Raw genomic sequence first — 57,671 nt, 5'->3', positions numbered from 1 at the left:
GACGGTCGGCGAGCTTGATGACCAGGACACGGGGGTCCTTGGCCATGGCGACGACCATCTTGCGCACGGTCTCGGCCTGCGCGGCCTCGCCGAACTTGACCTTGTCGAGCTTGGTGACGCCGTCGACGAGGAGGGCGACCTGATCGCCGAAGTCGCGCTTGAGCGTGTCCAGGCCGTACTCGGTGTCCTCGACGGTGTCGTGCAGCAGGCCCGCCATCAGCGTGGCCGGGTCCATGCCGAGCTCGGCGAGGATCGTGGTGACGGCGAGCGGGTGCGTGATGTACGGGTCGCCGCTCTTGCGCTTCTGGCCGCGGTGCCAGCGCTCGGCGACCTGGTACGCCTTCTCGACCTGGCGGAGCGTCGCCGTCTCGATCTTCGGGTCGTTGCTGCGCACTATCCGCAGCAAGGGCTCAAGGACCGGGTTGTACGGGTTGGAGCGCTGCACGCCGAGCCGCGCGAGGCGGGCGCGCACCCGGTTGGAGGAGCCGCCGCCGGTGCGGGCGGGCTGGCCCGCGACCGCCGGACGGACCGCCGGGGCCGGGGTGCTCGCGGGGCGGTCGGACTCGGGCTCGGGAGGGGCCGGCTTGGGCCGTGACTGCTCTGCCGCCTTGTCGTCCGGTGCGGACTGGGCATGCTCGACCGGCCCACGGACGGTGTCCTTCGCGGGCGTGGCCACGGGGCCCGAGGTCGGTTCGGGCTTGGCGGCGGTGAGTGGCTGGGCCTCGTCTGGCAAGAGGGCTCCTCGTGCGCGTTCCGGGTCCCCCGGTCAGGCTCCGGACCCCCATGGTAGCGATCCTGGGCTTCGGGCTCTCTTTCGGCCGGTGAGACTCTTCGTACAGGAGAAACACCAGAGGCGGGCGCCGGATTCCTCCGGTGCCCGCCTCCGCGATGTCCTACGGGTGTCCCAGGCCTTCCTGGGGCCTTTCTCGCGGTGACTCAGAGCTGGAGCAGCGCCTCCAGCGGAGCGCCCGCAAGGGCAGGCTCCAGGCGGGCGCGGCCGCCCAGGAAGCCGAGCTCCATCAGCACGGCGACGCCCGCGACCTCGGCGCCCGCCCGGCGGACGAGCTGGAGCGAGGCCTCGGCGGTGCCGCCGGTGGCGAGGACGTCGTCGACGACCATGACGCGGTCGCCCGCGGCCAGGTCCTCGGCGTGCACCTCGATCTCGGCGGAGCCGTACTCCAGCTCGTACGCCTGGCTCAGGGTCGCTCCGGGGAGCTTGCCCGCCTTGCGCACGGGGATGAAGCCGAGGCCGGCGCGGACGGCGACGGGGGCGCCGAGGATGAAGCCGCGGGCCTCCAGGCCGACGATCTTCGTGGCGCCGTGCCGAAGGCTGAGCTCCGCCAGGGCGTCGGTGAGCGCCGTGAACGCGGCCGGGTCCGCCAGGAGCGGAGTGATGTCCTTGAACACCACGCCCGGCTGCGGATAGTCGGGCACGTCCCGGATGCGGCTGAGCAGCAGCTCTTCGATACCCGTCATCGGCGCTTCCCCGAAGGCCGGCCACGGCCCCGGTTGCGGGACGCGGGCTGGTTGCGCGGACCGACGACCGCCGGGGTGGCGTCCTCATCGTCGTCGTCGAACTGCTCCTCGACGACCGGCTCCTCCACGGACTCGCCCTTCGCGGCGGCCTGGGCCCGCTTGGCGAGTACGCGCTTCCTGAGGGCCTTCATCTGCGGCTCGCGCTCCTTGAGGTCGGCGACGAGCGGCGTGGCGATGAAGATCGAGGAGTACGCACCGGCCGCGAGGCCGACGAACAGCGACAGCGAGATGTCGTTGAGCATGCCCGCGCCGAGGACACCGCCACCGATGAACAGCAGGGCCCCGACGGGCAGGAGCGCCACCACCGTGGTGTTGATGGAGCGGACCAGCGTGCCGTTGATCGATCGGTCGGCGACATCGCTGTAGGTCCAGCGGGTCTGCTTGGTGATGTCCTTCGTCTGTTCCTTGAGGCTGTCGAAGACGACGACCGTGTCGTACAGCGAGTAACCGAGGATCGTGAGCAGACCGATCACGGTGCCCGAGGTGACCTCGAAGCCGACCAGGGCGTAGATGCCGACCGTGATGGTGATGTCGTGGATCAGGGCGACGAGCGCGGCCACGGCCATGCGCCACTCGAAGGCGATCGCCAGGTAGATCACGACGAGGACCATGAAGATCACCAGGCCCTGCCAGGCCTTGTTGGCGATGTCCTCACCCCAGCTGGGGCCGACCAGGTCGGCGGCGATCTTCTCCGGGTCGACGTTCAGGTCCTTGGCGAGAACGGTCTTGATCTCGTCGGACTTGCCGGTGTCGATGCCGGCGATCTGGATGCGCAGACCGCCGTTGCCGAGCTTCTGGACGACCGCGTCGTGACCGGAGGCCTCTTCCGCGTACGTCTCGGCCTGGCTGACCGAGACGCTGCTCTTCTCGGTGGTGAAGACGGCTCCGCCCCGGAACTCGATGCCCATGTTCAGGCCGCCGACCGTCAGACCGAGGATGGCCGTGATGGTGATCAGGATCGAGAGGCCGTACCAGATCTTGCGCTTGCCGACGAAGTCGTAGCCGATCTCACCGCGGTGGAGCCGGGCGCCGAGGGTGCCGAGCTTCGACATCTCACGCCTCCTTCGTGTCGACGGGGGCGGAGGGACGACGGGTGCGGCGCAGTGGCGGCTTGGCGCCCAGTCGCTTCGGGTCGAGACCGGACCAGTTGTGGCCGCTCGCGAAGAAGTGCTTGCGGGCGAGGATCGTCATCAGCGGCTTGGTGAAGAAGAAGACCACGACCACGTCGAGCAGTGTCGTCAGACCGAGCGTGAACGCGAAGCCCTGGACCTTGCCGACGGTGACGATGAAGAGCACCGCGGCGGCGAGGAACGACACGAAGTCGGAGACCAGGATGGTGCGCCGGGCGCGTGGCCAGGCACGCTCGACGGCCGGGCGCAGCGAGCGCCCTTCGCGGATCTCGTCCCGGATGCGTTCGAAGAACACGATGAACGAGTCCGCCGTGATTCCGATCGCGACGATCGCACCACAGACCGCCGGGAGGTTCAGGGCGAATCCGATGGCCGGACCGAGCAGCGACATGATCACGTACGTGAGGACGGCGGAGACCATCAGCGAGGCGATGGCGACGAGCGACAGGCCTCGGTAGTAGACCACCAGGTAGAGGATGACCAGGGCCAGGCCGATCCCGCCCGCGATCAGACCGGCGTGCAGCTGCTCGCCACCGAGTGCCGCGGTCACCGTGGTGACGCTGGACTCCGTGAAGGTGAGCGGCAGGGCGCCGTACTTCAGCATGTTCGCCAGGTCCTGCGCCTCGGTCTGGTCGAAGGTGCCGGAGATCTCCGCGCTGCCGCCGGTCAGTGCCTGGCTGACTGACGGGTCGGAGACGACCTCACCGTCCAGGACGATGGCGAACTGGTTCTGCGGGGTGGTGTTCTGCGCGAGCTGGCCTGTGATGTCGCCGAACTTCTTGGAGCCACCGGACGTGAAGTCCATCGTGACCTTCCAGCCCGCGGCACCCTGGGTGTCGAAGACCGCGTCGGCCGACTTGATGTCCGTGCCCGACACCGCGGCCGGGCCGAGGACGTACTTCTGCCACTGGCCCCCGGAGTTCTGACCGCAGGCCACGGTGGAGTCCGTGGGCTTGGCGGCGTCGCCTGCCGTGGCGCGGACCGCCTTGTCGGTGCAGTCGAGCGCGGTGTACTCGGCCTGGAGCTTGGCGGTCGCCGCGTCCACGCTTTCGCTCGGGGCAGGCGTAGCGCTGTCGGAGGGCGAGGCAGTGTCCGAAGGGCTGGCCGAGGTCGTCGCGGAAGGCGTGGTGTCGGCCTTCAGGGCGTCCGTGACGGCGCGGCCCTGGGAGCTGGCGGTGGCCGACGGGGTGGCGGAGGTCGCCGTGTCGCCGGCTTCCTCGGAAGCGCTGCTGGACGGGCTGCTCGAAGCGCTGCTGGACGCGCTCGGGGACGGGCTGGCCGACGCGTCGACCCCGGAGACCTCAGTGGCCAGAACCGGACGGAAGTAAAGCTTGGCGGTGGTGCCGACCTGCTCCCGGGCCTGCTCGGAGTTCGTGCCCTTGGGGATGTTGACGATGATGTTCTTGGAGCCCTGGGTCTGAACCTCTGCCTCGGAGACGCCAAGACCGTTGACACGGCGGTTCATGATGTCGACCGCGGTGTCCATGTTGGTCTTGTTGATCGCGTTCGGCTGACCCGGTTCGTTCTTCGCCGTGAGCGTGATGCTCGTGCCGCCGGCAAGGTCGATGCCGAGACGCGGAGTGGTATGCCCGGAGAGGAACATCCCCCCGGTGAGCGCCACGATGGCGATCAGGATGAGGGCCAGCGAGCGCCCCGGCCTGCTCTGGGCGCTCGCGCTCCGGCCCTTCTTCGGTGCTGCCACCTTCTCGTACTCCCTCTCGGGCCGCCTCACGCCGGGTGAGCGCGCGGGCGGCCATGACATGGTGTCGCGATTCCGTGCGAGGACCGCACATCCCCTCGGCGGCGGGGCGCGAGCGGATCGCGCCGCGGCCTTGGGGTGTGCCTACTTCGCGCCGGACTCGCCGTCGGTCTTCTTCGGCTCTGCTTCGTCGGCCTTGGCCTCGGCGGGCTCGTCGACCTTCGCGTCGGCGGGCTCGGCGGCCGGCTCGTCCGCGGCGTCCTTCTTGCCGAGGTCGATGGGCTTGTCGTCGGAAGCGTCGGAAGAGGCGTCGGCGGCGGGCTCGTCGGTCTCGGTGAGGGAGGACGCATCGTCCGGGACGACGGTGCCATCGGACTTCAGGTCGTGCTCGACGCCGTGGACGATGCGGTTGTACTCGTCGTCGGTCAGGACGGCGCCGATCGAGTTCTTGGCGAAGACGAGGTCGACGCCCGGGGCCGCGTCAAGAAGGACCGTCTCCTCGTTGACCTCCTTCACCGTCGCGTACAAGCCGCCGATCGTGCGGACGCCGGTGCCGGGCTGCATGTCATTGCGCATCTGCGAGGCCGCCGACTGCTTGCGCTTGGCCGAACGCGTCATCAGGAACATCGCCCCGATGAGCACGATGAACGGGAGGAGGGTCACGAGACTCACGGGTCGGAACTTCCTTCAGTCGACCGCGATGGTGAGCGGCCTATTGGATGGGGGTGTGTGCACCGCCGACAAGGGCGGCATCGGCGGAGTCTAAGCGAGTCCGCACTCATGGAACAACGCTCAGCATCGCACCGGGGTTCCTTCCCCACGCGGGACCAGCGCTGTCACGCCCCGAACAGGTCCTGTTGTCCGTTTCCGCCGGTTGACTGGCGGGGCGGGGTGAGTCCGAGATGTGCCCATGCCGCCGGTGTCGCCACCCGGCCACGGGGAGTACGGGCGAGCAGTCCCTGCCGTACGAGGAAGGGCTCGGCGACCTCCTCCACGGTCTCACGCTCCTCACCCACCGCGACCGCCAGCGTGGACAGGCCGACCGGACCGCCGCCGAAGAGCTTGAGCAGGGCTTCGAGCACTCCGCGGTCCAGTCGGTCGAGGCCGCGCGCGTCCACCTCGTACACGGCGAGAGCCGCCGAGGCGATGTCTTTCGTGATGATGCCGTCGGCCTTGACCTGCGCGTAGTCACGTACGCGACGCAGCAGGCGGTTGGCGATACGGGGCGTGCCCCTGGAGCGGCCCGCGATCTCGGCGGCCCCCACGGTGTCGATCTCGACGTCGAGCAGGTTCGCCGAGCGGTGGATGACCCGCTCCAGCTCGGCGGGCTCGTAGAACTCCATGTGCGCGGTGAAGCCGAAGCGGTCCCGCAGCGGCGGTGGCAGCAGTCCCGCGCGCGTGGTGGCGCCGACCAGGGTGAAGGGCGGCAGTTCGAGCGGGATGGCGGTGGCGCCGGGGCCCTTGCCGACGATGACGTCGACGCGGAAGTCCTCCATCGCCATGTAGAGCATCTCTTCGGCGGGCCGGGACATGCGGTGGATCTCGTCGAGGAACAGCACCTCGCCCTCCTGGAGCGAGGAGAGGATCGCGGCGAGATCTCCGGCGTGCTGGATGGCGGGGCCGCTGGTGATGCGGATGGGGGCTTCCATCTCGGCCGCGATGATCATCGAGAGGGTGGTCTTGCCGAGTCCGGGGGCGCCCGAAAGGAGCACGTGGTCGGCGGTGGCGCCCCGCGCGCGTGCGGCACGCAGGACGAGGTCGAGCTGCTCGCGGACCTTCTCCTGGCCGATGAACTCGCCCAGGTCCTTGGGGCGCAGCGCGGCCTCGACAGCCTGGTCCTCGCGGTCGGCGGACGCTCCGACGAGCCGCTCTTCGGCGGCTTCGTCGGTCGGGTCGTCCCAGTTCATTGCGTGTGCCTCGCGGGTGATCGTGGATGGGCCGGGGGCCGCCGGTTCAGCGGGCGCGGTTCAGGCTCTGCAGGGCGGCCTTCAGCAGCCGGCCGACCTCGGGTGTGCCCTCGGCGGCCTCGGCCTGCGGAGCGACCGCGGAGACCGCCTCGTCGGCCTCGCGCGTCGCATACCCGAGGCCGATCAGCGCGGCGTGCAGCTGGTCGCGCCAGCCGGTGCTGACCGGGGCACCGATTCCGGTGCTGGTGCCGATGGGGGCGCCGAGCCGGTCCTTGAACTCCAGCAGGAGCTTCTGCGCGCCCTTCTTGCCGATGCCGGGAACGGCCATGAGCGCCTTCTCGTCACCGGAGGCCACCGCGCGGCGCAGGGCGTCCGGCGTGTGCACGGCGAGCATCGCCTGAGCGAGCCGGGGCCCGACGCCGCTCGCGGTCTGGAGCAGCTCGAAGGTCCCCCGCTCGTCGTCGTCCACGAAGCCGTACAGGGTCAGTGAGTCCTCGCGTACGACGAGGGAGGTGGCGAGCTTCGCCGGGTGTCCCATACGGAGTCCGGAGAGCGTGTTGGGCGTGCACTGGACGGCGATGCCGATGCCGGCGACCTCGACGACCGCCGAGTCGGGGGCGAGGGCGGCGACCGGGCCGCTGACGAAGGCGATCATGCGGTACGGCCTTTCGATGCGGATGGCGACGCGGGTGGCGCTGCCTGTTTCGATGCTTGTTCCGATGCGTGCAGAGCGTGGGCCTGCTGGAGGCGGTTCTGCGCGACGGCCTGCTGGAGCCGGTTCTGGGCGGGCCCGCGCCAGATGTGGCAGATGGCGAGGGCCAGGGCGTCCGCGGCGTCGGCGGGCTTGGGGGGCGCGTCCAGGCGGAGCAGGCGCGTGACCATGGCTCCGACCTGGGCTTTGTCCGCACGGCCGTGGCCGGTGACGGCCGCCTTGACCTCGCTCGGGGTGTGCAGGGCGACCGGGATGCCACGCCGGGCGGCGCAGAGCATGGCGACCGCGCTGGCCTGGGCGGTGCCCATCACCGTACGGACGTTGTGCTGGCTGAACACCCGCTCCACGGCGACGAATTCGGGCTTGTACTCGTCGAGCCACTGCTCGATGCCCTGTTCGATGGCGACGAGGCGCAGTCCCAACTCGGCGTCCGCCGGGGTGCGTACGACGCCGACGCCGCGCATGGTGAGGGGCCGGCCCGCGACACCTTCGACCACGCCGACACCGCATCGGGTCAACCCGGGGTCAACGCCCAGTACTCGCACCCAGACCCCCTTTGCGGCTGAACCGCCGCCGCTCTCGCGGAGGTGGCTGATCGCCGTCGTGGTTGCTCAATTGATGGCTGCGGTCCGTGGACGGCGATCATCGTCTGTCGTCGCCAGGCTATCCGCTGCCACCGACAACGACTGCGGGCCGGTAGGACGTGTCCCACCAGCCCGCCAAAAGGAACCCTCGCGGCTCAGGCGTCGACCTTCGCCATGACGTCGTCGCTCACGTCGAAGTTGGCGAAGACGTTCTGCACGTCGTCGCTGTCCTCGAGGGCGTCGATCAGCTTGAAGATCTTCCGGGCGCCCTCTTCGTCGAGCTCGACCTGCATGGTCGGGACGAAGTTCGCCTCGGCGGAGTCGTAGTCGATGCCCGCCTCCTGGAGCGCGGTGCGCACCGCGACCAGGTCGGTGGCCTCGGAGATGACCTCGTAGGAGTCACCGAGGTCGTTGACCTCCTCGGCTCCCGCGTCGAGCACGGCATCCAGGACGTCGTCCTCGCTCAGCTCACCCTTGGGGACGATCACGACGCCCTTGCGGTGGAAGAGGTAGGAGACCGAACCCGGGTCGGCCATGTTGCCGCCGTTGCGCGTCATGGCGACGCGGACGTCCGAGGCGGCACGGTTGCGGTTGTCGGTGAGGCACTCGATGAGCACCGCGACACCGTTCGGGCCGTAACCCTCGTACATGATCGTCTCGTAGTCGGCGCCACCGGCTTCGAGACCGGCGCCGCGCTTGACCGCGGAGTCGATGTTCTTGTTCGGAACCGAGCTCTTCTTCGCCTTCTGGATGGCGTCGAAAAGCGTCGGGTTGCCGGACACGTCGGCGCCGCCCGTGCGGGCCGCGACCTCGATGTTCTTGATCATCTTCGCGAAGAGCTTGCCGCGTTTGGCGTCGACCACGGCCTTCTTGTGCTTCGTCGTAGCCCATTTAGAGTGGCCGGACATCTGCCTGTCTCCTTCGCGTAACCCATCCCGTACGAACTCCCCGGGCTTCGCGAGCCTGGGGGATCCCCAGATCCTACAAGGACTACGGTGTCCGGTTCGCGCGCACCATGTCGACGAACAGGGCGTGCACGCGGTGGTCGCCGGTCAGTTCCGGGTGGAACGACGTGGCGAGCGCGTTGCCCTGCCGCACGGCGACGATGTGGCCCTCGTGCTCCGCGAGCACCTCGGTCTCGGCGCCCACGGATTCGACCCAGGGGGCACGGATGAAGACGCCCTCCACAGGATCGCCCTCGACGCCCGTGACGTCGACCGCCGCTTCGAAGGACTCGTTCTGACGTCCGAAGGCGTTGCGGCGCACGATCATGTCGATGCCGCCGATCGTCTCCTGGCCCGAACGCGGGTCGAGGATCTTGTCGGCGAGCATGATCATGCCGGCGCAGGTGCCGTAGACCGGCATACCGTTCCGCACGCGCGCGCGGAGGGGTTCCATCAGGCCGAACAGGACGGCCAGTTTGGAGATGGTGGTGGACTCGCCGCCGGGGATGACAAGACCCTCGACCTCGGCGAGTTCCTCGGGGCGCCGCACCGGCCTGGCCACGGCGTCAGCCGCGGCCAGGGCGATCAGGTGCTCCCGTACGTCACCCTGGAGTGCCAGGACGCCTATGACAGGAGTGCTCATGGGTGACTACCAGCCACGGTTCGCGTAGCGCTCGGCCTCGGGGAGGGTGTCGCAGTTGATGCCGACCATGGCCTCGCCCAGGTTGCGGGACGCGTCCGCGATGATCTTCGGGTCGTCGTAGAAGGTGGTGGCCTTCACGATGGCGGCGGCGCGCTTGGCCGGGTCGCCGGACTTGAAGATGCCGGAGCCGACGAAGACGCCCTCGGCGCCGAGCTGGCGCATCAGCGCGGCGTCGGCCGGGGTCGCGACACCACCTGCGGAGAACAGCACGACCGGCAGCTTGCCGAGCTCGGCGACCTCGCGCACGATCTCGTACGGGGCGCGCAGCTCCTTGGCGGCGGCGTACAGCTCGTTGTTGTCGAAGCCGCGCAGCCTGGCGATCTCGTTCTTGATCTGGCGCAGGTGGCGGACGGCCTCGACGACGTTGCCGGTGCCGGCCTCGCCCTTGGAGCGGATCATGGCGGCGCCCTCGGCTATCCGGCGCAGGGCCTCCCCCAGGTTGGTGGCGCCACACACGAAGGGAGTGGTGAACGCCCACTTGTCGGAGTGGTTGACCTCGTCGGCCGGGGTGAGGACCTCGGACTCGTCGATGTAGTCGACGCCGAGGGACTGGAGCACCTGGGCCTCGACGAAGTGGCCGATACGGGACTTGGCCATGACCGGGATCGAGACCGCGTCGATGATCTCCTCGATCATGGTCGGGTCCGACATGCGGGCCACGCCGCCGTCCTTGCGGATGTCGGCCGGGACGCGCTCCAGGGCCATGACGGCGACGGCGCCCGCGTCCTCGGCGATCTTCGCCTGCTCGGCGTTGACCACATCCATGATCACGCCCCCCTTGAGCTGCTCGGCCATGCCGCGCTTCACGCGCGCGGTGCCGGTCTCGGGGTTCTGTGCGGAGTTGGAGAGCGTGCTGGACACGGGTGACCTCACTCGGTGAAAGAGGGTTTCTGCACTACCGAGGAAACGCCAGTGAACCAGGCCACAGCAAGGGCCAATGGGGAGGCGGTGGCTCATTTTTCTTCGCCCATGGAGGCGAAGAATCCCTACGCTCCGCTCGTCGGACGGTCCGCCAGGGCCACCGGGGGCTCGTCGTCCATCTCGAAGGCCAGCGGAAACGGCGCATGCCCGGCCAGATGGAACCAGCGGACCGCACGGTGCTCGCGGAGCGCCCGGGCGGCCCGTACGGCGTCGTTGTGGAAGCGCCGGGCCATCGGCACCCGCCGGACCGCCTGGGCCAGCTCCCCGGCGGCCTCCTCGCCCCCGGGAGCGGCCCGCACGGCCTCGACCTGCTGCACTTCCCCGAACACGGCCCGCAGCGCCTGGCTCAGGTCGCTCTCGGCCACCTCACGCTGCTCCTCCTCGGCCTGCCGGGCCGCGTGTGCCGCCTCGTACAGCACGATCGACGCGGCCGGGTCGAGCACTCCGGACGTGGCCAGTTCCTGGGCGACCGAGGCCCGGCGCAACAGTTGCGCGTCGAGGGCGGCGCGGGCCGCGTCGATCCGGGCGTGCAGCCGGTCGAGCCGCCCCGCGGTCCAGCTCAGGTAGAGGCCGATCGCGACAAGGCCGACAAGGATCCAGATCAGGGTTGGGGTCACGGGCGGAAGGCTACCTGTGCACGGGCCCAGCCCTACGAGGCCCCGGACACGGGCAGTTGGAAATGTGAACGGTCCACCCGCGCGCGTGCGCACGGTCCGTCCGCTCCCTGAAAGGGCCGGACCCCCTCAGCCCGTCCCCCTCAGTCCCTGGCCAGCCCGAACCGCGCGCGCAGCCCCGTCCGTTCATCGGTGGCCACCGCGGCCGCCCCGTCCGTCACCGTCTCGTACACGGACAGAATGTCCGCCCCGACGGTCGACCAGTCGAACCGCCGCACATGCGCGCTCCCCCGCTCGCGCAACTCCGCGCGACGCGCGGGATCACCGAGGAGCCGTACGGCGGAGGCGGCCAACGCGTCCGCGTCCTCGTTGGCGAACAGTTCGCCGGCCGCACCCTGGTCCAGCACCTGCGTGAACGCGTCGAGGTCGGAGGCCAGCACCGGCGCCCCCGCCGAAAGGGCCTCCACCAAGATGATCCCGAAGCTCTCGCCGCCGGTGTTGGGCGCCACGTACACGTCGACGCTGCGCAGGAAGCGTGCCTTGTCCTCGTCGCTGACCATGCCGAGGAACTCGACGCGTGAACGCATCTCGTCCGGCAGGTCCTCGACGGCCTCTTTCTCGTCGCCGCGCCCCGCGACCAGGAGCCGGGTCTTAGGGCGCTCCGCCAGGATCTTCGGCAGGGCCTTCATGAGGACGGGCAGGCCCTTGCGGGGCTCGTCGATCCGGCCGATGAAGCCGAGGGTTTCGCCCTGCCACTCGGCCTTGGGCTTGGCGCGGGCGAAGAAGTCGACGTCGACACCGTTCGGGATGACGACGGCGTCGCCGCCAAGGTGCTCGACCAGGGTGCGGCGCGCGTACTCGCTCACCGCGATCCGCGCGCGGATCTTCTCCAGGGCGGGCTGGAGGATCGGGTACGCGGCGATCATCGCCCGGGAGCGCGGGTTGGAGGTGTGGAAGGTGGCCACGATCGGGCCCTGCGCGGCCCAGCAGGCCAGCAGACCCAGCGACGGCGATGCCGGTTCGTGGATGTGGATCACGTCGAAGGTGCCGTCGTGCAGCCAGCGCCGGACCCGGGCCGCCGACAGGAAGCCGAAGTTCAGGCGCGCCACCGAGCCGTTGTACGGCACGGGAACCGCTCGGCCCGCCGAGACGACGTACGGCGGCAGGGGGGTCTCGTCGTCCGCGGGAGCGAGGACGGACACCTCGTGCCCGAGGCGGATGAGGTGTTCGGCCAGATCACGGATGTGGAACTGGACGCCGCCCGGTACATCCCAGGAGTACGGGCAGACGATGCCGATCCTCACGGGGTCCCCTTCTCTGGATACTGCTCGGGACCCTGGTCAGGGCCCTTCTGGGGATCCCTCTCAGGATCGAGGTCCTTGAGCCACAAGCGCTGGAGCATGTGCCAGTCCTCCGGATGGTCGGCGATCCCCGTGGCGAAGGCGTCGGCCAGCGCCTGTGTCATGGCAGACGTCTTTTCGGCCCGGGTGCCTGTCTCGGGTACCTCGACGGGGGGATGGATTCGGCCCTGCATCACGGGTGAGTCGTCGTACCAGAGCGTCACGGGAAGGAGCAGGGCGCCGGTCTGCTGGGCCAGCAGAGCCGGTCCGGCCGGCATCCGGGTCGCCTCGCCGAAGAACTCGACCTCGACGCCGGACGCGGACAGGTCGCGCTCGGCGACCAGACAGACCAGGCCGCCGTCGCGCAGCCGCCGGGCCAGTGTGCCGAACGCGGTGCCGCCGCTGTGCGGCAGAACCTCCATGCCGAGGCCCTCGCGATAGGCGACGAAACGGTCGTACAGCGACTCGGGCTTGAGCCGCTCGGCGACCGTCGTGAAGGGGGTGTCGAGCGCGGTGGTGACCCAGGCTCCCGCAAGATCCCAGTTGCCCATGTGGGGCAGCGCGAGGATCACGCCCCTGTCGGAGGCGATCCCGTCGGTGAGGTAGTGCTCGTCCTTCACCTCGAAGCCCGTCTTCACGCGCTCCTCGCTCCAGGCCGGAAGCCGGAAAGACTCCATCCAGTAGCGCAGATAGGAGCGCATGCCCGCCCTGGAGAGCTCGGCGAGCCGCTCCGGTGTCGCGTCGGGCAGCACGCGCGCGTAGTTGCTCTCCAGGCGCCGTACGCCCTTGCCGCGCTTCTTCCAGGCGATGTCCGCGATGGTCCGGCCCAGCCGCACGGCGACCGGCTCGGGGAGCTTCTTGACGGTGCCCCAGCCGAGCGCGTACGCCCCGTCCGTCAGGCGGTCCTGAAGACTGCTCACGACGCGGTCCCGCTGCTCTGGGCCGCGGACGCGGCGTCCGCCTCCGCGGACTCCCTGCGCACTGTCACGACGCGCTGGATCAGCGTGACGAGGCTGCCGACTGCGACGATCCACAGGGCGATGGGCAGCAGCACGTCGATGCCGGGAATCCCGAACTTGTGCATGCCCGCGAGGCCCGCCGCGACCAGTGAGATCACCAGACGCTCGGAACGCTCGATCAGTCCGTTGACCGCGACCGGCAGACCGATCGACTCACCGCGGGCCTTGGTGTACGAGACCACCTGGCCGCTGGCCAGGCAGAAGATCGACACGGCGCACAGGACGTTGTTGTCTCCGCCGGCCGCGTACCAGAGCGCGAAGCCACCGAAGACCGCGCTGTCGGCGACCCGGTCGAGCGTCGAATCCAGGAAGGCACCCCAGCGACTGGTGCGGCCGAGCTGGCGCGCCATGTTCCCGTCGACGAGGTCCGAGAACACGAAGAGCGTGATGACGATCGTGCCCCAGAAGAACTCTCCCCGGGGATAGAAGACCAGCGCGCCCGTCACCACTCCGGCCGTACCCAGGACGGTGACCGTGTCGGGGCTTACCCCCCGGCGGATGAGAAACGCGGCGAACGGTGTGAGGACACGCGTAAAGAATGCACGCGCGTACTTGTTCAGCATGGCCTTCCCGACGGTCGGTGGCGCCGCGCGGCCCCTGCTGGCCACCGGCTGGCCCATCGTAGCCACGCGCGCGCTTGTGCGACGGTCGGGCACCCGCGCCACCGTGTCCCGACGCGATCAGGCCGGTCTACTGGCGCGATCACGTCCGCTGTATGGACGCACCGTGACGCGAGTGGAAAGCTCGAAGGCACCGCGGGCGTCATCGGAGCCGCCACCGCACGCGGGTTCCGCATGTCCGCGCCCACAGTGACCTCACCGTGTACGGGAGGCAAGGCCATGGGCGACAAGGCGAATGCATACCCCGGAGCCGCCGGCAGGGCTACGGCGGCCGACCACCCCGCGTCCGTACGGAATGTGGTGCTGGTCGGCCACAGCGGATCGGGCAAGACGACGTTGGTGGAGGCTCTCGCGCTGACGGCGGGAGCGGTGAACCGGGCGGGCCGCGTGGAGGACGGCGGCACCGTCTCCGACTACGACGAGATCGAGCACCGGCAGCAGCGCTCGGTGCAGCTCTCCCTGGTACCCGTCGACTGGGACGGATACAAGATCAACATTCTGGACACCCCCGGATACGCCGATTTCGTCGGGGAACTGAGGGCCGGTCTGCGAGCGGCGGACGCGGCCCTTTTCGTCGTCTCGGCCTCGGACGGGGTGGACGGCTCGACCCGGATGGTGTGGGAGGAGTGCGCGGCCGTCGGTATGCCGAGGGCCATCGTGATCACGCATCTCGAATCCGCCCGGGCCGACTTCGACGCGATGACGCGGATCTGCGCGGAGGCCTTCGGCGCGGACGACCCCGACGCCGTACTGCCCCTGTACCTGCCCCTGCACGGCGCACCGGGACCGGACGGGCACGCACCCGTGACCGGGCTGATCGGGCTGCTGTCGCAGCGCCTGTTCGACTACTCATCCGGAGAGCGCAAGGAGGCCGAGCCCGGCCCCGACCAGCTGCCGCTCATCGAGGAGGCGCGCAATCGGCTGATCGAGGGAATCATCGCCGAGAGCGAGGACGAGACCCTCATGGACCGCTATCTCGGCGGCGCGGAGATCGACCTCAAGACGCTGGTGCAGGACCTGGAGCGGGCCGTGGCGCGCGGGGTCTTCTTCCCGGTGCTGGCCGCCGCGCCCGCCGCCGAGGGCGCCCGCCAGGGCCTCGGCACGGTCGAACTCCTCGAACTCGTCACGGGCGGTTTCCCGACCCCGCTGGAGCGCGAGGCACCCACGGTCACCACCCCGGACGGCAAGGCGCGCGAGGTCAAGGTCTGCGACCCGAACGGGCCGCTGGTCGCGGAGGTCGTGAAGACCGCGTCCGACCCCTACGTGGGCCGTGTCTCGCTCGTACGGGTCTTCTCCGGCACCCTGCGCCCCGATGTGACGGTGCACGTCTCCGGGCACGGGCTGACCGACCGGGGCCACGAGGATCACGACGTCGACGAACGTGTCGGCGCCCTGTCCGCGCCGTTCGGCAAGCAGCAGCGCGCCCTCACGCACTGCATCGCGGGCGACCTGGCCTGCGTGGCGAAACTGCACCGGGCCGAGACCGGCGACACCCTCTCGGCCAAGGACGACCCACTGCTGATGGAGCCCTGGCAGATGCCCGACCCGCTGCTGCCGCTCGCCATCCAGGCACACAGCAAGGCCGACGAGGACAAGCTCTCGCAGGGCCTGGGCCGGCTGGTCGCCGAGGACCCCACGATGCGCCTGGAGCAGAACCAGAACACCCACCAGGTCGTCCTGTGGTGCCTGGGCGAGGCCCACGCGGACGTCGCTCTGGAGCGGCTGCGCAACCGCTACGGCGTGCAGGTCGACGTGATCCCGTACAAGGTCTCCCTGCGGGAGACGTTCGCGGACCGGGCCGCCGGGCGCGGGCGCCATGTGAAGCAGTCCGGCGGGCACGGCCAGTACGCGATCTGCGAGATCGAGGTCGAACCGCTGCCGAACGGCTCCGGCATCGAGTTCGTGGACAAGGTCGTCGGCGGCGCGGTGCCACGGCAGTTCATCCCGTCCGTCGAGAAGGGCGTACGCGCTCAGGCAGCCAAGGGAGTGGCCGCCGGCCATCCCCTCAACGACATCCGGATCACCCTGCTCGACGGCAAGGCGCACTCCGTGGACTCCTCCGACGCCGCGTTCCAGACCGCGGGCGCGCTCGCCCTGCGTGAGGCCGCGGCCGACGCCAGGATCCATCTCCTGGAGCCGGTGGCGGAGGTGACCGTCATGGTCGGCGACGACTATGTGGGCGCCGTGATGAGCGACCTGTCGGGGCGGCGCGGCCGGGTCGTCGGCACCGAGCAGGCGGGCGGCGGGCGCACGCTCGTGCGGGCCGAGGTACCGGAGATCGAGATCGGGCGGTACGCCGTCGATCTGCGCTCCCTCTCGCACGGCACCGCGCGCTTCAGCCGCAGTTACGCGCGGCACGAGCCGATGCCGTCTCAGATCGCCGAGAGGATTCGCGAACAGGCGCGGGACGCCTCGTAGTTCGGGCTGAGTTCAGGCTGAGTTCGGGCTGACCTGAAAGTGGTCGGATTCTCCTTCGTGTCGGCGGACGGCTTCGGTCGTCCGCCGACGAATGTCGGTCCCGGCGGATACTCTGAGAACCTGATCAAGACGATGACCTGATCAACAGGTGTGCGAGGCACGGAAGTCGGGAAAGGCCGCAGCAGCGGAACAGCGGCGATGGGGGGCGGCAGTGGCGTTCGACGGATTCGATTTCACTCCTGGGGCGCAGGTGCCGCTCTCGGGCTCCGAGGGACAGACGGCCGCGACCTATGCCCTCGCCTCGGCGTCGTACCGGGACAGCGGCGTCGAGGAGATCCTCAAGGCCGACAACGAATGGCACAAGTCCACCGTCAATCCCCCAAGGATCAAGCTCTTTTCGCCGAACCTGGGTGAGGCCTTCGCGCGGGCGGTACAGGACCGCATGCTGGGCGCCGGCCGCAAGCCGCTCATCCAGTCCTTCGGCACCGAGCCGCAGGTCGTGGTGGAGCACTGCCTCGCGGCGAACCGCATCCGCAGGGAGCGCGACAACTGGCTGTCGGCCGTGATGGTGCTGTGCGGCGTGCTCTTCCTGCCCGGGCTGCTGATATGGCTGTTGGTCTTCCAGATCCGGTCCACCATCGCCAGGCGTGAGGACAAGCGCGCCGGCGCGCTCGCCACCACGCTCCTGGTCGCCGTCGGAGCCCTCGCCGTGCTCTTCCTGCTCAAGATGCCGTTCACGGGCTTCTGGGGCTGGTACGCGCGTGCGTCGGTCGTCCTCCCGGTCGTCGGCTGGCTCTGGGCCAAGCAGATCTGCGAGCGCACCGCCAAGGACCTGCGCGGGCGCTGGGGCAGCCTCCTGTCCGGCGGCGCCATCGGCGCCAAGATCCCCGAGGCGGTGCCCGGCAGCCCCGGCGAGTCCGCGGCCGAGCGGCTGCGCCAGGAGCTGGCCCGGCTCAGCGCCGAGCAGCAGTCCAACTCCGTGTTCTACGCCGGGCCCAAGGGCATACTCGGCATGGGCACCCGGTGGGGCAGCTGGCAGCTGGCCGAGGAGCTGGTGGCGCGTGACGCGACCAAGGAGATCCACCCGTTCCGCAGCTGGGACGTCATCCGGTCCATCCACGACCAACTCCGCATGCTGGAGCGCGGTCCGCTCAACACCGGTGGCTTTCCCAAGCCGACGATCAAGCACTGGATCGTGACGCCGATCGGCGAGAACGCCAAGGCGGTGTCGCGGCCGGGCGGTACGGACGTGGACGCGTACACGATCAAGACCCACGCCATACAGGACATCTGCAACAAGCAGCAGTTCGGCAGTGGCGACCGGCACTACCTCGGGGTCCAGTGGACGCTCTGGGACGGCCAGTTGGTCATCACCATGCTGATCACCGTGACCGTGCTGCACCAGACGCTGCGCATCGAGGTCACCGGGCACGCCCTGGGACCGGTGAACCCGCTCTTCACCAGCAAGCCCGAGGCTCCCACGAAAGAGGTCGCGAAGGCCGTCAAGTTCTGGGAGACCCGCAAGGTGAATCTGCCGCTGGTCACCACCGACGAGGTCGTACGGCTCGCGGCCCGCGCCCCCCTGACCTGGTATCCGCCGCTCCTCAACTGGCTCGGCGGCACCCTGGTGCTTCCCGAGCCGTTCGGGCTGCGGCACTCCTGGGCCGACCAGCCTTGGCGGCACCGGTTCATGGCCGACGACGCCCTGCGGGCCGCGGCGCCGGTGCTGCGCGTAGTGCACTCCGCTTCGATCAAGGTGCTTGAGGAGAACGGCGTCGACACGGAGCAGTTCGGGAACCGGTCGTCGTTCCTGAGCACCATGGTGCAGGACCCGATGCCTCGGAAGGCTGACGTGTACGACGCGTAGCGGCTGGCGGCTGGCGGCTGGCGGCTGGCGGCTGGCGGCGAGTGTGCGGGGCGCCAGCGGTTCGTCGGGGGTCGGTCGGGGCCGTACCGGACATCCGTCCTCGGTCTGGCGCGGAATCGGTCACTTTTCGAGAGAACGGCGTTGACGCGCCAGCCGCTGCGGGCGGACGTTCCGGCATGTCCCCTCCCGCCGTCTCGCGGCTCTCCCGACACACGGCTCCCGGCTCGCGGTTCCGGGGCTCCATCGCCGTCGCGGGCTGCGGGTTCCGCCGTGGTGTCAGGCTGCCGTCGGCCAGGCGTCCGCCAGCATCTTGCGGGTGTCCGCCAGGAGTTGGGGCAGGACCTTGGTGTGACCGACCACCGGCATGAAGTTCGTGTCGCCGCCCCAGCGGGGGACGATGTGCTGGTGGAGGTGGGCGGCGATGCCTGCGCCTGCGACGGTGCCCTGGTTCATGCCGATGTTGAAGCCGTGTGCGCCTGAGGCCGTACGGAGGGCGGTCATCGCCTGCTTGGTCAGCTTGCCGAGTTCGGCGGTCTCCGGGTCGGTCAGGTCGGTGTAGTCCGCTACATGGCGGTAGGGCACGACCATGAGGTGGCCGCCGTTGTACGGGTAGAGGTTGAGCACCGCGTACACCTGCTCGCCGCGCCTGACGATGAGCCCGTCCTCGTCGGACTTGGCGGGGATCGAGCAGAACGGGCAGCCGTCGTCGGCCCCGGGGCCGGTGGGCTTGTTCTCGCCCTGGATGTAAGCCATCCGATGGGGCGTCCACAGGCGCTGGAACGCGTCCTGGGTACCCACTCCGATCTGCTGCTCCGGCTCACTCGTCATGAGATGCAGCATATTGCTTCGCCCGTTCGCGGCGTGTCGGCGGGTGCCGAACAAAAGGGTCCCCGGCCAAGCTGGGGCGATGGACGACGACGGCCGCAAGGCCCGCTGGGAGCGGCGCGCCGAGATCCCGCTCGGTCTGGCCTCGGTGCTGTACTTCGCCTCGTACGCGGTCCGCGTCCTGGCACATGGTCTGCCCACCGGCTGGCGGGACAGCTGTCTCGCCGTGATGTTCGCCGCCTGGGCGGTGTTCGTGGTCGACTACTCCGTGCGCTGGCGGCTGAGCGGGCAGGGGCCCCGCTTCGTACGGACGCACTGGCTGGACACGCTGGTCGTCGTCCTGCCGCTGCTGCGCCCGCTGCGCGTCGTCAAGGTCTACGAGGCCGTACAGCGTCGGCGTGGGGAGCCCAGGCTCGCCCTGTACTCGCGCGTGATCGTGTACGCGGGCCTGTCCGTCGCGCTGCTCGGGTTCGCGGGTGCCCTCGCCGTCTACCAGCAGGAGCACGCGGCGCCTGGCGCGACGATGCGCACCTTCGGTGACGCGGTGTGGTGGACCTGCGCGACACTGGCGACGGTCGGATACGGGGATGTGGCGCCGGTGACGCCCGCGGGGCGGACGATCGCGGTCGGACTGATGGCGTGCGGTCTCGCGCTTCTCGGCGCGGTGACGGGGTCGTTCTCTTCGTGGCTGTTGCAGGTCTTCTCAAGTGAGGGCGACGAAAAGCCCCCGGGGAGCTGAAGAAGCAGCTCCCCGGGGGCCTTGGGTACGGGTGTCAGACCTGCGCCCGCTCCTCCACGACCTTCGCGATCTTGGCGATCGCCTCTTCGATCGGGATGCCGTTCTCCTGCGAGCCGTCGCGGTAGCGGAAGGAGACGGCGCCCGCCGCCATGTCCTCGTCGCCCGCGATGACCATGAAGGGCACCTTCTGCTTCTGCGCGTTGCGGATCTTCTTCTGCATGCGGTCGGAGGACGAGTCGACCTCGACGCGCAGGCCCTTCCGCTTCGCCTCGGCGGCGAACTTCTCCAGGTACTCGACGTGCGCGTCGCCGATCGGGATGCCGATCGCCTGTACGGGCGCCAGCCAGGCCGGGAACGCGCCCGCGTAGTGTTCCAGGAGCACCGCGAAGAAGCGCTCGATCGAGCCGAACAGGGCGCGGTGGATCATGACCGGCCGCTGCTTGGAGCCGTCAGGGCCGGTGTACTCCAGGTCGAAGCGCTCCGGCAGGTTGAAGTCGAGCTGCACGGTCGACATCTGCCAGGTGCGGCCGATGGCGTCCTTGGTCTGGACGGAGATCTTCGGGCCGTAGAAAGCGGCGCCGCCCGGGTCCGGGACCAGCGGGAGGCCCTGCTTCTCGGCCACCTTCCGCAGCGTCTCGGTGGCCTCCTCCCAGACCTCGTCGGAGCCGACGAACTTCTCGGGGTCCTTGGTCGACAGCTCCAGGTAGAAGTCGGTCAGGCCGTAGTCGCGCAGCAGGTTCAGGACGAAGGTGAGCGTCTTGTCGAGCTCGTCCGCCATCTGCTCCTTGGTGCAGTAGATGTGCGCGTCGTCCTGGGTGAAGCCGCGGGCACGGGTCAGGCCGTGTACGACGCCCGACTTCTCGTAGCGGTAGACCGTGCCGAACTCGAAGAGCCGCAGCGGCAGTTCACGATAGGAGCGGCCGCGCGCGTCGAAGATCAGGTTGTGCATCGGGCAGTTCATGGGCTTGAGGTAGTAGTCCACGCCCTCGTCGAGCTGCATGGGCGGGTACATGCCGTCGGCGTACCAGTCCAGGTGGCCCGAGGTCTCGAAGAGCTTCCCCTTGGTGGCGTGCGGGGTGTAGACGAACTCGTAGCCCTCCTCCTCGTGCCGACGGCGCGAGTAGTCCTCCATGACCCGGCGGATGACGCCGCCCTTGGGGTGGAAGACGGCGAGGCCGGAGCCGATCTGCTCGGGGATGGAGAACAGGTCAAGCTCGCTGCCCAGCTTGCGGTGGTCGCGCTTCTCGGCCTCGACGAGGAAGTCGAGGTGCGCCTTCAGCTCTTCCTTGGACGGCCACGCGGTGCCGTAGATGCGCTGGAGCATGGGGTTCTTCTCGCTGCCGCGCCAGTACGCGGCGGCGTTGCGCATCAGCTTGAACGCCGGGATGTAGCGGGTGGTGGGCAGGTGGGGACCGCGGCAGAGGTCCTTCCAGCACAGCTCACCGGTCTTGGCGTCGAGGTTGTCGTAGATGGTCAGCTCGCCGCCGCCGACCTCGACGTCCGCGCCGTCGTCGGTCGAGGCGGAGCCCTTGATACCGATCAGCTCGAGCTTGTACGGCTCGTTCGCCAGCTCCTCGCGCGCGTCCTCGTCGGTGACCACACGGCGGGAGAAGCGCTGGCCGCGCTTCTGGATCTCCTGCATCTTCTTCTCGATGGCCTTGAGGTCATCGGGGTGGAAGGGCTTCTCGACATCGAAGTCATAGTAGAAGCCGTCCTTGACCGGCGGGCCGATGCCCAGCTTGGCGTCGGGGAAGAGCTCCTGCACGGCCTGCGCCATGACGTGCGCGGTGGAGTGGCGCAGGATGTTGAGACCGTCCTCGGAGGAGATCTCGACGGGCTCGACCTCCTCGCCGTCCTGCACCACGTACGCGAGGTCCTTGAGCTCGCCGCCGACGCGGGCCGCGACGATGGTGCGCCGGCCGTCGAAGAGGTCGGCTGCCGTAGTGCCCGTCGTCACCACTCGCTCTTCCCGCTCGGAATCGCGTTGGATGATCACACGGACGTCTGACACCGGTCTCTCCTACCTGAAGGGCACGCGCGCATCTCGTATTGCGTACGTAATACGAGAGCGATCGTACCGAGCCGTGGGGCCCCGACGCGAAACGGATTACCGCCACCCCGTCTCAGTCCCCGCTGCACGCCTCCTCGAAGAAGTCCAGGTTCTCCTGGAGGGACTTCATCAGCCGGTCCCGCTCGGCCTCGTCGACCTGTACCGGCACGACCCCGGAGGCGTCCGTGAGCCGGCGGAAACCGCCCCGGCTCTCCAGCCGCCCGTGCACCCGCACCGGCAGCCCGACCAGATGGGCATGGCCCGCTATCCGGTACGCCTCCTCGTCGAGCGTCATCCGGACGTACGGGACCTCCGCTCCGGCGATGACCTTCAGCCGTACGCTGCCCTCGCCGCGCGGCCCGGACCTGCGCATCCGGACGACGGCGCCTGTGACGCGCACCGGAACGGACGGCTCCTCGCGCAGGAAGCGGGCCCCGGCCTCGCGCAGCACCGGCAGGTCGCCGGGCGAGAACTCGACGGGCTCGGTGGGGGCGGCGCAGCCCTCGGGGACGCCGGCCGCGGGCGCCCACTCCACGGCGATCCGTGCGCCCTCGGTGCCACGGACGAGGGCCACCAGGGCTTCGGTGAGCTCGCGGCTGACGCCGGCCTCGACGGCGGCGTCGAAGGCGTCCATACCGCCGGTGGCCCGCTGGTAGTCGATGGCCTCGCGGGCGGCGTACAGCGCTTGGTGCAGGCGTACGGCGAGGGGGCGCCCGGTGGCGACGGGCACGAAGGCGGTGAGCTGGCGTCCGCCGGGCTCGGCGCCGACCAGGACGCTCTCCAGGGAGGCGACGGCGGGCCTGCGGTGGCGGACGCCGTAGTAGCCGGCACGCGCGCGCGTGGCCAGTGCCCCGGCCAGCAGCATCTGGCGGGCGGCGGCGCGCAGTTGTTCCTCGACTGTCCAGGGCGTGGCGCCCACCGGTCCGGTCGGGACGTCACGCCACCAGCGGATCTCGTCGCTGGGCACGGCGAGCGCGACGAGGACGTCGCGTGCGGACGGGGACGAACTGCGGGAGAGCGCGAGGAGTGCCTCGCCGAGCAGGTCGTCGCTGTCGGGGAAGGCCCGGCTTTCCGGTACGAGCAGGCTCGTACCGCCGCCGCCGGGCCCGGGTGGGGTCCACCGGCCGTAGCGTCCGGGTGCCCCTCCGCGCCGCTGCCAGCCGTGCCGGTGCAGCAGCGCGCTGAGCACTGCGGGGTCGACCTTGTCGGGCTCGGGTGGTTCGTTCCACTGGGCTTCGACCGGATGCGGCCTTGCCGGCCGCAGTACTTCGTCGATCGGGCGGTGCGTCACGGTTTTCCTCCCGTCCCGATCCGCGTCATCATCTCGCAGAGCGCTCTGTCGTCGAAGATGCGCGCGGTCGGTATGCGGACGGTGGTCCTGCGCCGGCCGGTGACGGCGTGGCCGGCGAGGTTGATCCAGTAGCAGCAGTGCCGCAGGTCGAGGCGGTCGTGGCTGGCGCGCAGCCACTCGTCCCGCGATCTGGGCACGAGCATCACGACCAGTATTTTGTGCACCGAGACCGGGGTGCGGGCCAGCTTCTCCAGGTGGGCGTTGTCGAGTGTGAAGGAGAAGGCCGGGCCCGGCGGGTTCGGCGGTGTCTGGTACGTGCACTTGAGCTGCACCTTGATGGTGACTTCGTCGTCGACCGTGTGCCCGGGGGCGCTGTGGCTGACGTGCCAGTCGATGCCGTTGTCGGGAAACGGCTGGGACAGTGAACAGCCCGCGGCCGCCGCGACGGCGTGCAAGTAGCCCACCTGCAGCGTCTCCATGCAGGCGGTGGTAGCGAGTGAGCCTCTGTGGGGTGCTGTGCGCTGGGGCAGCAGCCCGCCCCGTTCGGGCTGCGCGAGTGCCATGAGTCCAACAGCCTTCCAAACCAGGTGTATCCCCGCGACGGGTCGCTGAACTGCGAAGACCCGTATCTCTGTTGTCTCCTCCCGGCGTACGGCGCAAACAGCCCGGGTATCACCAAACTGGCAGAAGACGGCGCGTCAGCTGCCTTGGGTGAACGAGGAGTTGTGTTCGTATGACGTGCTGGTACGAGGGCCCCTTGGCCGCGTTCGACACGGAGACCACGGGCGTGGACGTCGAGACCGACCGGATCGTGTCGGCCGCCGTCGTGGTCCAGGATGGCCCGGGCATCCGTCCCCGGGTGACCCGGTGGCTGGTGAACCCGGGAGTGCCGGTGCCCGCGGGGGCGACGGCGGTGCACGGCCTGACGGATGAGCATCTGCAGCGCAATGGCCGCTGGCCGTCGCCTGTGGTGGACGAGATAGCCAGGGAGCTGGCCGACCAGGCCGCGGCGGGCCGCCCGCTCGTGGTGATGAACGCTCCCTTCGATCTGACCCTGCTGGACCGGGAGTTGCGCCGGCATCGCGCCTCGTCGCTCGACCACTGGTTCGAGGCGAAGCCGCTGCGCGTGCTCGACCCCCGGGTCCTCGACAAGCACCTGGACCGCTATCGCAAGGGCCGACGCACGCTCACCGACCTCTGCGCGCACTACGGCGTGGAGTTGGAGGGCGCGCACGACGCGGCGGCCGACGCGCTGGCCTCGATGGAGGTCGTACGGGCGGTCGGGCGCCGTTTCCCGACCCGCCTGGAGCGACTCTCCCCGGCCGAACTGCACACACTCCAGGCCGTGTGGCACGCCGCGCAGGCACGCGGGTTGCAGGCGTGGTTCGCGCGGAGCGGCTCGGAGGAGGCGGTGGACCCGGCGTGGCCGCTACGCCCGGACCTGCAGGCGGCGGCCTGAAAAGCGGAAGCACACAGAAAAACCGGTCCGTCTGTGACGGACCGGCCTTCTCCGGGTGGGCGATACTGGGTTCGAACCAGTGACCTCTTCGGTGTGAACGAAGCGCTCTCCCACTGAGCTAATCGCCCGGGAACGCACCGAACAATACAGGTCTCGGCGGGTGTCGTTCAAACCGCTTCGTTCAAACCGCTTCCGGGTAGGCCCTGAGCTTCCAGGTATGCCCTGAGTCCGCGCCGCCCAGCGCGCATCATCAGCGCGTGATTGGCGCGGAAGACGGGCCGCCCGGGCACGGCGAGCCGCCGCAGCAGGGGCTTGTGCACCTCGGCCACCTGGTCGTACCGAGCCCGGGTGCCCGGCCCGTCGGCGGTGAGCGTCCAACGCGCCCAGCCGTCGATGTCACCGGACATCGAGATCTCCAGGACGCCGCCCTCCGGGTCTCGGCACACCTCACGCGCGGTGAACGTCATGTCGTACGGCAGGGTCGAGCGGATCCGGATGACACCGCTGTGGTCGTCGATGCGGGTCACCTCGCGCACCTGCGGCCACCAACGCGGATACTGCTCGGCCTGCTCCAGGGCGACGTACACCTCGGCGGGCGGCGCGGGCAGGTCCCACACGCTGTGGAAACGGTAATGGCTCCAGTCCATGTACGGAGTGTGCCCGCCCGGGAGATGAGTACCGCCTGAGTACGCGCGCTCATGCCGGGAAGCGTGACCGGGACCACACTCCTCGACATGACCCATATCCCGCCCCCGGCCGAGGAGTTGCGGTTCCTCGACACCGAGCTGCGGCAACTCGACGCCCGCCGGGCCCAGTTGCTGGCCCGCCGCGCGTGGCTGATCCACGCGCTGTATCCGGTACCCGCGCCCCGGCCCGCCACCGTACGCCGGCCGGAGACCACGACACCCAGCGTCCAGAACGTGCTCCTGATCCTCGGCGGCATCCTGCTGACCATCGCCGCAATCGCTTTCACCGTGGTCAGCTGGGGTCACCTGGGGATCGCCGGGCGGGCTCTGGTGCTGGGCGCGGTGACACTGGCCGCGCTCGGCGCACCCGCGCCGCTCCTCAAGCGGGGGCTGCGCTCGACCGCCGAGTCGGTGGCGGGACTGGGTCTCGCACTGACGGTCCTTGACGCCTACGCGCTGTACGAGGTGGCGCTCCCGGGGACGGACGGCCTCGGGTACGCGGCCGTGGCGTCGGCGGTGCTTGCCCTGACGTGGGCGGCGTACGGGCTGACCCTCGGTGCGCTGCACTCGTCGCCGGAGGCCGGCCCACTGCACCTGCCGCTGCCGCTCGCGACGGCGACGGCCCAGCTCCCGCTGCTCCTCGGGGCGGGCGCAGCCGACGCGGGCGCCCACACCGTCACGGCCGCGCTGCTGCTGACGGCCGCGTTCGACACGGCCCTCGCCCTCCGGTCACCCATGAAGTCCGTACGCGTCGTCGCCACCGTGGGCGCGTACGTCATGGGCGGCTGGGGCACCTTTGCCGCCGGCTGGCTGTCCTGGACGGCCTCCGGCCCGAGCGCCGTCGCCCGTGCGGCGGCGCTCCTCCTCTTCGCAGCGGCGATCGCCCTGACGGCGGCGTGGCACGCCCCGAAGCCGCGCGTCGGCACCGGCATCGCGCTGACCGGCGGCCTGATCTCGGTCGCCGGGGCCGGTGGCGTCCTGCGCTCGTCGCTGCCCGAAGCCTGGACGGTTCCCGCCTATCTGGTGTGCGGTGTCGCCCTGTTGGCGGTCATGCGCACCCGTCTGCCCGAGCCCGTACGGCACGGTCTCGCCTGGGCCTCGGCCGGTGTGCAGGCCGTCGCGGTGCTGTGGGCGCTGTCCACGGTCGCCGTCGCCCTCCTGGGCCCGGTCGACTGGGCCCAGCGGGTGTGGACCGGCTCGCCGGCGAACGCCCGCGACGCGGTGACGACCGACAATCTGCCCTGGCCCCCGAACGCGGCCACGGCACCTCTCGTCCTCGCGCTCGTAGCCGGCGTTCTGGCGGTGGCGGCCCGTGGCACGACCTGGCGCCCGCAGGCTCTGACGGGCGCACTGACGTCGGCCTGGGCGACGGCGCTCATCATCCCCGCGACTTTTGAACTCCCCTATGCGGCAGGTCTGTCGGCGCAGCTCCTGGTGACCGTGGCTCTCGTGGCGTGCTCCTTCGAGTCCCCGCGGCTCCCGACGCTCTCCGGGCCCGCACCTCTCGTCGCCCTCTGTCTCTCCCTCCTCACTTCTCTCAGCCTCGCCTTCCTCGCCCTTGCCTCCAGGCCGGCGACTCTGAGCGTGCTGGCCACGCTGACGGCCCTGTTCGCGGTCGCCGCCCGGCAACCGCGCCTCGGCCCGATCGCCGCACCGGCTTCGCTCAGCTACGCCACCGCCCTCACCTGCGCCGTCGGAGCAGCCCTCGGCTGGCAGCCGCAGCAGACCGCGCTGCTGGTCCTCGTGGTGCCCGTCGCCGCCATGCTGCTCGCCGCGCGCCTCGGGGCCTCCCCGACGACCGTGTCCATGGAGATCACCGGAGCCACGGCCGCGCTGCTCGCCGTCGGACTGACGGTCACCGATCCGCCGATGCTGGCCCTGGTCCTGGCCCTCTGCGGAGTGATCGCCGCGGGCACGACCGTACGAGAGGACCGGCGCTCTGTCGGTTACGCGGCCGCCGCGCTGTTCGTGCTGGCCACCTGGGTGCGCCTGGCGTCCTGGGACGTCGGATCGCCGGAGGCGTACACCCTTCCGGTGACCGTCCCGGCGCTGCTCGTCGGGGTGATCAGGCGCCGCAAGGACACCCGGCTCTCGTCGTGGACGGCGTACGGACCGGGCCTCTCCGTCACTCTCGTGCCGAGCCTCTTCGCGGCGTGGGGCGACGCGCACTGGCTGCGCCCGCTGCTGCTCGGCGCGGCCGCGCTCGCCGTCACCCTCGTGGGCGCCCGGCACCGACTCCAGGCGCCGCTCGTGCTGGGCGGCACGGTGCTCGCCTTGGACGCGCTGCACGAACTCGCCCCGTACATCGCACAGGTGGCCGGCGCACTCCCCCGTTGGGCGCCTCCCGCACTCGCCGGTCTGCTGCTGCTCACACTGGGGGCGACCTACGAGCGGCGGATCCGGGACGCGCGGCGGGTGCGGGAGGTGGTGGGGAGGATGCGCTGACAGGGCCTGTTCTGACGCAGCAACAGAGGGTGGCGAAATGCTCGTCCCAGGTCCAGCACTGTTCGGGCTTGTTGCCGGATTCCTCAAATGCCTTCTTATCGGTGACAAGTGACATGGTGTTGGATCTGACGGGTACTCGGAGATGTTTCCCTTTGGGGCTTGAAGCGGAGCAGCACACTTCTCTTGTCGTACTTCCGAAGAAATCCCACGGCGTTCTGGAATACGTCCGGCGGATTTCCATCCACCGCCCGGGACTGACACTTCCCCCAAAAGACGACATAGACCTGAAAGTCGGTCGCCGCCGCCCCCCTCCCGGAACCGCTCACAGTCGGGCTTCCCCACGGCATCGCTGTTCCACCGCCGCATGAATCGTTTCAGGTGAGCGCTTGCCGGCACAGGATGCGGAGGACTCCGAGGTGGGCGCGGTCGACCCGCCGAACGCGACGGGACGGCCAAGCGGTGGCCGCTTCAGGAATGTGGCCGAGAGACAGGTGTCGACAGCGCGATACGGGTTCGCCACGGCAGGTGCCGGGCACACGGAGTGTGGCAATCGGCACCCCGGCGGCGTGCTCACCGAGCACCGGCGCCTACAGGAGTGAGGGGCTCGCGTCCCTCCGCACATCACGGCCGACTCCAGCGCCCCCCACCCCCGGCCCGGCCTTGCCCCCGGAGGCACCACCGCCGGGACAGCACTCACTCAGGCAGAAACGACGAAGGCGACCCGGTCCACGTCGCACGTGGAGATGGGCCGCCTAACGCGGTGGTGGGCGATACTGGGATCGAACCAGTGACCTCTTCGGTGTGAACGAAGCGCTCTCCCGCTGAGCTAATCGCCCGGGCGCACGGAGAACATTACCCCATGTCAGAGGGTGGCTCCGACCGGCCGAGGGGTCACCAGAGGCCCCCCGAGCACACCGTCACTCCTTGATGTTCCAGGGCATCTCGAAGCCGAACTTCCAGACGTAGACGGCGCCGAGGGCCACGATGATCACGAGCCCGATCGTCGTGAGGATGATGTTGCGGCGCCGCACCTCGGGGTCGAGCGCGCGCTGCGTCGCCTCGGTCACTTTGCGTTTCGTCCAGCGGAGCACGAGCTGCGCCCAGACGAACTCGGTCGCCCAGATCGCCATGCCGCCGAAGATCACCAGCCAGCCGGGCCCCGGCAGCGGAAGCATGATCACACCCGCGCCGACCACCGCGAGCCCCACGATGAAAACGCCCACCTGCCAGCTCAGATGCAGCGCTCGACGTGCCTTGATGAAATGCGGTGCCCGTGAACCGAGCGCCCGCTCGGCCTTCGTCTCGTCATCAGCCATGGCGATCTCGCCCGACTCGTCACTCCCCGTATTCATACGGCCAAACCCTACCCGAGAGAAACCAGTCACCGGAATGGTCCTATCCGGCGAACGAGCTCTCGGCCGGATGAGTTACGTAAAGGCACGCAAAACACTCAGAGGGGTTTACAACGGCACCGTAGGTGGCATGTCGATTTCGCCGACGTGCGAATCCCCGAGCGCACACTGAGCGAAAGGCCCTGGCGCTTATGAACACCACGGTCAGCTGCGAGCTGCACCTGCGCCTCGTTGTGTCGAGCGAGTCCTCACTGCCTGTTCCCGCAGGACTGCGGTATGACACGGCCGATCCCTACGCCGTGCACGCCACCTTCCACACCGGAGCCGAGGAAACCGTCGAGTGGGTGTTCGCCCGCGACCTCCTCGCCGAGGGCCTGCACAGGCCCACCGGTACCGGCGACGTCCGAGTCTGGCCGTCCCGGAGCCATGGCCAGGGCGTCGTATGCATCGCCCTGAGCTCCCCAGAGGGCGAAGCCCTGCTCGAGGCCCCCGCGAGGGCCCTGGAGTCGTTCCTGAAGCGAACGGACGCCGCCGTGCCCCCCGGCACGGAACACCGGCACTTCGATCTCGACACCGAGCTCTCACACATCCTGGCCGAGAGCTGACGAGATACCTCAGAGCCGCCCGGCGCCGTCCACTCGGGGAGACGGCTCGGGCCTGGACAACCGAATAGGGAACACACCGGCGCCGTCGCCGCGGATCTCCGCGGGGGCGGCGCCTGTGCGCGTTGCCCGGCAAGCCGCCGGGGACCGCGCCGGCCAACCCCGGCTGCCCCTGGCACAGCCCCGGCCGGACAGGCACCCCTCCCCCGCGCCGTGAAGCCACTACCATCGGCCAGCATCGGGCGGGCGCCGGCCCGACCCCCAGGCCAGGGAGCGAAACGTGCTGATCACCCACGACACCCGGTGTGCCCTCGACGCCGTGGTGGATCTGGTGAACACCGCGCCGGAGGACCACGCGACCGACGACGGCCTCGCGAATGTCGCGGCCCTCGCCGATTTCGTAGGAAAGCACGAGATCAGCGATGTCGGCGTGCTGTCGGAGTACGACCTCGCGGCCGTGCACAGGATCCGCGACCGGTTCTCCCGGATCTTCGCCTCCGCCGATCCGCGGTTCGCCGCCGGCCTCATCAACGAGCTGATCGCCGCCGCGGGCACCACGCCCCGGCTCACCGACCACGACGGCTACGACTGGCACGTGCACTACTTCGCGCCGGGCGCCTCGATCGCCGACCACCTCGCGGCCGACTGCGGGATGGCGCTGGCCTTCTTCGTGGTGGCGGGGGAGCAGGAGAGACTCCGGCGCTGCGAGGCCCCGGACTGCAGGCGCGCCTTCGTCGACCTGTCCCGCAACCGCTCCCGCCGTTACTGCGACAGCCGCACCTGCGGAAACCGCCTCCACGTGGCCGCGTACCGCGCACGCCGCAAGGAGGCGGCGGGCTGACGGGCGCGCCGCTCCAGTCTCAGCGCAAGGAAACAGGCGTATCCCCGCGGGCTCGGACCCGAGATGCGGCGGGTTGACGGAGCCCTCGGCGGGTGACGCCAGGGGCTCCGTGTACGGCTCAGAGCAGCAGCAGGTCGTGCAGCGAAGCCATGAGCAGGAGACAGCCGATCACCGCAAGGAAGATCATCAGCGGTGGCTGGGAGAGCGCGAAGAGACAACCACGCCGCTCCTCGGGCGGGGCGGCGGTGTCGCTCTGTGTTGTGTCCAGCATCTCGCGGGCGATGATGACGCAGGGAGCACCCCCTACGCGATCAACACGCCCGGAAAATACGGGAGTTCGCCGGATCACGTGATGACGACGCTCGAACGTGACCGGTTACGCGCACTGCGTGAGGCCTCTGTGTCGTTTCAGTCGGTCATAGCCCGGTCATATGCCGTGTTTCTTCAGGATGGCCTCGATGTCGGTGAAGTCGTCCCCGGAACCGGTGGCGCGAGGTGTCGCCGCGGGCCGGGCAGCGGGGCGCGCGGCTGGGCCCAGCGAGGGCGCCGAGGCCGCGGGGGCCACCGCCTCGCGCTGGGCGGCCCGTGCCGCCTTGCGTTCCTTGCGGGTCCCGCCGCCGCGCCGCTCCACGGCGCGTGTGGTCATGAACAGCAGCCAGGCGCCGCCGAGCACGACGAAGCCCGCCCACGCGGTCGGGCTGAACGCCGTGTCGGCGATCCAGCCGACGACCCCGGTCATCACCAGGCCGACAGGCACGAGTGAGTAGGCGGCAATGCGCGTGGCCGCGAGGAAACGCTTGCGGTAGGCGGTGACCGCGGCAATACCCAGGCCTGCCGCGGAGACGGCGGAACAGACGGTCTCGGCAATCATCCGGTCCTCCAGGCAGGGGCTCGGTCGGGCGAAGTCGGTTCGTCCCCATCCATCCTGCACCGTGCGGCGCCCGATATGCCATGCCCTGGGCGGACCTCAGGGAGATCTCGGGGTCGGCGTCCTCCCCAGGTCCCGGTCGGAGTGCGCAGGCGGCGGCCCTCATCGGTCCCGGTTGGGGTGCCCGCGCCGGGGCTGGAAGACTGGTGTCCATGAACGACTCCTCATCCGCACGTCCGGCCGCCGTTCTCGACGTCTGGTGCGAACTGCAGTGCCCCGACTGCCGCAGCGCCCTCGACGACCTGCGCGCACTGCGCGCCCGCTACGGCGACCGTCTGGAGCTGCGGCTGCGGCACTTCCCGCTGGAGAAGCACAAGCACGCGTTCGCCGCGGCGCAGGCCGCCGAGGAGGCCACAGAGCAGGGGCAGGCGTGGCCGTACATCGAGGCCGTGCTCGGCCGTGTCGAGGAACTGAACCGTCAGGGCGAACCCTTCCTGGTCGAGGTGGCCCGTGAACTCGGCCTGGACGCCGAGGAGTTCGACACCGCCCTGATCGACGGCCGGCACATCCTGATCGTCGACGCCGACCAGGCCGAGGGCAAGGCCATCGGCGTGACCGGCACCCCGACGTACGTCATCGGCGGCGAACGCCTCGACGGCGGCAAGAGCCAGGAAGGCCTGCGCGAACGCATCGAGGAGATCACCGACCGACTGCTGGCCGAGCAGGAGGCATAACTCCTGCGGCAGTCTCCTGCTGCCTGGTGCCCGCTGCCTGGTGCCTGCTGCCTGGTGCCTGCTGCTACAACAGGTTCATGTTGCCTGCTGCTACAACAGGCTCTTGTAGAGGTGGTGCATCGTCGTCTCGTAGCCGAGCGACTCGTAGAGCCGTTCGGCCGGGGTGTTGCCCGCGAAGACATTGAGGGCGATGCGGGGCCTCCCGGCGATCACCGCCTGGGCCTCGGCCAGCAGCATGAGCGTACGACCGTGCCCTTTGCCGCGATGTGCCTCGCGGACCTCGACGTTGTAGATGAAGGCGCTTCCTTCGCGCTCGCCCAGCCACAGGTCGCCGACCAGGTTGTCTTCGTGTTCCAGGACGCTGACCAGCATGTTCTCGGTGGCGAGCCCCTGCGGCAGCAACTGATCGTGACTCTGGTGCGACTGGGCGTACGCCTCCGCCTCCGGCACACCACGGGCGATCCAGTCCTGTGCGTAGCCCTCCCTGCCCTCCCGGTCCCAGGGCCCGTACTCGGCCTGCGTCATGGGGCGGGCACGGCTGCCCGCGGGCAGTTCGGGCGGGGTCCCACCGAGCGCCTTCTCCATCCAGCGGTTGAGGGTGACGTACCCGAGCGCCTTGGTGAGCCGGAGTCCGGCCTCGGCGCCGGAGGGGACCGACGTCTGGATCCGCTCGCAGCCCCAGCCGCGCGCCACCTCCTCCGCGGCGAGCGCGGCCACCGTGCCCCGGCCGCGTCCACGGTCCGGCTCCTCGATACGGAGCTCGCGGATCTGGGCGACGGCCGACCCGAAGACGGGGTGCGTCGCGAGATGTATGGCGCCCACGGGGCGACTGTTCACACACACTTGGTAGCGACGCGAACGCGTCCCGTCGGCGGCGTGCTGGAGCGGCTCGGTCGGCCGCAGGGTGGTGGTCATCATGGGTGTTCTACCCGCCCTGCGGCCTGCCGTCATCCAGGTTTCCGCGACGTGGAGGTCCTACGGATGCCCTACAAGGGTCCTACGGGTCGAGATCGTTCCCGGCCCGCTCGTCGAAGATCCGCATCGCCTTGGCGGTCACCGGGCCCGGCGCGCCCGGGAGTTCGCGGGTGTCGACCCGCTGAACGGCCTGCACATCCCGGAGCGTGGAGGTCAGGAAGATCTCCTCGGCGGATTCCAGGACGTCCAGCGGCAGGTCGGTCTCCTTGGCGCCCGTCCACTCGACGGTGAGCGCGCGCGTGATGCCGGCGAGGCAACCGGAGGCGACCGGCGGGGTGTGGATCTCGCCGTCGAGGACGACGAAGACGTTCGACCCCGTGCCCTCGCACAACTGGCCCACCGTGTTGGCGAACAGCGCCTCGGACGCGCCCTGTTCGCGCGCGCGGGCCAGGGCGACGACGTTCTCGGCGTACGAGGTGGTCTTGAGGCCGGTCAGGGCGCCACGCTCGTTGCGGGTCCAGGGGACGGTGATCGCGGCTGTGGAGTCGGGTCGCCTGCCGGACTCGCCGAGGGCGACGACCAGGGTCGGGCCATGCTCGCCGCGGTCGGAACCGAGCGGGCCGTGGCCGCCGGTGTACGTGATCCGCAGCCGGCCGAGCGGCATCGGATTGGCGTCCAGGACGGCGGCGCAGGCGCGGCGCACCTCGTCGAGGTCGGGCTCGGGCAGGCCGAGGCCGCGCGCCGAGCGGGCCAGCCGGTCGAGGTGACGGGTCAGCGCGAACGGCCGTCCTTCGAGCGCCTTCACGGTCTCGAAGATGCCGTCGCCCACGGTCAGTCCGTGGTCGAAAACGGAGACGCGGGCGGCCTCGATGTCCTGCAGCCCGCCGTCGAGCCAGAGCTTCACTGAATTCCACCTCGCTGGAAAGTGCCGGGTCCGTCGTTCGACGTGATGGTCCGGCCGGGGGTCCGGCGCGCGGCGGAGCCGCTGTCCGGTGCGGCGTCCCCCGGGTGGACACAGCACGTCAGGGTCCCCCACCTGCCTCGTACTCCCCCGACGCTACCGCGAGGAGCCTGGCTGCCTTCAGCTCGGTCTCCCGCCACTCCCCCTCCGGGTCGGATCCCCAGGTGATGCCCGCACCCGTGCCGAACCGCAGAACCCCTTGCTCCCGGTCGATCCAGAAGGTACGGATGCCGACCGCGAGCTCCGCGGTGCCACGGTCGGCGTCGACCCAGCCGATGCCTCCGCAGTAGGGGCCGCGCGGCGCGGTCTCCAGGGCGTCGATGATGCGCAGGGCGCTGGACTTGGGGGCGCCGGTCACGGAACCGGGCGGGAAGGCGGCGGAGAGGAGCTCCGGCCAGCCCGCGTCCTCACGCAGTTCGCCGTGGACGGTGGAGACGAGGTGGACCAGACCCGGGTGTTTCTCGACGACGCACAGGTCGGGCACGGTCACGCTGCCGGTGGCGCAGACCTTGCCGATGTCGTTGCGGACCAGGTCCACGATCATCACGTTCTCGGCGTAGTCCTTCTCCAGGAGGTCCCCTTCGGTGCGTCCGGTGCCCTTGATCGGGCCCGATTCGACGATCCGGCCCGCGCGGCGCAGGAAGAGTTCGGGGGACGCGGTGGCTATCTCGACGCCGTGGCCGGGCAGCCGGATCGTTCCGGCGTACGGCGCCGGGTTGCCGCGCGCGAGCAGGGCGGTGAGCGCGTCCACGTCGGCGTCGGGGGCGACGGGCGCGGACAGTACGCGGCAGAGGTTCGCCTGATAGACCTCGCCTGCTGCTATGTGCGCGCGAATACGGCGTACGCCTTCGATGTACGCGGCGCGGTCGAGCGACGACTTCCAGTCACCGGTCGCGGGCCCCCGCCACTGCCCGGGCACCGGCGCCGGCACGGGCTCGTCCCGTACGTCCCGGAAACGGGCGCAGACGAGCCGTCCCTCGAAGTCGGCGGACACGGCCCAGAAGCCGGTGGAGTCCAGCGCCGATGGGTCGCTGGTCACATCGGCGAGACCGGTCGCGACGAGGCCACCGAAGCGGGCGAGAGGAGGGAGGTCGAGCACACGGTCGAGTCTAGGGCGGGTGACCTGCGGGTGGCCCGGCCCTGTCCCGTGGAGCGGACGTACCGCAGCACGCTGCACAAACGCGTTTTTGTGCTGGCCCCGGAATCCGCTAGAGTTCAACACGTCGCCGTGACGCGCAAGCCGAGCGGAAACGACAAGCGGACGTAGCTCAGTTGGTAGAGCGCAACCTTGCCAAGGTTGAGGTCGCCAGTTCGAACCTGGTCGTCCGCTCGCAGGACGTGGGGGCTCTTCCCGAACCCCCGCACTCCTGGTGGAGTGGCCGAGAGGCGAGGCAACGGCCTGCAAAGCCGTCTACACGGGTTCAAATCCCGTCTCCACCTCCAAGGACGATTAGCTCAGCGGGAGAGCGCTTCCCTGACACGGAAGAGGTCACTGGTTCAATCCCAGTATCGTCCACTGGTCCGCAAGGACTCGGTCCGTAAGGATCCCCGCGCGATTAGCTCAGCGGGAGAGCGCTTCCCTGACACGGAAGAGGTCACTGGTTCAATCCCAGTATCGCGCACGCAGCACAGCAGTAAGCGTGGTTCAGGCCGCGTGACCTGCGCGATTAGCTCAGCGGGAGAGCGCTTCCCTGACACGGAAGAGGTCACTGGTTCAATCCCAGTATCGCGCACCGCCCGAAGCCCCCGGCCGTCTCGTACGGTCGGGGGCTTCGTCGTGTCAGGACCCAAGGGGTCCCGGGAGTCTCAGGACGAGAACAGCATGCGGCCGAAGCTCTTCTGGCGGTGGCCGCCGTAGTGACCGCCGTGGCCTCCGTGACCGCCGTGCTGCGGGGCGCCCCAGGCCGGCGCGGGCGCGCCCTGGTACGGGCCGGCCTGGGGCGGCGGCGCGGGCTGCGACCACTGGGACTCCATGCGGGTCAGCGACTCCAGCTCGCCGTAGTCGAGAAATATCCCGCGGCAACCGCTGCACTGCTCGATCTGGATGCCGTTGCGGTTGTACGTGTGCATCGGCGCATGGCACTTCGGACACTGCATGCTCGGCTCAACTCCTCGCCGTCGGTACTGCTTCCGCCAGGACAGACACTGCCCGGCTTCGGTCGGTTGCACCCTACTTCGCGAAATCGTGCACCAACTCGGGCGGGGCGCCGCTCATTCGGTCACAGGCGTCGATCACGGCCTGCTCCACCTCGTCCAACGGGCGGGCCTCCGCAGCGGACTTGGCGATCGCCAGCGCCGCCGTCTGCACGGTGAGAGCGCGGGCCGCGACGTCCAGCGCGGGCCAGGGGTCTCCGTGGGCGGGTACGGCCGGGCCGCCCGCGTGCCGGTAGGCGATCAGGAAGCGGGTCCACTCCTCCGGCGGGAGCAGGCCGCAGGCGTACCAGGCGGCCGGGCGGGCCAGGTCCCAGGCCGGGACGCCCACGCCGAGGTCGTCCACGTCGATGAGAAGCCATGGGCCCGTCGCAGCAGGGTGGCGTACGAGCTGTCCGAGGTGGAGGTCCCCGTGACAGAGGGTCGACGCGTCCGGCATGGAGGCTTCCGCGCGGGCCCAGGCCGGGAGGGCCGACCAGGCGCGCAGAACCGGGGTGGCCGCCGGGTGCGGGCCCACCGCCCTGAGCCGGGCGATCGCGCGGGCCGCCTTCGCGGGGCCGCGCATGGGCGGCAGTCCGTCCGGCGCGGGTGCCTGGTGCAGGCGGGCCAGCAGCGTGGCGGCGTCCTCCCACGGGGCCGCCTCTGGGTTCTCCGGGTCCACGGGGGTGCCGTACGGCCAGAAGGTCACCAGCCGGCCGTGGAGGTCGACGGGCGTCGGGCGCAGCGGCGCGAGGAGGGTGTCAGTGAGGGCGGGGTGCGCGGCGACCGCCAGGCGGCTGGCTAGCTCCCCCGGGTCCGTGCCGGGTGCGTGCGCCTTGGCGACGGTGTCACCGTGACGGACGACGGTCCCGTCCTGCCGGTCGGCGAGCACGGTGTCGGGGTGCGCGCAGACACACCCTGCGTGGGCCGCGCCCCGCGCCTTGACTGCCAACGCGGTCAGCACGTCTACGGTCACGACTCCCCCTGAAGTACGACGGCTCCCTGTGAGCGTACGCAGGCACCGAAGGGCCCTGAACCGCAACCATCAATTGAGGAACCACGACGGCGATCAATTTGGTCCGCGAGAGCGGTGCCGGTTTAGGCACAAGACGCGGCAATGCCCGCGCAGCTCCCCAGCTGCGCGGGCATTTTTTGCCGTCCGCCGCACCCCCGTCCCCACGGGGTTTCATGGCCGGATGTCCCCGCCCGGACCGCTCTTCCGGGCCTGGGGCGCCGCTCAGCGCCCCAGCATCACGCCCACGGACGACGCTTGTGTGACCACTGCTTCCCAGCCGCCGAAGACGACTACGAGCAGGGCCGCCAGGGGGAGGACCATCGCTGTCGCCACCAATGGGTGGCGCTGACCCTGGCGGCGGGTGCCGAACGCGGCGGCGTATGCCTTGCGTCCCTGCGTGCGAATCACTGTCCGCGATGCCGTGTGGGCCATGGTCCTCTCCTGACCGAGCTTCTGTTGTGGTTGGCAGCGGCGAGTGTCTGACCTCGGGGGACGAGTGCTGCACCCGCCGCTTGACAACAAATCTAGGCGTTCGGCGCCGGTGGGTCGTCATGCCCTCGTACCGATTGGCGGGCCTCCCGGAGGATGACCGATGACCTGCGGAGTACTCCCCTGGGTGGAGACCAGGTCCTGCGCCTCAGGGTCTTCCCGGAGGGGTGTCCGCTCTGCCCCGGCTATCCCGACTGTTCCGAGCTGTCCTCCCTGGGGACCGGCTGCTCCACCAGCGCCAGCACCCGGGTCGCCATGAAGCGGGCGGTACGCACCACTGATCCGCTTCGGGTGACTTCGCTCACTTCCACGACACCTCGACGGACCGCGGTCTCCACCCTGCGACCTGCCCTGCTGGCCACCACCTCGTACGTACGCGTCGTGTCCCCGGCGTCCACGACTATCTCCACTCGGTCACCCTTCACGGGTTCAATCCCCCTTCTGCGACGGATGGTTGGGGTCACAGCCAGCCCAAAGCCGTACTGTTCACACGCTCCCTGACCACCTTTCAAGTTTCCCACCCGGCACTGACAATCGATCGGGCCGAGAGGGCGCGGCCTCTGCGCGCCACCGGCCGCGTAAACGTAAGCTGTGGCTCGTCAAACGGACCGGGCAGCGGGGATGGACATGGCGATGATGCGCCTGAGGCGCGAGGACCCGCGTGTCGTCGGCTCGTTCAGGCTTCACAGACGGCTCGGCGCGGGTGGTATGGGCGTGGTCTACCTGGGCTCCGACCGGCGTGGGCAGCGGGTCGCATTGAAGGTGATCCGGCCGGATCTGGCGGAGGATCAGGAGTTCCGGTCGCGGTTCGCACGCGAGGTCTCGGCCGCGCGGCGGATTCGTGGCGGGTGTACGGCGCGGCTCGTCGCGGCGGATCTGGAGGCGGACCGGCCGTGGTTCGCCACGCAGTACGTTCCCGGGCCCTCCCTGCACGACAAGGTCGCCGACGACGGGCCGATGGCCGCCGCCAATGTGGCCTCCGTGGGTGCCGCCCTCTCCGAGGGGCTCGTCGCGGTGCACGAGGCCGGTGTCGTACACCGGGACATCAAGCCGTCCAACATTCTGCTGTCCCCGAAGGGGCCGCGGATCATCGACTTCGGGATCGCCTGGGCGACGGGGGCGAGCACACTCACGCATGTCGGTACGGCTGTCGGGTCGCCGGGCTTCCTCGCGCCCGAGCAGGTGCGCGGGGCCGCCGTCACTCCTGCCACGGACGTGTTCGCACTGGGTGCCACGCTCGCCTACGCGGCGACCCAGGACTCTCCCTTCGGGCACGGCAGTTCCGAAGTGATGCTCTACAGGGTCGTGCACGAGGAACCCCAACTGCACGGCGTTCCGGACGCGCTGGCCCCCCTCGTACGGGCATGTCTGGCGAAGGACCCGGAGGAGCGGCCGAGCACGCTCCAACTGTCCCTGCGGCTCAAGGAGATCGCCTCCCGCGAGGCACAGGGGATGGCCGATGTCCGGCCGCCCGCGCCGCGCACCGATCCCGACCGGCCGACGGGGCGGCTCGCCGAGCAGTACGCCGAGCAGCGCACCCAGCGGCGTCCGCAGGGCACTCCCCCGCCCCGGACGGGCGGAACGAACGGTGGCGGCAGCGGTCCACGGTCGGGGGCGCGTCCCGCTCCCCCGCGGAACACCGGTCGCTCCGGCAGCAGGCCGACGCCCCGCAGTGGTACCGGGCGTCCGGCACCCCGGACCACCGGTACCGGCCGACGGCCCGCCAATCCGCGGCTGTTGCGTCAGCGGCTCTTCGTGTTCGTCGTGGTGACGTTGCTGGTCGCGCTGGGGATCGCGGCGGCGCAAGGGTGTCAGGGTCCGGCGCGCAGCCTCGAAGACGACGGTGGCGTACGGGAGGTCGTACGGCAGGAGCAGTCGTTCGAGCCGCCGCCCACAGGGGATCTGATGCAGCAGCAGTATCGGAGTGAGCTTCAGCAGGACGGCTAGGCGTTGTCGGGCCGATCAAGTCGGCTCTAGGGTCCGTCGGGCGGGAATCTTCGGGCAGGCCCCAGAACGGACTAGGGCTGTGGGCGGCCCGTCGCCACCGCGTAGAAGGCGACGGCCGCTGCCGCGCCCACGTTGAGCGAGTCGACGCCGTGGGCCATCGGGATGCGGACCCACTCGTCCGCCGCCATCAGGGCCTTCGTGGACAGGCCGTCGCCCTCCGCGCCGAGCATCAGCGCGACCCGGTCCATGCGGTGCGGGGCCGCCTCATCGAGGGACTTCGCCTTCTCGTCGGGGGTGAGGGCGAGAAGGTTGAAGCCGGCGTCGCGGACCGACTCCAGGCCCTTGGGCCAGGCGTCGAGACGGGCGTACGGGACCGCGAAGACGGCGCCCATGGAGACCTTCACGCTGCGGCGGTACAGGGGGTCCGCACAGTCCGGGGAGAGCAGGACCGCGTCCATGCCGAGGGCGGCGGCGGAGCGGAAGATCGCGCCGTCCATCTTCGGCTTAGGTCTGCGATGGGGGACAAGTGCCAAGACAGACGCAGGGGCCTCACGCCAAACCCCAAGTAGTCGTATAGCGGTCCGCCCAGATAGGGGTCCCCTTCGACAGCACCCGGCAGACGGAGTTTGCGAGTCCGAGTCAACGGGGCAAGCACCACGCGATGCGCGATCGCAATGATGGCCTGGCTGACCAAGTCCGTATATCCAACAGTCAACGGCAACCAGCGCGGAACCGTGAGGACAGGAGCCCCGGCGCCAAGGTTGAGCCGGTTCGAAATCGCGTCGGTCACAGACCGCTGGTCGAAGGCTTCGGCCCAGTTGGAGAGAGTCGGTCTCAACCCCCTCCTGATCTGTGAATTCCCTGTGAGTGTCGAGGTTGGCTCGATTCAAGCCGTGATCTGCTCCTGCCAATCTTGGCAGTTCGAAAGCGTTGACTTGCGGCGGTGTGACGACTTAAATCTTCACCCTGTAAAGATCTTTTAAGGGTGGGGTGGGGGCTATGGGGTGGGGTGTGTCGCACCGTGATGTCGGTGTGCACGAGAGACATAGCAAATACGCCGGACACGACGGGCGGGGTGCAAGACGGGTCCTCTCGGCGGTGGCGGTGACAGCGTTGCTGGCGGGGCTGCCGGTGTTGGGTGTGGGTGTGTCGGCGCCGGCTGCTCACGCGGACGCGACGTCGGAGGCACAGGCCGCTTCGGCGCAGGCGGCCGAGTCCGGGGAGCGGGTCGAGGTGGTGGGCCAGCGCACCGAGTACTCGACGACGTACGCGAACCCTGACGGACTGACCTTCAAGTTGGTGCAGTCGGCAGTTCCCGTACGGGCCGAGCTCGCTGACGGTTCGTGGGCAACCCCGGACGCGACGCTGGAGCGGCGAGCGGACGGTTCGATCGGGCCGAAGGCCGCGGTGCTGGGCATCTCGCTGTCCGGCGGTGGCGATGGCGCCGGTCTGGTGACGCTGTCCGAAGGCGGGGCGTCACTCTTTTTGGGCTGGCCCGGGAGGCTTCCGGAGCCGGTGCTGGACGGTGCCTCCGCGCTGTATGCGGACGTGCTGCCGGGTGTGGACTTGCGGATGATCGCCACCGTTGAGGGCATCCGGCAGGTGCTGGTGGTCAAGAGCGCGGACGCGGCCGCCAACCCGGAGTTGAAGAAGCTCGACTTCTCCATGCGTGCCGACGGTCTCACCGTGCGGGACGGGGGTGGTGGCCTGTCCGCGGTGGACGCCAATGGCAACACGGTCTTCCGCGCTCCGGCTGCGCAGATGTGGGACTCCGCAGGTGACCCGGCTTCCTCGTCGGAGACCGCGTCGCAGGCTTCGTTCCGCCTGGCGTCGGTGGATGATGAGCCTGCGGCAGCCGAGGACGGGTCCGGTGAGGCATCGGGAGACCCAACGGCGGGCCCGAGCGACGGTGACGCCTCCCTGATGTTGCCGGTGTCGGCGGACGCGGATTCGGTGACGGTGGTGCCGGACGCGAAGCTGCTGACCGGCGCGGACACGGTGTATCCGCTGTACATCGACCCGGATGTGTCCCTGAGCGAGTCGGAGCGCACGCTGCTGTCGTCCGACGGGGACAAGTTCTACAACTTCTCCGGTGGCGACGACGGCAAGGGCGTTGGCTACTGCGGTACCTATGTGACCGGCGGTTACGCCTACTACTGTGGTTCGGGCTACAAGAACCGGATGTACTTCGAGTTCTCGCCGAGCAAGCTGGCGGGCAAGCAGGTCCTGGATGCGACTTTCCGGGTCACGGAGCGGTTCTCGATGTCCTGTGAGCCGACTTGGGTGGACCTGGTGCGTACCGGGAACATCTCGTCGTCCACGACCTGGCCGGGCCCGACAGCGAACTGGGACCTGATGGTCGACCGGAATGTCTCGGCCGGCCGGGGTTCTGCCTGCGATCCGAGCCAGCCGGACGCGGCGATCGAGTTCAACGACAATCCGGATGAGACCAACGAGAACCTCACCTCGACGGTGAAGAAGTTCGCGGCCGGTGACTTCTCCCGTCTCACCTTGATGTTGAAGGCGCACGACGAGTCGGACCCCAATGGCTGGAAGCGTTTCGACGACGACGCGATCCTGGATGTGGACTTCGTGGGCATCCCGGCCAAGCCCACCGCGATCGGCCTGGTCACCGGCACCAGTACGCAGTGCGAGACCACGAAGAGCGACCCGCTGATCGTCTCGGACCCGACCCCGCAGTTGTCCGCGACGGTGCAGACCGCCAAGGGCGGTGAGGACGACGCTCTGCTGCGCGCGGCCTTCGACGTCGACAAGTACACCGCCAGCACTGATTCCTGGTCCGAGGCCGTCGACGAGATGGAACGGCCAACCAGTGGTCACGCCGTCGACAACACCAAGCTGTACGCGACCTCACCGACGCTGACCGACGGCACGCTGTACCGCTACCGGTCCTGGACCCGCTCGTACTACAACAGCTACAACAGTCATCTCTCCTCGGCGTCCAACGCCTCCACCACCGGCTGGTGCTACTTCAAGGTCGACTCGACTCGTCCGAAAGCCCCCGGCATTACGGTGGCCGGCCCGTACTCCCAGTGCACGGCCAATGCCTGCGCCCCGGGGGGCGGACCCGGCGTGAAGGCGTCCTTCACGTTCACCCCCCAATCGGGGGACACCAACACCGCTTACCAGTACAAGCTGTCAACCGCTACCTCATGGTCCTCCGCGATCTCCGGCGCGACGGTGAGCAGGGATATCACCCCGACCGCATCGGGTACGTACACCATCTACGTACGTGCCATGGACACCATCGGCTGGGGTGCACAGAACGCGATCGACTTCGTGGTCGCCGAGGGCTCAGGCCCGGTCGGACAGTGGCATTTCGACGAAGCCAGCGGCGTCGCGGTCGACACCTCGACGACGGTGACGGCCGACCAGGACAACGCCACTCTCTCCTCCTCCGGCGCCTCCCGCGACGGACGCGGCAGACGCGGCGTCATCACCAAGGACGCCAATGGCAACGACCTCAACACCCCAGTGACCGACACGGGGCTGACCCTTGACGGTTCGGCGGGCTACGCGGCGACCTCCGGCGCGGTGCTGGAGACCCGGGCTTCCTACACGGTGTCGGCCTGGGCCCGCATCGCCTCGTCCCCGGCGCACAACTACGCCGTCGTGTCGCAGGTGAGCAGTGATGCCACCGCGTCGGGCTTCTCGATCTACTACTCCACCTCCTACAAGGGGTGGATCTTCAACTGGCACTGGCGCGACTCCGCCGGAACCTCGCACATCATCCGTTCCTACGGCGACCAGACCTCGGTCCCGTTCGGTGTGTGGACTCATCTGGCCGGCGTCTACGATTCGGACGCCCACACCATCCAGTTGTACGTCAACGGCAAGCCGCAGGGGGCCCCGGTCGCGCTGGACACCGGACAGCCCACGGCCGCCAACGGCAGCTTCCTGATCGGCCGGACCCTCTACACCGCCGGATCTCCCACCGACTACTTTGGCGGTCAGATCGACGAGGTCCGGACCTGGCAGGCCAAGCTGACCGATGACCTGGTCTCCACGGACGCACGGCTGAAGAACTCCAACGGTTACGCGGGAGCCGAGCTGGTGGCCTCCTGGAACCCGGCCGATGCAAGCGGCCCCACCCTGGCGGACAGCGACTCCGGTTATGACCGCTCGCTGGCCCTTGCCGGTGGCGCCTCTCTCGACGGTGAGGGGATCGTGCTCGACGGAACGGACGACACCGCCACGGCTTCGGGGCCGCTGGTGGATGAGACCGGCTCGTTCACCGCGACCACCGCCGTGCAACTGGACAGTGACGCCTTGGCGGCCAAGACCATCGGTTACACCGCTCAGGTGGTCGGGCAACGCAGCGCCGACGGTTCCGCCTGGGGTTTCTGGTACGAGCTGAAGAACACCGATCCCGATCCGGAGACGGATAAGACGGTCCCGGTCGGCGTCTGGCACTTCGGACGCCTCAACGCCGACGGCACCTTCACCGGCGTCACCTCCGACGCGGCGGCCACTTTGGGCAGCCCGGTACGTATGACCGGCGTGTACGACGCCCAGTCCGGCACGATCAGCCTCTACCTCGGCCTCAACCAGAACGGGGGCGACACCGCCTACACGGCCGTCGTCGGATCCGGCGACTTCGCTGTCGGCAAGGGCTTCGCGAACTCTGCCTGGGGCCACTATCTGCCTGGATCCATCACCGATATCCGGGTTTGGGCCGGGGCGATGGCCAGCCAGGACCAGATTGCGAACACCGTCGGGGACTGATCCCGGCACAACACCGCACGGGCCGGGCGGCGGCAGGCGCCGCCGCCCGCCTCGCTCCTCTTTCCGCCGGCATCACTCATCACGCGGGCTGTGGCCCGTGCCGTCACCGGGTCTGCCGCGCGGCAGTGGTGATGTCTTGTGCAGCCCGCCCGCTCCGCTCTGGGACTTTCCTGATCCTTCTTCACCTGGGGGTTGTTTCGTGCGTACCCGAATACCAGTCCGTTGGGCGCCGCTCGTGGTGGCCCTCTCCGTGGCCCTGACCGTGCCGACTGCCCTGACGCCCGTCGCGGCTGCGGCGACGGGCGGCGGCCTGGGTAAGCCCGCGGTGGCCAAGCCGCGAGTGAGTAAGGTCCGGGCGGTGACCGGCCTGGGCGCCAAGGAGGCCCGCGCCACGGTCACCAAAGCCGAGGCCGCCAACGCCGCGCAGGCCAAGCGGGCAGCGACGGAGCAGACGGCGTCCTGGCCCACGGCGGCCGAGGACACCGCACAGGTGCCAGGGCAGGGGAAGGCGAAGTTCACGGCCGGCGGACTGCCCGTGACGATCGCTCAGCCCGGCGGCAAGAACGCTGTCTCGGGCCAGGCGCAGGTGCGTGTCCTGAGCCGTAAGGCCGCCGAGGAAGCCGGCATCAAGGGGGTTCTGCTCACGGCAGCTGCCGCCAATCCGGGCAAAGCTGAAGTGAGCGTGGACTACTCGGCATTCGCGTCGGCGTACGGCGGCGGCTGGTCAGGCCGTCTGCAGCTGGTCCAACTGCCCGCGTGCGCCCTGACCACGCCGGAGAAGACGGCGTGCCGGGTGCAGACGCCGCTCAGTTCACACAATGACATCTCCGGCCAGTCCGTTTCCGCCACCGTGGGTCTTGCCTCCACCTCCACGGCAACATCCAGCGCGCTGAGCGCTTCCCAGATGTCGGCCGCCACCTCCTCCTCGGCCACCGTCCTCGCGGTGACCGCGGCCTCCGGTGAATCCGCCTCAGGCTCGGGCAACTACTCGGCCACGCCGCTGTCGTCGTCTTCCACCTGGGAAGCGGGCGGCTCCTCCGGCGCGTTCACCTATTCCTACCCGTTGAGCACGCCTCCAGCCGCGGCGGGCCCCGCACCGACACTGTCGCTGTCGTACGACTCCGGCAGCTCGGACGGCAAGACGGCGTCCACGAACAACCAGTCCACGCAGGTCGGTGAGGGCTTCGACATCACGTCCTCCTACGTCGAGCGCTCCTACGGCGCCTGTGACGACGACGGCCAGGACACCAAGTACGACCAGTGCTGGAAGTACGACAACGCCTCACTCGTCCTCAACGGCCAGTCCAGCGAACTGGTCAAGGACGACACCACCGGCGTGTGGCGGCTCAGCAACGACGACGCGTCCACCGTCACCCACTCCACCGGCGCCGACAACGGCGACGACAACGGCGAGTACTGGACGGTGATCACGGGCAACGGCACGAAGTACGTCTTCGGACTCAACACGCTGAGCGGTGCCGACACCGAGCGGACCAACTCGGTGTGGACGGTCCCGGTCTACGGCGACGACTCCGGCGAGCCCGGCTACGACAAGGGCGACTCCTTCTCCGGCCGCTCCCTCAACCAAGCCTGGCGCTGGAACCTGGACTATGTCGAGGACCCGCTCGGCAACGCGATGACGTACTGGTACACCGCCGAGACCAACTACTACGCCAAGAACGGCGCCGACACCGCCACCACTGCGTACACCCGGGGCGGCTACCTCACCAAGATCCTTTACGGGCAGAACAAGGACACCTTGTTCAGCGGTGTCACCTCGGACAAGGTCACCTTCTCCTACGACGAGCGCTGCACCGCTTCCGACTGCTCTTCACTGAAGGACTCCACCGCCAACAACTGGCCCGACGTCCCCTACGACTCCATCTGCGGCAAGGACGCGGACTGCGACGCCAAGAGCCCTGCCTTCTTCACCCGCAAGCGCCTGACCGGCATCGACACCTACGCCTGGTCGGCCGCGTCAAGCGCCTTCACCGGCGTCGACTCCTGGGCGCTCACCCAGGCGTTCCTGGACGGCGGCGACATCGGTGACACCTCTGACCAGACGCTGGTGCTGAAGTCCATCAAGCACACCGGCAAGAACGGCACCGACATCGCCCTGGACCCGGTGACGTTCGGCTATCAGATGCGCGTCAACCGGGTCGACTCCAACTCTGACAACATCCTTCCGCTGACCCGACCGCGCATCGAGACGGTGACATCCGAGACCGGTGCGATCACCACGGTCACCCTCTCCGACCCGGAATGCGTCCGCGGCTCCAACATGCCGGCCGCCGAGGACAACGACACCAAGAGCTGCTATCCGACCTACTGGCACATCAACGGCGCCAGCGAATCGTCGGTCGACTGGTTCCACAAATACCGCGTGACGGCGGTCCTCTCCTCCGACCCGACAGGCCAGAACGTCGACGTCGAGCACGCCTACAGCTACTCCGCTCCGGCCTGGCACTACAACGACGACCCGATCACCCCCTCCGACGAGCGCACCTGGTCCATCTGGCGCGGCTACGGCAAGGTCACCGACACCACCGGCGACTCCGACGGCACCCAGTCCAAGACGGTGTCGCTCTACCTACAGGGCATGAACGGCGACAAGCAGAAGGACGGCACGACGCGTTCCGTCTCCGTCGCCGGCATCGACTTCACCGGCCTTGACGTGGCCGACCAGACCGACAGCGATCCGTACGCCGGCCAACTGCGCGAGCAGATCACGTACAACGGCTCGACGCCCGTGACGGTCACGGTCAACGACCCCTGGCTGAAGAAGACGGCCACCCAGCACAAGTCGTACGCCGACATCGAGGCGTACTACGTCCGCACCGCGAAGACCTACACCCACACCTACCTCACCACCGCGTCGAAGTGGCGCACCAGCACCACCTCCACCACCGACTTCGACGACTACGGCATGCCCACCAAGGTCTACGACGAGGGCGACACCGCCGTCACCGGCGACGAGACCTGCACCCGCACCTGGTACGCCCGCAACGACACCGTGGGCATCAACTCCCTGGTCTCCCGCACCCGCACGGTCGGCCAGGCATGCTCGGTCACCGAAACCTCCCTGTCCCTACCGGCCTCCACCACCGCACGCGGTGACATCCTGTCCGACACCGCCACCGTCTACGACAACAGCACCGCCACCGCCTGGACCGACTCCCAGACCCCGACCAAGGGCGAGCTGACCTGGACCGGCCGAGCCTCCGCCTACCCGGCCACGGCCAGCAACGGGGAGCGCCTCCCGAGCGCCTGGCAGACACTCTCCAAGCTGACGTACGACACACTCGGCCGCGTTCTCACCTCGACCGACGCCGGCAGCAACACCACAACCACCGTCTACACCCCCACCGCCGCCGGCCCGCTGACCAAGACCAAGGTCACCAACCCCAAGACCCAGAACACCTACACCTACGCCGACTACGCCCGAGGCACACCCACCAAGGTCTACGACGCCAACAACAAGATCACCGAGAGCACCTACGACGCGCTCGGCCGCAAGACCGCCACCTGGCTGCCCAACCGCTCCCGGTCAATGCCGCAGAGCCCCAACTACACCTACACCTACTCCGTCTCCAACAACGCCCCGTCGTGGACGTCCACGTCAACGCTCAAGGCCGACGGCATAACGTACAACACCACGTACACCCTCTACGACTCCCTGCTGCGCACCCTCCAGACGCAGTCGCCGACAGTGCTCGGGGGCAGGTTGCTGACGGACACGCGCTACGACAGCCGGGGTCTGGCTTACGAGACGTTCGCCGACATCTTCGACTCGACGGCGACCCCGTCCGGCACCTACACGCGGGCGGCGTACGGCGAGGCGCCGAAGCAGACCGAGATCGTCTTCGACGGCGCCGAGCGCCCCACGTCGAACACCCTGCTCGTCTACGGCGTGCAGAAATGGTCCACGTCCAACAGCCACACCGGTGACTCCACCGCGACCACCGCCGTCTCCGGCGGTTCGGCGGTCCGCACCATCACCGACGCGCGGGGCCGGACGGTGGAAAGCCGCGAGTACTCCGGCACATCCCCGGCCGACACCGGCTACGGGGCCACCACCGGCGCCGCGTACACCTCCACCGCGTACACGTACACCCGCGACGGCAAGCAGTCCACGATCACCGGCCCCGACAGTAGGTGGTCCTACTCCTACGACCTCTTCGGCCGTCAGACCTCCGCCACCGACCCCGACAAGGGCACCGCCACCACCGGCTACACCAAACTTGACCAGACCTCCTGGACCAAGGACGGCGCCGGCCGGGTCACCATCTACGCCTACGACACGCTCGGCCGCACCACCGACACCTGGAGCGCCGCCGCGACCGCCGACCTGACCTCCACACTGGAGGAACAGGTCGACGCAAACAAGCTCACCCACTACGCCTACGACACCGAGGCCAAGGGGCAGGTGGACTCCTCCACCCGCTACGTCGGCGGAGTCTCCGGGAGTGCCTACACCAAACAGGTCACGGAATACGACAGCCTCTACCGCGCGACCACCACGCAACTGGTTCTGCCCACCGAAGACGCCCTGGTCAAGTTGGGCGCGGTCCCGTCCTCGACCCTGACCTTCTCGACGAACTACAACATCGACGGCACCCAGCAGTACACCTCCGAGCCCGCCGCAGGCGGTCTCAGCGCCGAAATCATCAACACTGACTACAACGGCCTGGGTCTGCCCACCGCCGTCAACGGCACCACGGGCTACCTGCTGGGCGCCAGCTACTCCGCGCTCGGCCAGACCGAACAGCTCACTCTGGGCACGTCCTCCGCAGCCGGCACCAAGAAGGCGTACATCAACAACAAGTACGAGGAGGGCACCGACCGGCTGAAGGAGTCCTCGGTCACCGACCAGACCCACAGCTACCTACTGCAGGACCTCAACTACACCTACGACGACGCCGGCAACGTCACCGCGATCAGTGACCCCACCCCCCTGGGCGGCACGGGCTCAGCGGACAACCAGTGCTTCACCTACGACGGCTACCGCCGCGTGACCAACGCCTGGACCCCGTCCACAGCCGACTGCTCCACCAGCAAGCGCACCACCGCCAACCTCGGCGGCGCCAGCCCGTACTGGACCTCCTACACCTATACCGACTCCGGCCTGCGCTCGACCGAGACCACCCACACCACCAGCGCAGACACCAAGAAGACCTACTGCTACAGCGCCACCAAAGTCCACCAACTCGCCGCCACCACCACCGGCAGCACCTGCACCGGCGTCACCGCCACCTACGGCTACGACACCACCGGCAACACCACCACCCGCCTCGACGGCACCGCCTCCCAAACCCTCGCCTGGGACAACGAAAGCCGCCTGAACAAGCTGGTGGAAGGCAGCAGCACCACCGGATACGTCTACGACGCCGACGGAAGCCTGCTCATCCGCCGCAACACCGCGGGCGAGACGGTCCTCTACCTCGGCGCCACCGAGGTCCACCTGGACACCAGCACCTCCACCGCCAAGTACTGGGCCCAGCGCTACTACTCGGCCGGCTCCGCCGTCATCGCCGTCCGCAGCAACAAGTCCGGCACCTCGACCCTCTCCTACCTCGCCGCAGACCAGCACGGCACGTCCAGCCTGGCCCTCGACGCCACCACACAGGCCGTGACCAAGCGCTACACCACCCCCTTCGGTGCCTCCCGCACCGGCGGCACAGGAGTCTGGCCGGACGACAAGTCCTTCCTCGGCAAGACCGCCGACTCCTCCTCCGGCCTCACCCACATCGGCGCCCGCGAATACGACCCGGTCCTCGGCCGGTTCATCAGCGTCGACCCACTCCTGGAAACCGACAAACCCCAGACCCTCAACGGCTACACCTACAGCGCCAACAACCCCGCCACCTTCTCCGACCCCACCGGCCAAGGACTCGCCTGCGGCCCCGGCTTCGACGTGGGCTGCGGCAACGGCGTCGTCACCCATGGCGACGGCAGTAAGTCCAAGAACGGTCAGCCAACCGGCGGCGGAGTAGCGCCCGGGTACGGTGGTACCGCCAGCGTTGGCGGCAACGGAACCATCCCTACGCTACCCATCCAGAACCCCCTGGCCCCCGCCTCGCTGCAGGGCGCTATACCGTACGCAGTTAGCGGCGAGGTATTTGATGAAACGAAACTCGTAAGGGCATTTGCCTGGGCGCTCGGTGGAATTCTGAGTCAGCTCACAAAAGAGCCAGAACCTACCACGATGTGCAACCCCGACGGCTCCCACTGCGAAGAAGTGACTCCACTCACCGGAACCTTTGCGGGTGGGGGTGGGCTTCTGGGCAGCGGAGCCGGAGCGGCTAGGCCGGTTCCAAAGGATGTGGATGCGCCGAGCGACAGCAACCTGGTTCGAGTCGGCCGCTGGATGTCGGAGGAGGAGCACAGTGCCATGAAGGACAAGGGCGTTGTCCAGGAAGGTGCTGGCGGTACGACCTATGTAGCGCATCCTGCAACCCCTGAGGCATACGGTCGTCAGGCCGCGCCGGGTACGGGATACGTGGAGTTCGACGTCCCAGGTATTTCCTTGTACGCGGCGGGTGAGCCCGGCTGGGCGCAGATACCCGGCCCGAACTCGCTGCAGGGCAGACTCGCGCTGCGCCGTGGGCAGCCGATACCGCAGTTCCCGCCTGCCTCGAACATCAAGTGGCTGATGGGAAAGTGATGACGAGTAAAGAAGTACTTTTCGCCGGCCTGCGGGCCTGGGCCGCGGACCGCTCCACAGCGTTGGCGAGCGATGGAATTGCATTGCAACTGGACGACTCCCGCTCGCAGTGGAGCAAAGCGAGCATGTCGCTCTCTCTCGACGGGGAGGAGCGAATCAGCCAACTGACCGTGTGGGCCACTGGAGAGGCTCAACTGGAGCGCGCAGAGATCGGCACGGGCTTGGTCCGCAACGAGCGCTGCGACTTGGCCTCGCTCGAAGACCTGGGCCAGGCGCTCGACGACCTCCTGCGATGGCAACGCGGCGACAGGGCGGCGAGTTCGTGAGGCCAAGCCAGCGATGGTGCCAGGGCAGAGATGATCCGTTGGCCTACTTGGCCCTAACTGCCCCGCGTGATGCTGGGCCTGGCCGCTTCGTAACTGGTGCTCCGTTTTCCCGAAATTGATTTCGGCGTGAAGGTCAACCCGAAGTCTCCATGGTGGTCCGTCGGTTCATCCGGCGGACCACTGTGGCTCCTGGTGTCAGCCGAGATGGGGGCCCGTACTCATCAGAGTTGCAGGCAGTGCCGCAGACGGAGCCTTCTGAGCTGGTGAACATGAATCGGAACTCAGGGATATCCCGTGGGGCAGTGATGTCAAGATGAACTTTTTCCCGAGGAGGTGTGAAGTCGTGGCCAGGTCAGTGGATATCGACTTCTCATTCCAAAAGCCGATCGACGTTTCCGTGACGCTACGTACTTTGCTGGTGGCGGGTATGAGGCCATCGGAAGCGGGCGAGGTGGCCTATGTGATCGACAAAGACGGAATGTTCGACTGGCAGAGGTCGGCGGCTAGCCAGCTGGATGAAGTCATCTCTAAGATGGCGGAGTCACGCTGGGCCGACCGCGTTGTAGGAATCACGCTACTTTTCCCGGAGGCGGACCCCGGAGGGGATTTCCTATCTCACCCGGACCGCACATCGTTCTCCTATGTGATCGGCGTCAATCCGAAATATCTACCAGGCTCCTCCCGATTTTGCGACATCGGCTGGTACCTGGAGAGGCTGGTTCCTCGGTTTGATCCATTGGGCCTATCGGAGATTGAAACGCGAGATTCCCCGTAGTGTGCGACATCCCGTGAGTTCTTCTGAGCCGCGCTGAGTCCCTGGCCACGTGGCCAGGGGGTTCTTCCTCCTTCGGGTGCTCTGTGGCCTTGCGACGTAACTTCGGGATTCTTGAAGCGTTCTCACCTTGTCCGACCGATCCGTAGTCGGGCCGAAGGCGAGGAGGCTCGGGTTGGCGGCGCTGGCAGTCGTACGGGACCTGCGTGAGCACTGGGCGCCCGTGTCGGCGGAGGAGCTGGAGCGGTTCGAGACCGACGTGCTGTTGGGGTTTGTCCTTGCGCGGGCCTCGGCTGGCCTGGCGGACGGCACGATCCGTGGGGACGTCGGGCACCTGGACCAGATCAGGTCCTGGTTCGGCCGGCCCCTGTGGGACATGGAGCCCGCTGACGCTGACGCGTACTTCGAGAAGGTGCTGCGGAGCTCTCCCAGCGGCACTCGGCTGGCCCGGTCGCAGGCGCTGACGACGTACTTCATGTTCCTGGAGCTGCGGCACAAGGTCGAGCTCCACCGGATGACCGGCCGGGTCGTTGAGTGCCCGATCGACGAGATGAACCGGCCGCGTGGGGCCAAGGACGCCCACCTACGGATCCCGCCGAGCGAGCCGGAGGTCGGGACACTGTTCACGGGCTGGGGCGGCGAGCTGGCGACGTGCCGCAAGCTCGCCCCTACGGCCAGGAACTACACCGCCTCGAAGCTGATGTCCCAGGTCGGCCTGCGGGTGAGCGAGGCATGCAAGCTCGACCTGGCCGACATCAAGTGGGACCTGGGCCGCTTCGGCAAGCTCCACGTTCGCCACGGCAAGGGCGCCCGTGGATCGGGGCCACGAGAGCGGATGGTGCCGCTGATCAACGGTGCTGATCGGACGCTTCGGTGGTTCATCGAGGACATCTGGGGCCAGTTCGACGACGATCACGCACGCCCTGGTGCCCCGCTGTTTCCCTCCGAGCGCAAGAGCACCGATGGCTCCTCCCGCCGGGTGGGCGACGACGCCCTGCGAAGCGGGCTCAAGGACGCGGCCAAAGCGCACCTGCCGGGGTGGGGCGAGACGCTGACTCCGCACGTCCTTCGGCACTTCTGCGCGTCCCAACTCTATGGAAACGGGCTTGACTTGCTCGCAATCCAGGAGGTTTTGGGGCACTCCTGGATCGCTACGACCATGCGATACATCCACGTGCAGCAGACCCGGGTAGAAGATGCCTGGGTCGCCGGGACGGAACGGGCCACGAAACGGCTGGAAGGACTGGTCCGATGAGGTGGAACCTACGGCTGACCGCCGCGAACAAGGGCGTCTGGAAAGCCTCCGAGCTCCAGCGGAGCCTGGCAGAGCACGGCCTGGTGATCTCGGCCGGGAAGATGTCCGGACTGTGGTCCGGCCAGCCCGTTTCACTCAAGCTGGAGGACCTTGACGTCATTTGCGTCGCCCTCGGCTGCGAGATCAGCGATCTGCTGATCCCCGAGCCGGAGAAAGTCCGGCGCTCCGGCGAAGAGACCGGCCTGCAGGCCGCCGTTGCGGCTGGCCCGGCCCCGGTGGTGGTTCCGCGTCGCCGTGACGGCCGGTCTCTGCCGCCGATGTGATGGCCTACGTTCTGCCGGCGGGCAAGTGCAAACCGCCAGCCAGTTGCCCGACTGCTTCGGCTGGGGCGTGCTGCCCGGCCGCGCCTGCGGCGCATGCGAGAGTTTCCGCCGCGACGAGGAGCCTGCCGAATGCAGCGGCTGTCGGCGAACAGTGCGGTTGAAGAAGGGGTACTGCCGTCTGTGCTGGCATCAGGCGAGCCAGGACGCCAGGGGGCAAGTCACCGTCTTGGAGCCCTACTTGGAGAAAGTGCAGCATCATCAACTGTTTTTCACCAACCTCCACCGTCCGCGTCAGCCCGGCCCTCCCAGAGGTAAGCAGGGACGACGTCGGGGTCGCCCGCGCCATCCCGACCCGACCCCCTGTCGGCGTACTCACGTATGTGCAGAACCGCGTACGGATGAACGTGCAGAGCAAGTAGCCGCCGGCTGGCGCTGATTGTCATGCGAGAGGATGGGTCGGTGGATCTTCGTTACTTCAATCAGACCGACTGGACCGCCATCTTCAGTGGCACGGAAACCGAGATCGGCCGCATGGTGCGGGTGGAGGCCTGGGACCCGGCAACCGGCCGGTCTCCGGCTGGCTCCAGCCGCTGCTGTTCGAAGCCCGCCGAGATTTCACCCGGTTCAATCGCCAGGAACATGCCCGGCTCGACAACCCGTGGCTGGCCTGGGCCCGGCATACCGCACATCGTCTCGGCGAAGCACATGGCTGGCCTCGCGGTGTCCGCCTCGACGTCGGCCGAGCCCTGGTCATCGTGCTGTCCAGCCATGTCAGCGGCGAAGTCGTGCGGCACTCCGAGATCTTCCCGGCCCTGCAATCGCGCGTGCTCAGCGTCCAACGCACAGTGGAAGTACTCGCCGACATCGGCGTCTTCCACGACGACCGGACGCCGTCGTTCGAACAGTGGCTGGAGCGCAAGCTTGAAGGCATCGGCCCCTGGAATCCGCCGCGACGTGGAGCACTGGGCCCGCCTCCTGCACGACGGTGGCCCCAGGTCCCAGCCCCGCGACGAAGCCACGGTCTGGGGCTACCTCAACCGGATCCGGCCCGTCCTGCTGGAGTGGTCTGTCCCCTACGGCCATCTGCGCGAGGTGACACGCGACGACGTCCTCACCCAGCTCGATGCCCTCCACGGCAGCCAGCGACGGCACACGCTCATCGTGCTGCGGTCGCTGTTCGGCCGAGCGAAGAAGAGCGGCACCATCTTCAAGAATCCGACCAGCCGCATCCGCGTTGGCCAGCACGAGTACGGCATCCTGCAGCCCCTGGAGCCCGAGCACGTCAACAACTCCGTTGCCGCGGTCGCCAAGCCGGCGGACCGGCTGGTCCTCGCGCTCGCCGCGGTGCACGCCGCGCGATCCGGTGCGATCCGGCGCCTTCAACTCGACGACCTCGACACCGGCAATCGCAAGCTCGTGATCGACGGCCGGGTCCGGCCTCTGGACGCGCTGACACTGCACGTCGCCCGCGAGTGGCTGGACCACCGACGCTGCCGCTGGCCCGACACTGCTAACCCGCACCTGTTGATCAACAAGTTCACCGCCTTGGGCACCGGTCCGGTCAGCGCGGTCTCCTTGACCACACCGCTTCGCGGCCAGGCCGCTACCCTGGAACAGTTCCGCGTCGACCGGCAGCTCGAAGAAGCCCTCGTCCATGGCCCCGGCCCCCTCCACCTCGCCGAGGTCTTCGGACTCGATGCGAAGACCGCGATTCGCTACACGGACTCCGCGCAGGCTCTGTTGGAACAGGCCGTTGAACAGCAGCTTCGATGAAACCTGCTCGACCGGACGCACGATGAAGGCAATCATGAGCGAGTGACCTCGACCGAAGCAGCAGCAACCGCTCTACAGGACCATGCCGTCCTCTGGAGCATGGGCGAGATCCGCGCAACCGACGTCGTCACTGCCGCCTGTGATGCACTCGTTGCCGGCCTCGACAGTCCTGCCCTGCGGATCTTGGCCGCGTGCACACGCGCGGAGGCGGATTACGACGTCCCCGACCTCCTTCCACCGGCACTCGACGAACTGGGCCTCACCTTCCACCCAGCGGGCAGCGTTGCCGGACAGGAAGCCGCCGCGCGAGCACTTGCCGCCCGGATGCTGGCCGGCGAACTGACACCACGCGAGCTGGCCTTCCGGATCCACCAGCGCTTCGGACACGAGCTGCCTCTGACCGAACGACTCGCCAACCTGGACGACGACTACGACGTCCTCGAATACGGCGACAGAACACAGGCACAGGTCGACGCCGAGGTCACGACCGAAGCTCGTAGGCTTGCACAGCATCCTCGTGTTCCAACCGAACTCACGGATCTACCCACCTGAAGCAGACCGGTGGACCCGTGGGTTCAAGCTGAAGGACCTTCGGCTTCCTTGAGCCCACGGGGATCCCGGGGGTCCAGCAAGGTGAGCCCAAAAGCCGCCACGGGGTGATCTTGGTGAATCAGCAGTGCAGCTCGGCGGAGTGGTGCTCGTCTTCCTGAATAGCCCCTGGCCGGAGCAGGGTGACCGAGGTCAGTCGATGTCGGTGCCCGTCTCCAGAGCCTTTCGGGCATTGTTCCTGAGGTTAGCGAAGGGCAGGGCTCCGCCGTGGAGTTCTTTGAACTCGTCGATCAGGTCCTGCTCAGCCTCACCGCGTCGTCCTCGGTCATCGGCCGCCAGGCCACGAGCAGTGCGTCCGAGTCGACCAGCTGCCAGATGTAGCGACCGCCCCAGTGGCCGGCCAGCAAACCGGTGCCGTGGCGGCGGTAGTCGGCAAGCCTCTGATTCAGTCCGTCCTGGCCCGCGGCCTTGCCGATGTACACGATCGCTGCCCCGTCCACCCAGGCATCGCCGAGCTTGCCGGCCGTCACGGATGGGTCGCGGCCTTTGAGGTGTCCGGCGGGGCTGGTGGGGAGAAACGACGGGGGCGAGGTGTCCGTGCGGATCACCACGTAGAGTCCGGGCCCGGTGGGAACGTTGCTGTCAGGGTGTTCACGGAACGGCACGAAGCCGCGGAAGCCGCGTTCAGTCAGGGTCTTCTGCGTCAGCTCTGATGTCGGGCTCATGCCAAGCATCGTGCCAGGCACATCTGACAGTCCTCGAGCGCTATGCCCGCCCCGGCGTCGACGAGGTCGCCGGGCACGTTGCCGAGCGCGACCCCGCCGCTCACCGCCGGAGGATCTGAGCTCACGACTCGGCTTCCATCGCCCGGAGTCGGGCCTCGGCGTCGGCGACGACCCGCCCCGATTCCTCGGTCAGCCGTCCGTCTGCGTCAGTGATCAGGCAATCCATGACCCTGACGGCGAGGCCGTCGAGATCGACCATCGCCGCCACTTCTGCGCGCTGACGGGAGTCGTATCGGGCGAAGTCGTCGCACGCTTCGACCAGCGTGGTGAATGACGGGAGCCGTCTCACAAGCTCGGACCGGAGGTCCTGCAGGACGCGCTGCATGTCTTTGCTGCGCTCATGCAGCGCGGGCGCCTCCTCCTGCCTCATCCTCGTCTCCGCCTCGCGCCGCTCCAGGTCTCGTGTCTTCTTCTGCTGGCCGTCTTCGAGCGCCTGAGCCTGCCACGTCGCGATGACTTCCCGCGTGAGGCTGGCCGAAGTTGTCTCGATCTTGTTCAGCAGCCTCTTCCCGGCCGCCCTCCCGCCTCCGCCCGCGCCAATAGGCCCGCGGCCAAACCACGCTTCCGTGGCGTTGCGAGCCGCCGCCCCGTGCAGTGTCTTGATCGCCCTGCCGGTAAAGGCGGAGGCGAAGGTTCGCACCACGCGAAAGGGACCTGCCTTGGCAGCGTGACCAACAACGAGCGGGACGATGAACAGGAGCGCGCCGCCTGCCAGCACGCGGACGGCCGGCGGCACGGTGATTTTGCGCGGCTGCCGAGCCCGATGATCATGAGGTGGCCGGTGCCTGCTGCTGCATCCTCTCCCGCTCCTGCTGTGCTGGTGAAGCTGGGTCCGCTAGACACCGGCCGGATCGCCGACCTGTGCCCCTACTTCGACTCGGTGCCCGACCCGCGCGCACGGCGGGGCCGGTGGTACTCGCTGACGGCGATCCTGCTGGTGTGTGCCTGCGCGGTCATCTCGGGAGCGAAGAGCATCGACGAACTCGCCGAGTGGGGCCAGCGTGCCTCGAACGCACTCCTGCCAGTGATCGGGATCCAGCGTCACCTGCTCAGATGGCGGCGCACTCCGTCGCCGGCCACGATCGGCCGTGCGCTGGGGGCTGGGGGCTGGGGGC

At 68.9% G+C, this 57,671-nt stretch carries 51 protein-coding genes, 7 tRNA genes and 2 pseudogenes (1 of these 60 running past the window's edge); 23 read left to right on the top strand and 37 right to left on the bottom strand.

The features are described from left to right. The 15 genes from AB0N66_RS23535 to pgsA all read right to left on the bottom strand — a co-directional run. Positions 1-733: the 5' portion of a RelA/SpoT family protein gene (locus AB0N66_RS23535; RefSeq protein ID WP_365438407.1), read on the bottom strand. Its footprint begins 1,811 nt before the window's first position; 733 of the gene's 2,544 nt are visible here — the first part of the coding sequence; its start codon is at positions 731-733; its stop codon lies beyond the left edge, outside the window. Positions 734-936: 203 nt separating this feature from the next. Beyond that, the gene (locus tag AB0N66_RS23530; RefSeq protein ID WP_365438405.1) at positions 937-1,476 is read right to left on the bottom strand and encodes an adenine phosphoribosyltransferase; all 540 of its coding nucleotides are present in this window, start codon (positions 1,474-1,476) and stop codon (positions 937-939) included. Next, positions 1,473-2,588, bottom strand: coding sequence for a protein translocase subunit SecF (secF, locus tag AB0N66_RS23525; RefSeq protein WP_365438403.1), 1,116 nt, complete (start codon positions 2,586-2,588; stop codon positions 1,473-1,475). The genes AB0N66_RS23530 and secF overlap by 4 nt, the downstream gene beginning before the upstream one ends. A gap of 1 nt (position 2,589) precedes the next feature. Continuing rightward, complete coding sequence (secD, locus tag AB0N66_RS23520; RefSeq protein ID WP_365438402.1) at positions 2,590-4,368, bottom strand: protein translocase subunit SecD; 1,779 nt, start codon at positions 4,366-4,368, stop codon at positions 2,590-2,592. 141 nt (positions 4,369-4,509) lie between these two features. Beyond that, positions 4,510-5,037 (bottom strand): preprotein translocase subunit YajC, encoded by a 528-nt coding sequence (yajC, locus tag AB0N66_RS23515; protein WP_365438400.1) that lies wholly within the window; start codon positions 5,035-5,037, stop codon positions 4,510-4,512. A gap of 164 nt (positions 5,038-5,201) precedes the next feature. Next, the gene (ruvB, locus tag AB0N66_RS23510) at positions 5,202-6,272 is read right to left on the bottom strand and encodes a Holliday junction branch migration DNA helicase RuvB (protein ID WP_365438398.1); all 1,071 of its coding nucleotides are present in this window, start codon (positions 6,270-6,272) and stop codon (positions 5,202-5,204) included. A gap of 46 nt (positions 6,273-6,318) precedes the next feature. Then, positions 6,319-6,927 carry a Holliday junction branch migration protein RuvA gene (ruvA, locus tag AB0N66_RS23505; protein ID WP_365438396.1) on the bottom strand — a complete coding sequence of 203 codons (609 nt, stop codon included), beginning with the start codon at positions 6,925-6,927 and terminating at the stop codon, positions 6,319-6,321. After that, entirely contained in the window at positions 6,924-7,529 is a 606-nt protein-coding gene (gene ruvC / locus AB0N66_RS23500) for a crossover junction endodeoxyribonuclease RuvC (RefSeq protein ID WP_365438394.1), read from the bottom strand. Before ruvC ends, ruvA begins: the two co-directional genes overlap by 4 nt. Positions 7,530-7,723: 194 nt before the next feature. Further along, on the bottom strand, positions 7,724-8,476 hold the full coding sequence (locus AB0N66_RS23495; RefSeq protein WP_365438392.1) for a YebC/PmpR family DNA-binding transcriptional regulator: 753 nt from the start codon (positions 8,474-8,476) through the stop codon (positions 7,724-7,726). Between the two features lie 82 nt (positions 8,477-8,558). After that, complete coding sequence (gene pdxT, locus AB0N66_RS23490; RefSeq protein ID WP_365438391.1) at positions 8,559-9,155, bottom strand: pyridoxal 5'-phosphate synthase glutaminase subunit PdxT; 597 nt, start codon at positions 9,153-9,155, stop codon at positions 8,559-8,561. A 6-nt stretch (positions 9,156-9,161) separates the two neighbouring features. Beyond that, positions 9,162-10,076 (bottom strand): pyridoxal 5'-phosphate synthase lyase subunit PdxS, encoded by a 915-nt coding sequence (gene pdxS / locus AB0N66_RS23485; protein ID WP_365438389.1) that lies wholly within the window; start codon positions 10,074-10,076, stop codon positions 9,162-9,164. Between the two features lie 125 nt (positions 10,077-10,201). Then, positions 10,202-10,753 carry a hypothetical protein gene (locus AB0N66_RS23480; protein WP_365438387.1) on the bottom strand — a complete coding sequence of 184 codons (552 nt, stop codon included), beginning with the start codon at positions 10,751-10,753 and terminating at the stop codon, positions 10,202-10,204. A 140-nt stretch (positions 10,754-10,893) separates the two neighbouring features. Beyond that, complete coding sequence (locus AB0N66_RS23475) at positions 10,894-12,054, bottom strand: glycosyltransferase family 4 protein (RefSeq protein WP_365438385.1); 1,161 nt, start codon at positions 12,052-12,054, stop codon at positions 10,894-10,896. Then, on the bottom strand, positions 12,051-13,010 hold the full coding sequence (locus AB0N66_RS23470) for a phosphatidylinositol mannoside acyltransferase (protein ID WP_365438383.1): 960 nt from the start codon (positions 13,008-13,010) through the stop codon (positions 12,051-12,053). The genes AB0N66_RS23475 and AB0N66_RS23470 overlap by 4 nt, the downstream gene beginning before the upstream one ends. After that, the gene (gene pgsA / locus AB0N66_RS23465; RefSeq protein WP_365438641.1) at positions 13,007-13,729 is read right to left on the bottom strand and encodes a phosphatidylinositol phosphate synthase; all 723 of its coding nucleotides are present in this window, start codon (positions 13,727-13,729) and stop codon (positions 13,007-13,009) included. The genes AB0N66_RS23470 and pgsA overlap by 4 nt, the downstream gene beginning before the upstream one ends. 219 nt (positions 13,730-13,948) lie before the next feature. On the opposite strand from pgsA, the gene AB0N66_RS23460 reads away from it, so the two are divergent. Then, positions 13,949-16,147, top strand: a complete 2,199-nt coding sequence (locus AB0N66_RS23460; RefSeq protein ID WP_365438380.1) for an elongation factor G-like protein EF-G2 — start codon at positions 13,949-13,951, stop codon at positions 16,145-16,147. Between the two features lie 211 nt (positions 16,148-16,358). Further along, the gene (locus AB0N66_RS23455) at positions 16,359-18,014 is read left to right on the top strand and encodes a hypothetical protein (RefSeq protein WP_365438377.1); all 1,656 of its coding nucleotides are present in this window, start codon (positions 16,359-16,361) and stop codon (positions 18,012-18,014) included. A gap of 276 nt (positions 18,015-18,290) precedes the next feature. Here the strand turns inward: AB0N66_RS23455 and AB0N66_RS23450 are convergent, their stop codons facing one another. Further along, entirely contained in the window at positions 18,291-18,854 is a 564-nt protein-coding gene (locus tag AB0N66_RS23450) for an HIT domain-containing protein (RefSeq protein WP_365438374.1), read from the bottom strand. 67 nt (positions 18,855-18,921) lie between these two features. Between AB0N66_RS23450 and AB0N66_RS23445 the strand changes: the two genes are divergently transcribed. Beyond that, positions 18,922-19,578, top strand: coding sequence for an ion channel (locus AB0N66_RS23445; protein WP_365438371.1), 657 nt, complete (start codon positions 18,922-18,924; stop codon positions 19,576-19,578). Between the two features lie 34 nt (positions 19,579-19,612). On the opposite strand, the gene thrS is transcribed toward AB0N66_RS23445, so the two are convergent. From thrS to AB0N66_RS23430, 3 genes are all read right to left on the bottom strand, one after another. Beyond that, positions 19,613-21,589 carry a threonine--tRNA ligase gene (thrS, locus tag AB0N66_RS23440; protein ID WP_365438368.1) on the bottom strand — a complete coding sequence of 659 codons (1,977 nt, stop codon included), beginning with the start codon at positions 21,587-21,589 and terminating at the stop codon, positions 19,613-19,615. A gap of 112 nt (positions 21,590-21,701) precedes the next feature. Then, positions 21,702-22,919, bottom strand: a complete 1,218-nt coding sequence (locus tag AB0N66_RS23435) for a hypothetical protein (RefSeq protein WP_365438365.1) — start codon at positions 22,917-22,919, stop codon at positions 21,702-21,704. Then, complete coding sequence (locus tag AB0N66_RS23430) at positions 22,916-23,482, bottom strand: DUF4365 domain-containing protein (protein ID WP_365438362.1); 567 nt, start codon at positions 23,480-23,482, stop codon at positions 22,916-22,918. Before AB0N66_RS23430 ends, AB0N66_RS23435 begins: the two co-directional genes overlap by 4 nt. 170 nt (positions 23,483-23,652) lie before the next feature. On the opposite strand from AB0N66_RS23430, the gene AB0N66_RS23425 reads away from it, so the two are divergent. Continuing rightward, on the top strand, positions 23,653-24,378 hold the full coding sequence (locus AB0N66_RS23425) for a 3'-5' exonuclease (protein WP_365438359.1): 726 nt from the start codon (positions 23,653-23,655) through the stop codon (positions 24,376-24,378). Positions 24,379-24,434: 56 nt separating this feature from the next. Here AB0N66_RS23425 and AB0N66_RS23420 read toward each other — a convergent pair. Both AB0N66_RS23420 and AB0N66_RS23415 read right to left on the bottom strand, forming a co-directional pair. Then, a tRNA-Val gene (locus AB0N66_RS23420) sits at positions 24,435-24,506 on the bottom strand. Positions 24,507-24,545: 39 nt separating this feature from the next. After that, a complete protein-coding gene (locus tag AB0N66_RS23415; protein WP_365438356.1) occupies positions 24,546-25,025 on the bottom strand; it encodes an SRPBCC family protein in 480 nt (159 codons plus the stop codon). A gap of 87 nt (positions 25,026-25,112) precedes the next feature. On the opposite strand from AB0N66_RS23415, the gene AB0N66_RS23410 reads away from it, so the two are divergent. Next, positions 25,113-27,509 (top strand): hypothetical protein, encoded by a 2,397-nt coding sequence (locus AB0N66_RS23410; protein WP_365438353.1) that lies wholly within the window; start codon positions 25,113-25,115, stop codon positions 27,507-27,509. 40 nt (positions 27,510-27,549) lie between these two features. On the opposite strand, the pseudogene AB0N66_RS23405 reads toward AB0N66_RS23410, so the two are convergent. From AB0N66_RS23405 to AB0N66_RS23395, 3 genes and pseudogenes are all read right to left on the bottom strand, one after another. After that, positions 27,550-27,856 (bottom strand): annotated as a pseudogene (locus tag AB0N66_RS23405) (hypothetical protein); the annotation flags it as partial. A 414-nt stretch (positions 27,857-28,270) separates the two neighbouring features. Beyond that, positions 28,271-28,345: transfer RNA gene (locus AB0N66_RS23400), tRNA-Val, on the bottom strand. 81 nt (positions 28,346-28,426) lie between these two features. Beyond that, on the bottom strand, positions 28,427-28,861 hold the full coding sequence (locus AB0N66_RS23395) for a TIGR02611 family protein (RefSeq protein WP_365438350.1): 435 nt from the start codon (positions 28,859-28,861) through the stop codon (positions 28,427-28,429). Between the two features lie 191 nt (positions 28,862-29,052). On the opposite strand from AB0N66_RS23395, the gene AB0N66_RS23390 reads away from it, so the two are divergent. Both AB0N66_RS23390 and AB0N66_RS23385 read left to right on the top strand, forming a co-directional pair. Then, entirely contained in the window at positions 29,053-29,466 is a 414-nt protein-coding gene (locus tag AB0N66_RS23390; RefSeq protein WP_003959770.1) for an SsgA family sporulation/cell division regulator, read from the top strand. A gap of 277 nt (positions 29,467-29,743) precedes the next feature. After that, the gene (locus tag AB0N66_RS23385) at positions 29,744-30,304 is read left to right on the top strand and encodes a CGNR zinc finger domain-containing protein (protein ID WP_365438347.1); all 561 of its coding nucleotides are present in this window, start codon (positions 29,744-29,746) and stop codon (positions 30,302-30,304) included. Between the two features lie 118 nt (positions 30,305-30,422). Here AB0N66_RS23385 and AB0N66_RS23380 read toward each other — a convergent pair whose 3' ends face one another. Continuing rightward, positions 30,423-30,575, bottom strand: coding sequence for a hypothetical protein (locus AB0N66_RS23380; protein WP_010988207.1), 153 nt, complete (start codon positions 30,573-30,575; stop codon positions 30,423-30,425). 156 nt (positions 30,576-30,731) lie between these two features. Further along, positions 30,732-31,175 carry a hypothetical protein gene (locus AB0N66_RS23375; protein ID WP_365438344.1) on the bottom strand — a complete coding sequence of 148 codons (444 nt, stop codon included), beginning with the start codon at positions 31,173-31,175 and terminating at the stop codon, positions 30,732-30,734. Between the two features lie 209 nt (positions 31,176-31,384). On the opposite strand from AB0N66_RS23375, the gene AB0N66_RS23370 reads away from it, so the two are divergent. Further along, positions 31,385-31,906 carry a DsbA family protein gene (locus tag AB0N66_RS23370; RefSeq protein WP_365438341.1) on the top strand — a complete coding sequence of 174 codons (522 nt, stop codon included), beginning with the start codon at positions 31,385-31,387 and terminating at the stop codon, positions 31,904-31,906. Positions 31,907-31,996: 90 nt separating this feature from the next. Here the strand turns inward: AB0N66_RS23370 and AB0N66_RS23365 are convergent, their stop codons facing one another. The 3 genes from AB0N66_RS23365 to AB0N66_RS23355 form a co-directional block, all read right to left on the bottom strand. Further along, positions 31,997-32,821 (bottom strand): GNAT family N-acetyltransferase, encoded by an 825-nt coding sequence (locus AB0N66_RS23365; RefSeq protein ID WP_365438639.1) that lies wholly within the window; start codon positions 32,819-32,821, stop codon positions 31,997-31,999. Between the two features lie 82 nt (positions 32,822-32,903). Then, entirely contained in the window at positions 32,904-33,725 is an 822-nt protein-coding gene (locus tag AB0N66_RS23360; protein ID WP_365438338.1) for an aminodeoxychorismate lyase, read from the bottom strand. Between the two features lie 118 nt (positions 33,726-33,843). Then, entirely contained in the window at positions 33,844-34,881 is a 1,038-nt protein-coding gene (locus tag AB0N66_RS23355) for a chorismate-binding protein (RefSeq protein ID WP_365438335.1), read from the bottom strand. Positions 34,882-35,039: 158 nt separating this feature from the next. Here AB0N66_RS23355 and AB0N66_RS23350 point away from each other — a divergent pair. From AB0N66_RS23350 to AB0N66_RS23330, 5 genes are all read left to right on the top strand, one after another. Continuing rightward, a tRNA-Gly gene (locus tag AB0N66_RS23350) sits at positions 35,040-35,112 on the top strand. Positions 35,113-35,151: 39 nt separating this feature from the next. After that, positions 35,152-35,225 (top strand) — tRNA-Cys (locus AB0N66_RS23345). Between the two features lies 1 nt (position 35,226). Beyond that, positions 35,227-35,298 (top strand) — tRNA-Val (locus tag AB0N66_RS23340). A 34-nt stretch (positions 35,299-35,332) separates the two neighbouring features. Further along, positions 35,333-35,404, top strand: a tRNA-Val gene (locus AB0N66_RS23335). A gap of 39 nt (positions 35,405-35,443) precedes the next feature. Further along, positions 35,444-35,515: transfer RNA gene (locus tag AB0N66_RS23330), tRNA-Val, on the top strand. A 73-nt stretch (positions 35,516-35,588) separates the two neighbouring features. Here AB0N66_RS23330 and AB0N66_RS23325 read toward each other — a convergent pair. The 4 genes from AB0N66_RS23325 to AB0N66_RS23310 form a co-directional block, all read right to left on the bottom strand. Then, positions 35,589-35,879, bottom strand: coding sequence for a zf-TFIIB domain-containing protein (locus tag AB0N66_RS23325; RefSeq protein WP_365438332.1), 291 nt, complete (start codon positions 35,877-35,879; stop codon positions 35,589-35,591). 73 nt (positions 35,880-35,952) lie between these two features. Beyond that, on the bottom strand, positions 35,953-36,888 hold the full coding sequence (locus AB0N66_RS23320) for an aminoglycoside phosphotransferase family protein (RefSeq protein WP_365438329.1): 936 nt from the start codon (positions 36,886-36,888) through the stop codon (positions 35,953-35,955). Positions 36,889-37,149: 261 nt separating this feature from the next. Continuing rightward, on the bottom strand, positions 37,150-37,359 hold the full coding sequence (locus AB0N66_RS23315; protein WP_365438326.1) for a hypothetical protein: 210 nt from the start codon (positions 37,357-37,359) through the stop codon (positions 37,150-37,152). A gap of 242 nt (positions 37,360-37,601) precedes the next feature. Next, positions 37,602-37,841: a hypothetical protein gene (locus tag AB0N66_RS23310; RefSeq protein ID WP_266824867.1), complete on the bottom strand. Its 240-nt coding sequence runs from the start codon at positions 37,839-37,841 to the stop codon at positions 37,602-37,604. A gap of 196 nt (positions 37,842-38,037) precedes the next feature. On the opposite strand from AB0N66_RS23310, the gene AB0N66_RS23305 reads away from it, so the two are divergent. After that, positions 38,038-39,363, top strand: a complete 1,326-nt coding sequence (locus AB0N66_RS23305) for a serine/threonine-protein kinase (RefSeq protein ID WP_365438637.1) — start codon at positions 38,038-38,040, stop codon at positions 39,361-39,363. A gap of 71 nt (positions 39,364-39,434) precedes the next feature. On the opposite strand, the pseudogene AB0N66_RS23300 reads toward AB0N66_RS23305, so the two are convergent. After that, positions 39,435-39,941, bottom strand: a pseudogene (locus AB0N66_RS23300) (RNA methyltransferase); the annotation flags it as partial. A 520-nt stretch (positions 39,942-40,461) separates the two neighbouring features. On the opposite strand from AB0N66_RS23300, the gene AB0N66_RS23295 reads away from it, so the two are divergent. The 6 genes from AB0N66_RS23295 (at position 40,462) to AB0N66_RS23270 (ending at position 53,449) form a co-directional block, all read left to right on the top strand. Then, a complete protein-coding gene (locus AB0N66_RS23295) occupies positions 40,462-44,109 on the top strand; it encodes a LamG domain-containing protein (protein WP_365438323.1) in 3,648 nt (1,215 codons plus the stop codon). A gap of 262 nt (positions 44,110-44,371) precedes the next feature. Next, a complete protein-coding gene (locus tag AB0N66_RS23290; RefSeq protein WP_365438635.1) occupies positions 44,372-50,773 on the top strand; it encodes an RHS repeat-associated core domain-containing protein in 6,402 nt (2,133 codons plus the stop codon). Between the two features lie 125 nt (positions 50,774-50,898). Then, positions 50,899-51,099 carry a hypothetical protein gene (locus AB0N66_RS23285; protein WP_365438320.1) on the top strand — a complete coding sequence of 67 codons (201 nt, stop codon included), beginning with the start codon at positions 50,899-50,901 and terminating at the stop codon, positions 51,097-51,099. A gap of 343 nt (positions 51,100-51,442) precedes the next feature. Further along, entirely contained in the window at positions 51,443-51,874 is a 432-nt protein-coding gene (locus AB0N66_RS23280) for a hypothetical protein (protein WP_365438317.1), read from the top strand. Positions 51,875-52,046: 172 nt separating this feature from the next. After that, positions 52,047-53,126, top strand: a complete 1,080-nt coding sequence (locus AB0N66_RS23275; protein WP_365438314.1) for a site-specific integrase — start codon at positions 52,047-52,049, stop codon at positions 53,124-53,126. Further along, positions 53,123-53,449 (top strand): helix-turn-helix transcriptional regulator, encoded by a 327-nt coding sequence (locus AB0N66_RS23270; RefSeq protein ID WP_365438311.1) that lies wholly within the window; start codon positions 53,123-53,125, stop codon positions 53,447-53,449. Before AB0N66_RS23275 ends, AB0N66_RS23270 begins: the two co-directional genes overlap by 4 nt. 479 nt (positions 53,450-53,928) lie before the next feature. Here the strand turns inward: AB0N66_RS23270 and AB0N66_RS23265 are convergent, their stop codons facing one another. After that, complete coding sequence (locus tag AB0N66_RS23265; RefSeq protein WP_365438308.1) at positions 53,929-54,327, bottom strand: hypothetical protein; 399 nt, start codon at positions 54,325-54,327, stop codon at positions 53,929-53,931. A gap of 43 nt (positions 54,328-54,370) precedes the next feature. Between AB0N66_RS23265 and AB0N66_RS23260 the strand changes: the two genes are divergently transcribed. Together AB0N66_RS23260 and AB0N66_RS23255 are read left to right on the top strand one after the other, a co-directional pair. Next, positions 54,371-55,222, top strand: a complete 852-nt coding sequence (locus AB0N66_RS23260) for a hypothetical protein (protein ID WP_365438305.1) — start codon at positions 54,371-54,373, stop codon at positions 55,220-55,222. 42 nt (positions 55,223-55,264) lie between these two features. Then, positions 55,265-55,774 (top strand): hypothetical protein, encoded by a 510-nt coding sequence (locus AB0N66_RS23255; protein WP_365438302.1) that lies wholly within the window; start codon positions 55,265-55,267, stop codon positions 55,772-55,774. A gap of 287 nt (positions 55,775-56,061) precedes the next feature. On the opposite strand, the gene AB0N66_RS23250 is transcribed toward AB0N66_RS23255, so the two are convergent. Both AB0N66_RS23250 and AB0N66_RS23245 read right to left on the bottom strand, forming a co-directional pair. Further along, positions 56,062-56,496 (bottom strand): hypothetical protein, encoded by a 435-nt coding sequence (locus AB0N66_RS23250; RefSeq protein ID WP_365438299.1) that lies wholly within the window; start codon positions 56,494-56,496, stop codon positions 56,062-56,064. Positions 56,497-56,617: 121 nt separating this feature from the next. Continuing rightward, positions 56,618-57,292: a hypothetical protein gene (locus AB0N66_RS23245; protein WP_365438296.1), complete on the bottom strand. Its 675-nt coding sequence runs from the start codon at positions 57,290-57,292 to the stop codon at positions 56,618-56,620. 78 nt (positions 57,293-57,370) lie between these two features. Here AB0N66_RS23245 and AB0N66_RS23240 point away from each other — a divergent pair. Next, positions 57,371-57,671, top strand: a 301-nt coding sequence (locus tag AB0N66_RS23240) for a transposase family protein (RefSeq protein ID WP_365438293.1), incomplete at its 3' end; no start/stop codon positions are given.

It is taken from the genome of Streptomyces sp. NPDC093544, from assembly GCF_040683495.1.
Taxonomy (GTDB): domain Bacteria; phylum Actinomycetota; class Actinomycetes; order Streptomycetales; family Streptomycetaceae; genus Streptomyces.
Note: the sequence above shows the minus strand (reverse complement) of the source record. Positions and strands in the feature narration are given on the sequence as shown.

Coding starts and splice junctions, on each gene's coding strand:
- ruvB (WP_365438398.1), bottom strand. CDS start 6,272: ATGAACTGGGACGACCCGACCGACGAAGCCGCCGAAGAGCGGCTCGTC.
- AB0N66_RS23370 (WP_365438341.1), top strand. CDS start 31,385: ATGAACGACTCCTCATCCGCACGTCCGGCCGCCGTTCTCGACGTCTGG.
- AB0N66_RS23445 (WP_365438371.1), top strand. CDS start 18,922: ATGGACGACGACGGCCGCAAGGCCCGCTGGGAGCGGCGCGCCGAGATC.
- AB0N66_RS23305 (WP_365438637.1), top strand. CDS start 38,038: ATGGACATGGCGATGATGCGCCTGAGGCGCGAGGACCCGCGTGTCGTC.
- AB0N66_RS23460 (WP_365438380.1), top strand. CDS start 13,949: ATGGGCGACAAGGCGAATGCATACCCCGGAGCCGCCGGCAGGGCTACG.
- AB0N66_RS23430 (WP_365438362.1), bottom strand. CDS start 23,482: ATGGCACTCGCGCAGCCCGAACGGGGCGGGCTGCTGCCCCAGCGCACA.
- AB0N66_RS23415 (WP_365438356.1), bottom strand. CDS start 25,025: ATGGACTGGAGCCATTACCGTTTCCACAGCGTGTGGGACCTGCCCGCG.
- AB0N66_RS23390 (WP_003959770.1), top strand. CDS start 29,053: ATGAACACCACGGTCAGCTGCGAGCTGCACCTGCGCCTCGTTGTGTCG.
- AB0N66_RS23270 (WP_365438311.1), top strand. CDS start 53,123: ATGAGGTGGAACCTACGGCTGACCGCCGCGAACAAGGGCGTCTGGAAA.
- AB0N66_RS23380 (WP_010988207.1), bottom strand. CDS start 30,575: ATGCTGGACACAACACAGAGCGACACCGCCGCCCCGCCCGAGGAGCGG.
- AB0N66_RS23530 (WP_365438405.1), bottom strand. CDS start 1,476: ATGACGGGTATCGAAGAGCTGCTGCTCAGCCGCATCCGGGACGTGCCC.
- AB0N66_RS23325 (WP_365438332.1), bottom strand. CDS start 35,879: ATGCAGTGTCCGAAGTGCCATGCGCCGATGCACACGTACAACCGCAAC.
- pgsA (WP_365438641.1), bottom strand. CDS start 13,729: ATGGGCCAGCCGGTGGCCAGCAGGGGCCGCGCGGCGCCACCGACCGTC.
- AB0N66_RS23395 (WP_365438350.1), bottom strand. CDS start 28,861: ATGAATACGGGGAGTGACGAGTCGGGCGAGATCGCCATGGCTGATGAC.
- AB0N66_RS23250 (WP_365438299.1), bottom strand. CDS start 56,496: ATGAGCCCGACATCAGAGCTGACGCAGAAGACCCTGACTGAACGCGGC.
- secF (WP_365438403.1), bottom strand. CDS start 2,588: ATGTCGAAGCTCGGCACCCTCGGCGCCCGGCTCCACCGCGGTGAGATC.
- pdxT (WP_365438391.1), bottom strand. CDS start 9,155: ATGAGCACTCCTGTCATAGGCGTCCTGGCACTCCAGGGTGACGTACGG.
- AB0N66_RS23410 (WP_365438353.1), top strand. CDS start 25,113: ATGACCCATATCCCGCCCCCGGCCGAGGAGTTGCGGTTCCTCGACACC.
- AB0N66_RS23450 (WP_365438374.1), bottom strand. CDS start 18,854: ATGCTGCATCTCATGACGAGTGAGCCGGAGCAGCAGATCGGAGTGGGT.
- AB0N66_RS23425 (WP_365438359.1), top strand. CDS start 23,653: ATGACGTGCTGGTACGAGGGCCCCTTGGCCGCGTTCGACACGGAGACC.
- AB0N66_RS23365 (WP_365438639.1), bottom strand. CDS start 32,821: ATGACCACCACCCTGCGGCCGACCGAGCCGCTCCAGCACGCCGCCGAC.
- AB0N66_RS23495 (WP_365438392.1), bottom strand. CDS start 8,476: ATGTCCGGCCACTCTAAATGGGCTACGACGAAGCACAAGAAGGCCGTG.
- AB0N66_RS23375 (WP_365438344.1), bottom strand. CDS start 31,175: ATGATTGCCGAGACCGTCTGTTCCGCCGTCTCCGCGGCAGGCCTGGGT.
- ruvA (WP_365438396.1), bottom strand. CDS start 6,927: ATGATCGCCTTCGTCAGCGGCCCGGTCGCCGCCCTCGCCCCCGACTCG.
- AB0N66_RS23285 (WP_365438320.1), top strand. CDS start 50,899: ATGTCGCTCTCTCTCGACGGGGAGGAGCGAATCAGCCAACTGACCGTG.
- AB0N66_RS23315 (WP_365438326.1), bottom strand. CDS start 37,359: ATGGCCCACACGGCATCGCGGACAGTGATTCGCACGCAGGGACGCAAG.